Origin of the sequence: Streptomyces sp. NRRL S-350, assembly GCF_000719705.1 — a bacterium.
Lineage (GTDB): Bacteria > Actinomycetota > Actinomycetes > Streptomycetales > Streptomycetaceae > Kitasatospora.
Window position 1 is genome coordinate 1 of sequence record NZ_JOHO01000012.1, and the last position, 54687, is coordinate 54687.

General features: G+C 71.5%; 70 protein-coding genes (1 of these 70 only partly in view). 56 read left to right on the top strand and 14 right to left on the bottom strand.

The window, feature by feature from the left end; translation table 11 throughout:
- Window positions 1–482 precede the first annotated feature (482 nt).
- The 44 genes from IF30_RS0114080 to IF30_RS0114290 all read left to right on the top strand — a co-directional run bounded on the left by IF30_RS0114080 (window position 483) and on the right by IF30_RS0114290 (window position 29037).
- Window positions 483–752: a hypothetical protein gene (locus IF30_RS0114080; RefSeq protein WP_051710240.1), complete on the top strand. Its 270-nt coding sequence runs from the start codon at window positions 483–485 to the stop codon at window positions 750–752.
- An 80-nt stretch (window positions 753–832) separates the two neighbouring features.
- Entirely contained in the window at window positions 833–1207 is a 375-nt protein-coding gene (locus IF30_RS0114085; RefSeq protein ID WP_030237082.1) for a hypothetical protein, read from the top strand.
- A gap of 110 nt (window positions 1208–1317) precedes the next feature.
- Entirely contained in the window at window positions 1318–1710 is a 393-nt protein-coding gene (locus IF30_RS0114090; protein WP_030237084.1) for a DUF6409 family protein, read from the top strand.
- A gap of 27 nt (window positions 1711–1737) precedes the next feature.
- Window positions 1738–2076 (top strand): hypothetical protein, encoded by a 339-nt coding sequence (locus IF30_RS47740; RefSeq protein WP_158835000.1) that lies wholly within the window; start codon window positions 1738–1740, stop codon window positions 2074–2076.
- Between the two features lie 105 nt (window positions 2077–2181).
- Entirely contained in the window at window positions 2182–2598 is a 417-nt protein-coding gene (locus IF30_RS0114095; RefSeq protein ID WP_030237086.1) for a DUF6573 family protein, read from the top strand.
- 147 nt (window positions 2599–2745) lie between these two features.
- The gene (locus tag IF30_RS0114100; RefSeq protein ID WP_030237091.1) at window positions 2746–2952 is read left to right on the top strand and encodes a hypothetical protein; all 207 of its coding nucleotides are present in this window, start codon (window positions 2746–2748) and stop codon (window positions 2950–2952) included.
- Window positions 2953–3039: 87 nt separating this feature from the next.
- Window positions 3040–3357, top strand: a complete 318-nt coding sequence (locus IF30_RS0114105; RefSeq protein ID WP_030237094.1) for a hypothetical protein — start codon at window positions 3040–3042, stop codon at window positions 3355–3357.
- 139 nt (window positions 3358–3496) lie between these two features.
- Window positions 3497–3967, top strand: a complete 471-nt coding sequence (locus tag IF30_RS0114110; RefSeq protein WP_030237097.1) for a hypothetical protein — start codon at window positions 3497–3499, stop codon at window positions 3965–3967.
- Between the two features lie 96 nt (window positions 3968–4063).
- On the top strand, window positions 4064–4324 hold the full coding sequence (locus tag IF30_RS0114115; RefSeq protein WP_030237101.1) for a hypothetical protein: 261 nt from the start codon (window positions 4064–4066) through the stop codon (window positions 4322–4324).
- 252 nt (window positions 4325–4576) lie between these two features.
- Window positions 4577–4993, top strand: a complete 417-nt coding sequence (locus tag IF30_RS0114120; RefSeq protein WP_030237103.1) for a hypothetical protein — start codon at window positions 4577–4579, stop codon at window positions 4991–4993.
- 226 nt (window positions 4994–5219) lie between these two features.
- Complete coding sequence (locus IF30_RS0114125; protein WP_030237106.1) at window positions 5220–5744, top strand: hypothetical protein; 525 nt, start codon at window positions 5220–5222, stop codon at window positions 5742–5744.
- Window positions 5745–5841: 97 nt separating this feature from the next.
- A complete protein-coding gene (locus IF30_RS0114130; protein ID WP_030237109.1) occupies window positions 5842–7581 on the top strand; it encodes a ParB/RepB/Spo0J family partition protein in 1740 nt (579 codons plus the stop codon).
- Between the two features lie 67 nt (window positions 7582–7648).
- Window positions 7649–7879 (top strand): hypothetical protein, encoded by a 231-nt coding sequence (locus IF30_RS0114135; RefSeq protein WP_030237113.1) that lies wholly within the window; start codon window positions 7649–7651, stop codon window positions 7877–7879.
- Window positions 7880–8181: 302 nt separating this feature from the next.
- On the top strand, window positions 8182–8367 hold the full coding sequence (locus IF30_RS0114140) for a hypothetical protein (protein WP_030237115.1): 186 nt from the start codon (window positions 8182–8184) through the stop codon (window positions 8365–8367).
- A gap of 91 nt (window positions 8368–8458) precedes the next feature.
- Complete coding sequence (locus IF30_RS0114145) at window positions 8459–8686, top strand: hypothetical protein (RefSeq protein ID WP_030237117.1); 228 nt, start codon at window positions 8459–8461, stop codon at window positions 8684–8686.
- A 90-nt stretch (window positions 8687–8776) separates the two neighbouring features.
- Complete coding sequence (locus tag IF30_RS0114150; protein WP_030237119.1) at window positions 8777–9598, top strand: hypothetical protein; 822 nt, start codon at window positions 8777–8779, stop codon at window positions 9596–9598.
- Between the two features lie 76 nt (window positions 9599–9674).
- Window positions 9675–9899, top strand: coding sequence for a hypothetical protein (locus tag IF30_RS0114155; RefSeq protein ID WP_030237122.1), 225 nt, complete (start codon window positions 9675–9677; stop codon window positions 9897–9899).
- Window positions 9900–9979: 80 nt separating this feature from the next.
- A complete protein-coding gene (locus IF30_RS0114160; protein ID WP_030237126.1) occupies window positions 9980–10474 on the top strand; it encodes a hypothetical protein in 495 nt (164 codons plus the stop codon).
- A 124-nt stretch (window positions 10475–10598) separates the two neighbouring features.
- Complete coding sequence (locus tag IF30_RS0114165) at window positions 10599–11279, top strand: hypothetical protein (protein ID WP_030237128.1); 681 nt, start codon at window positions 10599–10601, stop codon at window positions 11277–11279.
- Window positions 11280–11376: 97 nt separating this feature from the next.
- Window positions 11377–11820: a hypothetical protein gene (locus IF30_RS0114170; protein WP_030237131.1), complete on the top strand. Its 444-nt coding sequence runs from the start codon at window positions 11377–11379 to the stop codon at window positions 11818–11820.
- Between the two features lie 193 nt (window positions 11821–12013).
- Window positions 12014–12166: a hypothetical protein gene (locus IF30_RS47745; protein WP_158835003.1), complete on the top strand. Its 153-nt coding sequence runs from the start codon at window positions 12014–12016 to the stop codon at window positions 12164–12166.
- A gap of 99 nt (window positions 12167–12265) precedes the next feature.
- Window positions 12266–12745 carry a hypothetical protein gene (locus IF30_RS0114180; RefSeq protein ID WP_030237134.1) on the top strand — a complete coding sequence of 160 codons (480 nt, stop codon included), beginning with the start codon at window positions 12266–12268 and terminating at the stop codon, window positions 12743–12745.
- 175 nt (window positions 12746–12920) lie between these two features.
- Window positions 12921–13232 (top strand): hypothetical protein, encoded by a 312-nt coding sequence (locus IF30_RS0114185; RefSeq protein ID WP_158835006.1) that lies wholly within the window; start codon window positions 12921–12923, stop codon window positions 13230–13232.
- Window positions 13229–14716 (top strand): hypothetical protein, encoded by a 1488-nt coding sequence (locus tag IF30_RS0114190; protein WP_030237139.1) that lies wholly within the window; start codon window positions 13229–13231, stop codon window positions 14714–14716. The genes IF30_RS0114185 and IF30_RS0114190 overlap by 4 nt, the downstream gene beginning before the upstream one ends.
- A gap of 73 nt (window positions 14717–14789) precedes the next feature.
- Complete coding sequence (locus tag IF30_RS0114195) at window positions 14790–14990, top strand: hypothetical protein (RefSeq protein ID WP_030237142.1); 201 nt, start codon at window positions 14790–14792, stop codon at window positions 14988–14990.
- Window positions 14991–15068: 78 nt separating this feature from the next.
- Complete coding sequence (locus IF30_RS0114200) at window positions 15069–15341, top strand: hypothetical protein (RefSeq protein ID WP_030237145.1); 273 nt, start codon at window positions 15069–15071, stop codon at window positions 15339–15341.
- Between the two features lie 83 nt (window positions 15342–15424).
- The gene (locus tag IF30_RS0114205; protein WP_051710243.1) at window positions 15425–16027 is read left to right on the top strand and encodes a hypothetical protein; all 603 of its coding nucleotides are present in this window, start codon (window positions 15425–15427) and stop codon (window positions 16025–16027) included.
- A gap of 88 nt (window positions 16028–16115) precedes the next feature.
- Window positions 16116–17051 carry a hypothetical protein gene (locus IF30_RS0114210; RefSeq protein WP_030237151.1) on the top strand — a complete coding sequence of 312 codons (936 nt, stop codon included), beginning with the start codon at window positions 16116–16118 and terminating at the stop codon, window positions 17049–17051.
- Between the two features lie 139 nt (window positions 17052–17190).
- Window positions 17191–18105, top strand: a complete 915-nt coding sequence (locus tag IF30_RS0114215) for a hypothetical protein (protein ID WP_030237155.1) — start codon at window positions 17191–17193, stop codon at window positions 18103–18105.
- Between the two features lie 203 nt (window positions 18106–18308).
- Window positions 18309–18572 carry a hypothetical protein gene (locus IF30_RS0114220; protein WP_030237157.1) on the top strand — a complete coding sequence of 88 codons (264 nt, stop codon included), beginning with the start codon at window positions 18309–18311 and terminating at the stop codon, window positions 18570–18572.
- A 172-nt stretch (window positions 18573–18744) separates the two neighbouring features.
- Window positions 18745–20172, top strand: coding sequence for a phosphoadenosine phosphosulfate reductase family protein (locus IF30_RS49285; RefSeq protein ID WP_078891380.1), 1428 nt, complete (start codon window positions 18745–18747; stop codon window positions 20170–20172).
- Between the two features lie 128 nt (window positions 20173–20300).
- The gene (locus IF30_RS0114230; protein WP_030237161.1) at window positions 20301–20717 is read left to right on the top strand and encodes a hypothetical protein; all 417 of its coding nucleotides are present in this window, start codon (window positions 20301–20303) and stop codon (window positions 20715–20717) included.
- Between the two features lie 159 nt (window positions 20718–20876).
- Window positions 20877–21560, top strand: coding sequence for a hypothetical protein (locus IF30_RS0114235; RefSeq protein WP_030237162.1), 684 nt, complete (start codon window positions 20877–20879; stop codon window positions 21558–21560).
- Window positions 21561–21653: 93 nt separating this feature from the next.
- On the top strand, window positions 21654–22715 hold the full coding sequence (locus IF30_RS0114240) for a hypothetical protein (RefSeq protein WP_030237163.1): 1062 nt from the start codon (window positions 21654–21656) through the stop codon (window positions 22713–22715).
- Window positions 22716–22955: 240 nt separating this feature from the next.
- Entirely contained in the window at window positions 22956–23252 is a 297-nt protein-coding gene (locus IF30_RS0114245; RefSeq protein ID WP_030237164.1) for a hypothetical protein, read from the top strand.
- On the top strand, window positions 23249–23710 hold the full coding sequence (locus tag IF30_RS0114250; RefSeq protein ID WP_030237167.1) for a hypothetical protein: 462 nt from the start codon (window positions 23249–23251) through the stop codon (window positions 23708–23710). The genes IF30_RS0114245 and IF30_RS0114250 overlap by 4 nt, the downstream gene beginning before the upstream one ends.
- Window positions 23711–23816: 106 nt before the next feature.
- The gene (locus IF30_RS0114255) at window positions 23817–24200 is read left to right on the top strand and encodes a hypothetical protein (RefSeq protein ID WP_051710247.1); all 384 of its coding nucleotides are present in this window, start codon (window positions 23817–23819) and stop codon (window positions 24198–24200) included.
- 110 nt (window positions 24201–24310) lie between these two features.
- Complete coding sequence (locus IF30_RS46655; protein ID WP_030237171.1) at window positions 24311–24841, top strand: hypothetical protein; 531 nt, start codon at window positions 24311–24313, stop codon at window positions 24839–24841.
- 50 nt (window positions 24842–24891) lie between these two features.
- Window positions 24892–25341, top strand: coding sequence for a hypothetical protein (locus tag IF30_RS0114265; protein ID WP_030237174.1), 450 nt, complete (start codon window positions 24892–24894; stop codon window positions 25339–25341).
- Between the two features lie 137 nt (window positions 25342–25478).
- On the top strand, window positions 25479–26915 hold the full coding sequence (locus IF30_RS0114270) for a DNA cytosine methyltransferase (protein WP_030237177.1): 1437 nt from the start codon (window positions 25479–25481) through the stop codon (window positions 26913–26915).
- 137 nt (window positions 26916–27052) lie between these two features.
- Entirely contained in the window at window positions 27053–27265 is a 213-nt protein-coding gene (locus IF30_RS0114275; RefSeq protein WP_030237179.1) for a hypothetical protein, read from the top strand.
- The gene (locus IF30_RS0114280; protein ID WP_030237182.1) at window positions 27262–27690 is read left to right on the top strand and encodes a hypothetical protein; all 429 of its coding nucleotides are present in this window, start codon (window positions 27262–27264) and stop codon (window positions 27688–27690) included. Before IF30_RS0114275 ends, IF30_RS0114280 begins: the two co-directional genes overlap by 4 nt.
- An 85-nt stretch (window positions 27691–27775) precedes the next feature.
- Window positions 27776–28594 (top strand): hypothetical protein, encoded by an 819-nt coding sequence (locus tag IF30_RS0114285; protein ID WP_030237185.1) that lies wholly within the window; start codon window positions 27776–27778, stop codon window positions 28592–28594.
- 236 nt (window positions 28595–28830) lie between these two features.
- Window positions 28831–29037, top strand: a complete 207-nt coding sequence (locus IF30_RS0114290; protein ID WP_030237188.1) for a hypothetical protein — start codon at window positions 28831–28833, stop codon at window positions 29035–29037.
- Between the two features lie 29 nt (window positions 29038–29066).
- On the opposite strand, the gene IF30_RS41440 is transcribed toward IF30_RS0114290, so the two are convergent.
- The 5 genes from IF30_RS41440 to IF30_RS0114315 all read right to left on the bottom strand — a co-directional run bounded on the left by IF30_RS41440 (window position 29067) and on the right by IF30_RS0114315 (window position 36481).
- Window positions 29067–30230 carry an ATP-binding protein gene (locus IF30_RS41440; RefSeq protein ID WP_030237190.1) on the bottom strand — a complete coding sequence of 388 codons (1164 nt, stop codon included), beginning with the start codon at window positions 30228–30230 and terminating at the stop codon, window positions 29067–29069.
- A 275-nt stretch (window positions 30231–30505) separates the two neighbouring features.
- Window positions 30506–30997 carry a hypothetical protein gene (locus IF30_RS41445; RefSeq protein ID WP_037899984.1) on the bottom strand — a complete coding sequence of 164 codons (492 nt, stop codon included), beginning with the start codon at window positions 30995–30997 and terminating at the stop codon, window positions 30506–30508.
- The gene (locus IF30_RS49290; RefSeq protein WP_030237196.1) at window positions 30994–33144 is read right to left on the bottom strand and encodes a hypothetical protein; all 2151 of its coding nucleotides are present in this window, start codon (window positions 33142–33144) and stop codon (window positions 30994–30996) included. The genes IF30_RS41445 and IF30_RS49290 overlap by 4 nt, the downstream gene beginning before the upstream one ends.
- Complete coding sequence (locus IF30_RS0114310) at window positions 33141–35036, bottom strand: hypothetical protein (protein ID WP_030237198.1); 1896 nt, start codon at window positions 35034–35036, stop codon at window positions 33141–33143. The genes IF30_RS49290 and IF30_RS0114310 overlap by 4 nt, the downstream gene beginning before the upstream one ends.
- Window positions 35037–35056: 20 nt before the next feature.
- Window positions 35057–36481 carry a hypothetical protein gene (locus IF30_RS0114315; RefSeq protein WP_051710250.1) on the bottom strand — a complete coding sequence of 475 codons (1425 nt, stop codon included), beginning with the start codon at window positions 36479–36481 and terminating at the stop codon, window positions 35057–35059.
- 436 nt (window positions 36482–36917) lie between these two features.
- On the opposite strand from IF30_RS0114315, the gene IF30_RS41455 reads away from it, so the two are divergent.
- The 5 genes from IF30_RS41455 (at window position 36918) to IF30_RS0114345 (ending at window position 40982) form a co-directional block, all read left to right on the top strand.
- On the top strand, window positions 36918–37898 hold the full coding sequence (locus IF30_RS41455; RefSeq protein ID WP_051710256.1) for a hypothetical protein: 981 nt from the start codon (window positions 36918–36920) through the stop codon (window positions 37896–37898).
- 313 nt (window positions 37899–38211) lie between these two features.
- Window positions 38212–39192, top strand: coding sequence for a hypothetical protein (locus IF30_RS43540; protein ID WP_051710259.1), 981 nt, complete (start codon window positions 38212–38214; stop codon window positions 39190–39192).
- Between the two features lie 200 nt (window positions 39193–39392).
- Entirely contained in the window at window positions 39393–40307 is a 915-nt protein-coding gene (locus tag IF30_RS0114335; RefSeq protein WP_051710264.1) for a replication-relaxation family protein, read from the top strand.
- Window positions 40308–40321: 14 nt separating this feature from the next.
- Window positions 40322–40561 carry a hypothetical protein gene (locus IF30_RS0114340; protein WP_030237214.1) on the top strand — a complete coding sequence of 80 codons (240 nt, stop codon included), beginning with the start codon at window positions 40322–40324 and terminating at the stop codon, window positions 40559–40561.
- Window positions 40542–40982: a hypothetical protein gene (locus IF30_RS0114345; protein ID WP_030237216.1), complete on the top strand. Its 441-nt coding sequence runs from the start codon at window positions 40542–40544 to the stop codon at window positions 40980–40982. The genes IF30_RS0114340 and IF30_RS0114345 overlap by 20 nt, the downstream gene beginning before the upstream one ends.
- 111 nt (window positions 40983–41093) lie before the next feature.
- Here IF30_RS0114345 and IF30_RS0114350 read toward each other — a convergent pair whose 3' ends face one another.
- Genes IF30_RS0114350 through IF30_RS47755 form a run of 4 tightly spaced genes read right to left on the bottom strand, consistent with a single transcriptional unit; the run spans window position 41094 to window position 43129 of the window.
- Entirely contained in the window at window positions 41094–41588 is a 495-nt protein-coding gene (locus IF30_RS0114350) for a hypothetical protein (protein ID WP_030237219.1), read from the bottom strand.
- Between the two features lie 55 nt (window positions 41589–41643).
- Window positions 41644–41937 carry a hypothetical protein gene (locus IF30_RS0114355; protein WP_030237223.1) on the bottom strand — a complete coding sequence of 98 codons (294 nt, stop codon included), beginning with the start codon at window positions 41935–41937 and terminating at the stop codon, window positions 41644–41646.
- Window positions 41937–42428 (bottom strand): ATP-binding protein, encoded by a 492-nt coding sequence (locus IF30_RS47750; RefSeq protein WP_051710267.1) that lies wholly within the window; start codon window positions 42426–42428, stop codon window positions 41937–41939. Before IF30_RS47750 ends, IF30_RS0114355 begins: the two co-directional genes overlap by 1 nt.
- Window positions 42425–43129, bottom strand: coding sequence for a hypothetical protein (locus tag IF30_RS47755; protein ID WP_030237229.1), 705 nt, complete (start codon window positions 43127–43129; stop codon window positions 42425–42427). The genes IF30_RS47750 and IF30_RS47755 overlap by 4 nt, the downstream gene beginning before the upstream one ends.
- Before the next feature lie 274 nt (window positions 43130–43403).
- Here IF30_RS47755 and IF30_RS0114370 point away from each other — a divergent pair, with 274 nt between their 5' ends.
- The 3 genes from IF30_RS0114370 (at window position 43404) to IF30_RS0114380 (ending at window position 46075) form a co-directional block, all read left to right on the top strand.
- Window positions 43404–44249 carry a helix-turn-helix domain-containing protein gene (locus IF30_RS0114370; RefSeq protein ID WP_030237232.1) on the top strand — a complete coding sequence of 282 codons (846 nt, stop codon included), beginning with the start codon at window positions 43404–43406 and terminating at the stop codon, window positions 44247–44249.
- Window positions 44250–44279: 30 nt separating this feature from the next.
- On the top strand, window positions 44280–44492 hold the full coding sequence (locus IF30_RS41465; protein ID WP_037899987.1) for a DUF397 domain-containing protein: 213 nt from the start codon (window positions 44280–44282) through the stop codon (window positions 44490–44492).
- Window positions 44493–44791: 299 nt separating this feature from the next.
- Window positions 44792–46075, top strand: a complete 1284-nt coding sequence (locus IF30_RS0114380) for an XRE family transcriptional regulator (RefSeq protein ID WP_158835009.1) — start codon at window positions 44792–44794, stop codon at window positions 46073–46075.
- 6 nt (window positions 46076–46081) lie between these two features.
- Here the strand turns inward: IF30_RS0114380 and IF30_RS0114385 are convergent, their stop codons facing one another.
- From IF30_RS0114385 to IF30_RS0114405, 5 genes are all read right to left on the bottom strand, one after another.
- Window positions 46082–46657 carry a hypothetical protein gene (locus IF30_RS0114385; protein ID WP_030237237.1) on the bottom strand — a complete coding sequence of 192 codons (576 nt, stop codon included), beginning with the start codon at window positions 46655–46657 and terminating at the stop codon, window positions 46082–46084.
- On the bottom strand, window positions 46654–47475 hold the full coding sequence (locus IF30_RS0114390) for an alpha/beta hydrolase (protein ID WP_030237239.1): 822 nt from the start codon (window positions 47473–47475) through the stop codon (window positions 46654–46656). Before IF30_RS0114390 ends, IF30_RS0114385 begins: the two co-directional genes overlap by 4 nt.
- A 137-nt stretch (window positions 47476–47612) precedes the next feature.
- Window positions 47613–49307 carry a hypothetical protein gene (locus tag IF30_RS0114395; RefSeq protein ID WP_030237241.1) on the bottom strand — a complete coding sequence of 565 codons (1695 nt, stop codon included), beginning with the start codon at window positions 49305–49307 and terminating at the stop codon, window positions 47613–47615.
- Complete coding sequence (locus IF30_RS0114400; RefSeq protein WP_030237244.1) at window positions 49304–49969, bottom strand: hypothetical protein; 666 nt, start codon at window positions 49967–49969, stop codon at window positions 49304–49306. Before IF30_RS0114400 ends, IF30_RS0114395 begins: the two co-directional genes overlap by 4 nt.
- Before the next feature lie 277 nt (window positions 49970–50246).
- The gene (locus IF30_RS0114405; protein WP_158835012.1) at window positions 50247–50699 is read right to left on the bottom strand and encodes a hypothetical protein; all 453 of its coding nucleotides are present in this window, start codon (window positions 50697–50699) and stop codon (window positions 50247–50249) included.
- A gap of 871 nt (window positions 50700–51570) precedes the next feature.
- On the opposite strand from IF30_RS0114405, the gene IF30_RS0114410 reads away from it, so the two are divergent.
- The 4 genes in view from IF30_RS0114410 to IF30_RS0114425 are tightly spaced (each overlapping or abutting the next) and all read left to right on the top strand, a layout consistent with a single transcriptional unit that may run on beyond the window.
- Window positions 51571–52644, top strand: a complete 1074-nt coding sequence (locus IF30_RS0114410; protein ID WP_030237249.1) for a conjugal transfer protein — start codon at window positions 51571–51573, stop codon at window positions 52642–52644.
- Window positions 52641–52973, top strand: coding sequence for a hypothetical protein (locus IF30_RS0114415; protein WP_030237252.1), 333 nt, complete (start codon window positions 52641–52643; stop codon window positions 52971–52973). Before IF30_RS0114410 ends, IF30_RS0114415 begins: the two co-directional genes overlap by 4 nt.
- On the top strand, window positions 52970–53557 hold the full coding sequence (locus tag IF30_RS41470; RefSeq protein WP_051710271.1) for a hypothetical protein: 588 nt from the start codon (window positions 52970–52972) through the stop codon (window positions 53555–53557). Before IF30_RS0114415 ends, IF30_RS41470 begins: the two co-directional genes overlap by 4 nt.
- On the top strand, window positions 53554–54687 hold the beginning of the coding sequence (locus IF30_RS0114425; protein ID WP_030237257.1) for an ATP-binding protein. It continues 1440 nt past the right edge of the window; the window shows 1134 of its 2574 coding nt (coding positions 1–1134); it begins with the start codon at window positions 53554–53556; its stop codon lies beyond the right edge, outside the window. Before IF30_RS41470 ends, IF30_RS0114425 begins: the two co-directional genes overlap by 4 nt.

A 54687-nucleotide genomic window follows, 5' to 3' on the forward strand; every position in this document is an offset into this window, starting at 1 on the left:
ACCGAAGTTCACCCACACACACCCAAACAACCACCACCGGCCACAGCCGCCGACAACCGACCACCCCCACCACCACCGCCACCCCACCCAGGGGGGCGCAACCAAAAACCAAACAGCACGCCGCAGGCGCAAACCCCAACCGACAACAGCCAACTACCAACTACCAAAAGCAAAAGGAAAGGGGTTGTCGGAATTTCCGACCCCGTGCACACAGCCTCTGAGCTGCGCAGTTACCCAGAGAGGGCGAATACCGATGTGCTCACTAAGCACCCGACAAGGCACCCCAAGAGGTTACCGACAAGGCACCCCACAAGACCGCTCACAAGACACGGGGCCGAGACGGCGCGAGGAGACACGCCCAGATCAGGAGCCGTGCCGCTTCCCATCCGTGGCTAGGACGTGATACTGTTGTCTTGTTGGAACGGGGCAGGCACTCCGGTCCGACACCCCTTCGAACCACTCCCGAAACAACGGAGACGCCGATGACCGCTCAAGTTCTTCCGCCGGAGCTGCTGATCGAGGCGATGCTGATCGAGGCCGAGTACCAGGGCGCGCGGGAAGCCCTTACCGGCCTGCTCAACCGTCGGAGGAGCGCGCTGTACAAGCTGTGGCGCACCTGCAAGAACCCGAGTCTCATTGCGGCAAATCTGCCTACGACGATCAAAAAGGAAACCGTCGAGGCCGCCGTCGTGAAGCTGGCCCCGCCGCAGGATTTCGAACTTCTGGAATTGTTCGAAATCTCCCACGTATAACCGAAACGCCGGGCGGTAAATGGCATTACCGCCCGGCAAGCCCCCTTCGAACCAAACCACAAAAAGCCAAGGAGACTGAAATGTCCGTTACCATTTCCAAGGGCAGCACCAAGAACCACCGGGGCGAGTTCGAGTTTATGTACGTGAGTGCCATTCGCGGCGTGGGTGAGAAGGTTGAGCGGGTCATCCCGGGCGCGTCGGAGTGGATGCTCTCCGTTGCCACTCAGGCCGACGGTTACGGGGAGGTCGTGGAGTTCTGGGAGGTTATCGGCCAGGAACTCCGGGACGACACGATCAAGCGCCGGGGGTCGCGTAAGGCCCGGCAGTTGGCTAAGGCCCGAGAGGCATTCTCCACCCTGGTTTCTGCGGTTGAGTCCGCCGCAGTCGGCGAGATGGAGAAGGCCGCCCGTTCGGTTCAGCGCGCATGGTCGCTCGGTTGGGCCGGGGTGAATTAAACCCCTCCCGCGTGATCTAGCGCCAATATAGTTTTCTGGTTGCCGGGGCGGGTGCTCCGCCCCGGCAACCTCTCCCACCAAGACCCCGGCCCGAGAGGACATCCCCCGCCATGACCGCCACCAGCACGCCGACCACCCCCGCCAGCGCCTACCAGGTCGGCGACATCGTGCGAGCCCCGCACTGGCAGCGCGGCCGGATCACCGGCCACCGGCGCGCAATCGTCATCGGGTCCCTGGCTGACAGCACCGGGCCGGAAGCCGGCCTCCGGGTGTGGTTCTACACGCTCGGTGCGCCGCAGCTGACCTCAGACGGCCCTAACACCCTGGCCGGGGTCTTCCCCCGCGAGGTCCGCAAGCTGGGCGACATCTACGGCATGTCCGAGCGCCAGATCAGCACGATCACCCGGGCAGCGCGGACGCACGACCACGCCCACCTACTCGCGGTGAGGGCCGAACAGTTCTGGCGCAAGCTCAAGAGCGCGCGAAAGTCCGAGCAGAATTGAAATTCGAGATCAGAAAGGTTGGCTAGAATGCTGGAAATTGCTTGCCAGGAATGCGCTTCGGTCGGTTCATATCGTGCGACTCCCGGAGTATTCTTCCGCTGCCTTGAGTGCCGCCGTGAGCTGACCACCGAGGATCTCGACCTAGACCCGGGGGAAATTTGGGTTGTCAGCGCAACCGGTATTCTCGGATTTGTTATCGACCCCGTCGAATCAATTCGAGAAATGTCTATTGCGACTGACGCATACTTGGGCGCAGAGTGCGACTCGTTGGACGAATTGGAGGCTTTGCGGAGCTTCCATGACGCCGCATTCAGGCTTCAGGGGGCACTGAAGGCAGGTGTCCCCTATCCGATCATGGAAACGTGACGCTGCGCCACGGTGCCCAGGGCATGATATTGTTCTCTTGTTGGCCGGGCAAGAGGTACAGCCCACCGACTCCCTTCGAACCAAATTCACGGAAGGTCACACCAAATGACGAGCCTGACGGAGTTGTACGGCGAGCCGATCCACCAGTTCACCCGGGCCGACGCCCTGGAGGCTGGCGACCTGATGGAGGCCCCCCGCGATCTCGCCCAGGAGGCTGGCTGGCGGTGGCCGGTGGCACTGACCCGCGCTGCGTGGGGCGACTGCGTCGCGTGGAGCAGCGAGGACGACGCGAGGCACCCCGGGCACGGGCAGTCGGAGACCGGGCGACTGTGGGACGTCCTCCGGATGGCGTTCTACGCGGTGCGCAGCGCCAACCCGGGCGTTCGGGCGGTCCCGTTCGAGGTTCTGCGGATTCCGGCGGAGGGCCCCAGCCGGGCGACCCGGGCGAGGCTGGCCGTTCACTGCGGCCCCGGGGACAGCGGGGAGACCGTGATCACGATCATGCAGCCGGACGAGAGTTGACCCCGAGGGCCCGCCCCGCAGGTGGCGGCGGGCCCGACCGGTCACTCCTGCTTCACTTCATGCCCTGGGCATGATATAGTTCTCTTGTTGGTCGGGGGCGGCACCCCCGGCCACCCCTTCCGAATCAGCGATCACCCGGAGGAACCGATGTCCCGGACCGACAACACCCGCCCCACGGCGCTGGCGCGCCAGGACCGCCCCTGGCTGCCGGTCGGCGCGCTGTCCGGCAGCCGCCGCAAGCCGGCCCAGCGGGCGGCCCACAAGCAGGACCGCCGCGCGCTGCGGCTGGCCCTGCGGCACGGCTGGGAGCCGCCGCTACCGCAGCGGCGGCGCGTGGACTGGGACGTCCACTAGCCGGGCTCCCCGGTCCCGCCGCCGGAGCGCGGCGGGACCGGGCTCCGGCCCCGCTTCACACCCTTCGAATCACGCCAAGGAGAACCGATGTCGAACACCCCCACCACCGACCAGGCCGCCGACCCGACCGCGCTGCTCCCCGACCTTCCCGACCCGAGCGGCGGGGACGGGTACGACTGGATGGAGCTGGTCGAGGAGGCCGCCGACGGCTGGCGGGTCGTATCCGGGCTGCGGGACGGTCGGCTGCTCGGCGAGTGGCCGTACATCATCGTGACCGTCTACCGCGACAAGGAGCAGGGTCTGTACGGGGTCGGCACCTACACCGAGGGCGACATCGAGGTGAAGGGCTTCACCGACCGCGCGGAGTACCTGGCCGCCCTCCTGTCGCACGTCGTCGACGACTGACGGCCGGGCGTGGCCACGATGTCGGGTGGCTGATTCCCGCTCGACATCGTGGGTGAAGTCTGATAGAGTTCTCTTGTTGGCAGGCGGTGGGGTGGCTCCCATCGCCAGGCCGGCGCCCCCTTCGAACCGAGGAGTCCGCATGAACCGCACCGCCATCCCCGCCCCCGACGCCCTGTTCGCCGTGAAGTGGAACGACGCCGAGGGGCGCAGCGCCCGGACCGTGAGCGTCGAAGGCCCCGAGTTCGTGAAGCACATGTTCGGGCTGGACGAGGTGCCGACCGGGCAGGCGCAGAACCGCTACCCCGCTCACCTCCTGGGCGGACGGCCGGTCATCACCGCGACCCCGATCACGCTGGAGTGGCGCGAGCTCACCCGGGAGGAGGCCGCCGAGGAGGCCGCCAAGATCACCGGCACGTGGTGGAGCACCATCCCGGGCAGCCACCCGCTGAACCAGGAGAGCTCCACCACCTACGAGATGGCCCAGACGGTGACCCTGCTCGCGGCCGAGGGAAGCCCCGTCGCCATCGGAGAGCACGTCATCGGCCTGATGTACATGGGCGAGCCCTGGCTGTTCATCGCGGAGAACACCCCGGAGACCTGGAACGGCTGACCCAGGACCCGGCCGCCGGGGCAGCGCCCAGCGCCGCCCCGGCCCCGCAGCAGCCGACCTCCGCTGCTCCCCGTCCACACCACCGCAGGAGGCACCGTGGCTGCCAAGATCAGGACCGAACACACCTGCGCCAACTGCGCGCAGCCGGTCACCTTCGACACCAAGCGCTACCCGTACTGGCAGCACGCGGCGCAGGCCGCCCCCACGGCGGACACGACGAGCCGGTGCGTGAGCGCGGACCCACAGCGGTTCTGCACACTGTGCGGGAGCCCGGCGACCAGCTGGCAGGACGCATGGGCGGACTACTCGGGGTGCCGTCCGTGCGGCAACTACGACCGCTACTCGCTGGGGGACTGAGTGCGGGTGGAATAGCCGGCCCCGCCAGCGACAGCCAGGCCGCCGACCCGACCGCGCGGAGTACCTGGCGGCGTGCCTGTCGCACGTCGTCGACGGCCGACAGGCACGGCATTCGGGAGGGGCGATTCCCGCTCGACATCGTGACTTGAGTCTGATAAAGTTCTCTTGTTGGCAGGTGGTGGGGAGACCCACCGCCGAGCCGGCGCCCCCTTCGAACCGAGCACTCCGCACAACCGCGAGAGAGGTACGTCCATGAAGACCACCACCGAGCTCCCCGCGTCCAGCGTCCCGGCCGCCTGCACCGATGGTCACCTCTTCAGCCCGACCGCCGATCTCGTCGCGGCCGGACTCGACTTCCGGCCGGGCGACCAGTTCCAGCCGATGGCACCGGCCCCACTCAGCGACCTGCGAGCGAAGGCCGAGTGGTGGCGCACCGTCGCCAACCTCAGCGCCCCCGACTTCCTCGGCCTGACACCCGGCAGCACGATCACGGTGCACCACGGCGGGGGAGTGAGCGCCGCTGAGGTGATCTCGACTTCCCGGGCCGGTGCCCGCGTACAGGTGGCACTGCCCGAGGACGTGGAGGGGCTCCACCTTGAGCTGACCGTGACCCGCCGGAGCCCGTCCGGCTCCTGGTACGGCCCGTACGGCCCCACCCCCCAAGCCTGAGCCCCCGCCCCCGCGCTGCGCCCGCCGCCGAGCGGGCGCAGCTGGCGCGCTGGTGACGCCGCACGAGGTGGCCGAGCTGCGCGCCGATCGACAGGCCGGATAACGGCCCGGGGCGAGGTAAGTCCACTTCCAATCATGGCTCAGCCATGATATAGTTCTCTTGTTGGGACGGGGCGGGCGCTCCGACCCGGCCCCCCTTCGGACCAGCCCCACAGGAAGGCACACGATGCGCACGATCGCCGTCCACCCGGAAGCCGCCGCCGCTCTCGCCCCGCTCGCGTTCGGGGAGTTCACCGCCACCGTCTGGGAGGACGGCGGGTACCTGGCCGGATGGCAGTACACCGTGCCCGGCTGCGCCTGCGTGGTGACCCTCTGGCCGGAGAACATGTTCAACGAGCCCGACGCCCCGGCGGAGTTCACCCCGGTCGGCCCGTGGTCGTACGTCGGCCGGTTCGACGTCGCCACCGCGGAGGGGTGTCGCAACCCGGGCGACTGGACCAACCCGGCCAACCGGGACGGCCACCCGACCCCGCACCACGCGCTGTCCGAGGGCCTGGACGAGCACCGCGCGGTGTGCGTCGAGTTCCGCCAGGCCATCACCCGGTGTCTTGAGTGCGGCGACGCCAAGCAGGAGCACGGCCGCCCGGACAGCTTCCTGGGCTGCGAGGACTTCCGCCCCGGCAAGGAGCCCGGCCGCCGCGACTGGGAGATCCGACGCGAGGCGCGCGGCCTCTGGACTCCCCGCGACTGAACCACCCCGCCGGGGCGGCGGCTGGCACCGCTGCCCCGGCCCGCAGCGCCACCGCTGCGCCCTTCGAATCAGCACCCCACCAAGGAAGGACCCCCCAATGACCCGGACCAAGGTCGCCGCCAAGCCCGCCGAGCCGACCCAGACCAGCGGTATCGAGTACTTCGAGTTCCTCTCGTCCCAACTGATCGTCGACCCGTTCAACCACCGCCAGGGCAAGGTGGCACCCCCCTCCCCGCGACTGAAGGCCAGCGTCGCCGAGGTCGGCGTCAAGGAAGCCGTCGGCGTCCGCAGGCAGGCCGACGGCACGTGGGGCGTCTTCAAGGGCCGCCGGCGACTGCTCGCCGCCCAGGAGGCCGCCGAGAAGGCCAAGGCCAAGGGCATCGACCCCAAGACCCTCCCGCCGGTCCCCGCGCTGGTCCACCACGACCTGACCGACGCGGACGACGAAACCCTGCTGCTCTCCCTGCTGGAGAACCAGTTCCGCGAGAACGCCACCAAGGCCGACGAGCTGCAGGTGGCCGAGCAGCTGGCCCTCATGGACGTGCCTGAGGCTCGCCGCCGCCGCCACGCCAAGGTCCTGGGCGTCTCGGCAGCCCAGCTCAAGGCCGCCAAGGGCGCGGCGCAGCTGAGCGAGTCCGACCGGGTCAACGCGCTGCACGCCGACTTCGACTGGGTCGAGATGGACCAGTGGCAGCAGGTCGGCGGCGGGTGGGCGGACTTCCAGAAGCTCAAGGACGCCAAGAAGCGGGATCTCGCGTCGGGCAAGGCCGGGAACGGCGAGTGGCGGCAGACGCTCCAGGCGATCAAGGACAGGCAGGCCGAGGAGGCGAAGCGGCAGGCCGTCACGGACGAGCTGAGCGCGGCCGGGGTGCGGGTGATCGACTTCCCGTGGCGGTGGTTGGGCCACACCGCCCAGCCGCTCGCCCACCTCCTCACCGCACTGGGCAAGCCGTTGACCACGGAAGTGCACTCCCAGGTGTGCCCGAGCCACGGCGCGACGGTCGACCCGGACACGCTGGAGGTGATCTACGTGTGCACCAACTGGCACGCCGAGGGTCACCTGCCCACCGAGGAGTACGCCAAGGAGCTGGAGGAGGCGGGAAAGACCCCGGTCGACCCCGAGGCCGAGAAGGCGAAGGCGAAGGCGAAGCGCGAGGGCACCGCCGCGTGGCGCTCGGCCCGGACCGTCCGGCAAGAGGTACTGCGGGCCGCGATCGCGGGCAAGAACCTGCCGGAAGCCGCCGACGCGCTGACCGAGCGAACCGTCATGGGCCACGCGAAGTGGTGGTTCAAGTCGGTGGCCTCCGGCCGGACCGAGGTGGCCGCCTTCCTGCTGGGCGTGCCGGACCCGAACGAGGGGCGCAGCCAGTGGGAGCGGGCGGAGGACCCGTTCGCGGAGCTGATCGCCACCGGTCCGAAGACGCGCCGCAGGCATCGCATGTTCGCCCGGGTGGTCGCCGCGATCGAGTACTACGTCATGGGCGACAAGGAGTGGCTGGAGCCGACCGAGGACATGGTCACCTACCTGCGCTTCCTGGAGGAGACGTTCGACTACCCCCTGGCCGAGTGCGAGCGCGACGCGATCGCCGCGTACGAAGCCAAGACGAAGCAGGACGACAAGGCCGACGGTGGCGAGTCGGCCGACACCGACGACCAGGGCGACGGCGACGGCGGATCGGCAGGGGAGAGCAGCCCCGCGCCGGAGGCGCAGCCCGAGGCCGCGCCCGAGCCGCAGGCGCAGCCCGCCCAGGAGGGCGCAGCGGGTGAGGAGACCGGGGCCCCGGACGGGCCCGAGACGGAGCAGCAGCCGACCGGGGGCGTCCAGGCCCAGGGCTGACAGCAAGGCCGGGGCGGGGGGCGCGGACGCGGCTCCCCGCCCCCGGCCCGACCGGAAAGGAGGGCACGTGGAGAAGGCCGAGGAGGTAGCCGGCGACCTGTTCGCCGCGCTGCTGAAGGAGACCGCCGAGTGGGCCGACAGCTCCGAGAAAAGATGGGCGGAAGGACTCTGGAAGATGCCGCCCGCCGAAGCGCTCACCGCCATGGAGGAGTCGGACTGTCTGCCCAGCCAGCTGGCCGGTCCCGCCGCCGCCGCGCTGCGCTTCCTGGTCCCACACGTCTACGACGTCCCGGGGTGACCGGTGCGGGCGGGCTGGGGAAGACGAACGGCGGTCCGCCCCGCCATAAGGCGGGACCCCCCGTCGAGCTGACGGCAGGCTGGCGCGGACCGCCATCGGCGGCAGGTTTCGACGCTGCCGCACCCTTCGAACCAGTTCTCACAAGGAGATCCGGTTGCGAGGCTTCAGGATAGCGCGGCGGGCAATCGGTCCATGACGGGTGGATCACGCTTGCATGCGTGAACAAGAGTTGATATAGTTCTCTTGTTGGCAGGGGCGGCACCCCGGCCCACCCCCTTCGAGTCAGCACCCAGGGAGATCCGATGAACGATCAGGCAGCAACGACCCCCGCCGAGCCCACCACCGAGGACGGCCGACCCGACTGGACGACCCTTCCCGCGCACGCCTTCACCGCTGCGCCCCGGGCCACGCAGGTCTCCCTGTTCGCCATCGGAGACGACCCGTTCGGCACCCCGTCGCTGCTCGACGACGCACAACCGCTGTTCTGACCGCCCGTCCAGGAACAGCCCCCTCCGAACCCGTCGCCAGCCTGCTCCGACCGCTCCGGCGGCCAGGCCAACCCACAAGGAGAGCAAGACCATGGCCCACCCGATCGACTTCGAGACGTCGCGCGACCAGGCGTCGCCTACCCAGCCCCTCGTCCACACCAGCACCACCGAGGACCTGACCATCACCACCACCGTCACCGCCGCCACCCTGGTAGTGGAACGGATGGCCGAAGGATGGGACGCCCCCGTCACCGAGACCCGCGCCTACCCCACCCCCGAGCGCGCCCTCTCCGCCGCCGAGGCGTGGCACCGGAACTGACCACCATTGCCCCGGGCCACCCGGCCCGGCGGCACCGCTGCGCCCCGGCCGCCCGCCGGGGCGCCGACCCCGAACCAGAGAAGGACCGCCATGGAGATTTCGCCGCGCTGGGAGGAGCTCAGCATCCAGTTCGCCGCGCTCGGCGAGCAGATCGCCACCAGCCTGAACACCCTCGAACCCGAGGAGCGGCGTGGTTGGACCCACCGTCGCGAAGACAATGCGTACGGCTCGGTTGGACTCGAGCACCCGGAAGGCTGGAAACTGCACATCTGGCGGGAGAAGGCGCACTGCACGGGCGCAGCCGGCCAGCGGCTGACGATCCAGGGCATCGTGCCGAGCGAGTACCGGGGACGGGCGAAGCACCGGATCACGGTCGCGGGTGACCGCGCACCCCGGGACATCGCTCGCGACATCGCGCGGCGCCTGCTCCCGGACTACCGGGACACGGCGGCCCAGGCGTTCGAGCACCGCGACCAGGAGCAGGCCGCCACCCGGGCCCGAGTGGCGGCATTCGCCCGGCTGCGCACTGTCCTGCCCGCGCTGAGCACCGGAGCGAGCAGTGTCGAGAGCGGGTACGGGCTGTTCTACCGGGGGTACGCCCGGGTGGCCGACGGTCGCGGGGGCACCCGGAGAAGCGAGCACGGCGCCCTCGCCTCCGGGACGGTGCGGCTGTCGTTCGACGGGTCGACCGGTTCCATCAAGGCGGACGAGGTGCCGCTGGAGTTGCTGGTGGAGTTCCTGACGCGGCTCAACGCCGACCGCCAGGCCCTGACCGGGACGGTCATGCCGCGCGAGCTGGACAGTGCTCTGCGTGAGCTGGGCTGGCAGCCGCGCGTCGTCCCGGGCGAGGTAGTCACCGGGGAGCCGTCGGGCAGCGGGGAGCAGCGGCGCGCCGGGGTTGAAGGGGACTGATCACGCTTGCCTTCGTGGTCTGAGCCTGATATAGTTCTCTTGTTGGCAACGGAGCACCTTCCACCGGAGGAACCAGATGGACGTCAAGCGCGGATACGCCTGGGGGATCGGCGGCGAGAAGTACCTGATCATCCCCGGCGAGGCGTGGGAGCGGCCCCCACTGGCCGGCGATCCGCAGGAGGCCGTCCGGCCGGACCACTCCCGCGTGGACACCCTCGCGCTGGTGGAGCGGTTCTGGCACGGGGGTGTGAGCGGCGACGGCTACGTGCACCGCATCGTCGAGGTCGTTCCGACCACCTGACCACCCGCGCCCCGCGGGGGGCGGCGGCAGGCACCGCCGCCCCCCGGTCCCTTCGAACCACACACCGACCTGGAGCCCCGATGCAGCTCGCTCTCCTTCTCACCAGCCCCGGACGTCCGACGGTCCGGATCGGCCCCTTCGACAACAAGGTCGCCGCCGATCAGTTCCGCTGCGGCCTGGGCGGCCAGCTCCACGCCACGCCCCACCCGGAGGGCCTAACCGTAGCCCTCGCCCCGTTCGACCCCCTTGAGCCGCACCTGGCCGCCTCCCTGCCCCAAGAGGCCCGGGAACTGGTGATGCTGCTGCTGGACCACCCCGTGGAGACCTTCCCCGAGCTCTACACCCGGCTGAGGGCCGAACACGGGCCCGACGACGCGGAAGACATCTGGGAAGAGGTGCAGGCGATGGCCGCCGACTTCTGCAAAGCCCGCCCCGACGGCGCTCCCGGCCTCTGGTGCGCGCTGCCCGTCGGTCACCCGTCGGTCGTGCACGTGGACCGCCACGGATACGGCTGGGGGAACGGCTCCGAGCACCCGCGCACGCCCGTGGTGCTCCTGGCCGACCGGCTCACCTGACAGACCGGTGCCCGCAACGGGCACGGCCCGCATCAACACCTGCCCGAACACCTGCCCGGGGCGGCGGCTGGCCCCGCCGCCCCGGCCCCCTTCGAACCGGATACCGAACCGAGGAGACACCACCGTGCGCACCCACCAGCCCACCGCCGCCGACCAGGCCCGCAAGATGGTCACCGCCGCCCTGCTGAAAGCCGGGCTGCGCCCGACCTCCCTCCACCCGGACGAGCCCTGGCGGGGCCGCACCACCGGGTTCCTGGTGCGCGGCAACGAGACGGCCGTGACGGTCAGCCGCCACCCCCTGCCGCTGGACCGCCAGGCCCGCGAGACCTACCACCGCGCGGTCTACGCCGGTTCGGTGGCAACCAACAGCGCATGGCGGTACGAGGACGGCCCCGAGGGCTCCCTGGTGGTGCGCCCCGGCGTCTGGGGGTGGGGCGGGCCGATGACCACGCTCGGCCCGCTGACCGCCCTGGCCGACGAGGAGCTGGAGACGGCGCTCACCGGCGAGGCGTTCGAGATCTGGGCGGACACCCCGACCGGGCGCACCGTCGTCCCGGTGGGCAACTCCCGCACGACGACCCTGGACATGCTCCGACGCGACCTGAAGAAGGGGCGCACGGTGGCCACCGACGCCCAGGGCGTGGTCACGGTCGATGCCCACAACTTCGGAGGCGACCCCTACCGCGTGTACGTCAACGCCGTCCCCGCCTCGTGGGTCGGCGGCCTGTGCGCGGAATGCGGCTGCACCCGGCGCGAGCACGGCGACCTCTACAAGCCGCTGTGCTGCGACGAGTTCCGGCGCTGACCCACCCACGGGCGGCGGGCCCCCGGCCCGCCGCCCCACCCCGCCGCCGAGGCCGCGGCAAGAACGAGCACCCACGACCAGAAAGGACCGGACAGCCGTGACCGAAGCGGACCTGACTGCCGAACAGAAGACCCTGGCGCAGCAGCGGGCCCGGCTCCCGCGCTCGCTGCGCCAGCTGCGCGGATTCGTGGACCGGTTGGCCGGCCTGCCGGAGCGCAGCGCGTACGACGCCTATCTGCTGGAGTGCCTGCGCGCGGTCCTGTTGGAGCAGGAGGTGGATTCCGCCGTGTCGGGGCGATCGGTCCACCCCGGGCTGCGCGTCGAGGGCAACGCCTGGCCGGAGGCGGACCCCGCGAGCCGGTTCAGCGTGGTGCTGACCGGGGGCCGGGGGCGCCTGCTGAAGCGAGGGTTCCCGACGGCGCACGCGGCCCGCTGCGCTGCGGTCCGGCTGGCCGACGCCGCCGACTGGCGTCTGCCGACGGCGGAGTTCGGGGCGCAGCACCACGCCGCCGTGCTGGCCGAGGGGGCCGGGCCGGAGTGACGGCCCGCCGTGCGACCAGGCCCCGGTCGCACGGCGTCCGTTGGGCCGGTCGGGTGAATGGCGGGAGAAGTGCGGAATTCCAGCCCAATCATGCTCTAACTCTGATATAGTTCTCTTGTTGGCAGGCGGTGGGGGTGGCACCCCACCGCCGAGCCGACGCCCCTTCGAACCACCAGCACCAGGAGGCACCGCCATGCAGCACCACGACGACAACGAGCGCGCCATCCCGACGATCCCCAGCCCCCGGCGCAGCGGCGAGAACTCCCGCTCCGGCGGCGCGGCGAAGGCGCCGGCCACGCCGGGGCGCATCCCGGGCCAGCGCGGCCGAGACAAGCGCGAGAGCTGACCGGCGAGCATCTCCGGGGCGGCGGCCGACACCGCCGCCCCGACCCCGCCCTTGCACCACCCCCACCCCACCGGCCCACCAGGGACAGGAACAGCAGCCATGCCTACGACCACCCCGCTCCCGAGCCAGCAGACGACCGAACTCCTGCGGATCGCGCTGGACGCCGCCCCGCTCATCGCTGCCGCCACGGCGCAGCTGCCGACCCGGCGCGGCACCATGGTCGCGTTCGCCTTCGACAATGACGGCGTAGAGGCCGTATTCGCCCAGGCGCTGACCAGCCCCGAGTGCATCTCAGCCCTGACGGTCATCGGGAGGGAGTTCGAGGAGGCAGGCTGGGGCTCCAGCTACAGCGGCCGGTCGGCGCACCTGATCCACCCGCTACACCTGACCAGGCACGTTGGGCCCGGTCAGGGTCCGTCCACCCTCACGGCCGCACTGGCCGCCAACGGGGGCGACCCGGTAGGCCGCGCGCTGGACGCGGCGGGCCACGACCGCCAGGCAGCCGCGTGGCGCACGGCCGTCCACCCCGGGGACCCGCGCACTCGGCCCGGGTCGGCTGAATCACGGTGGCCGTCGTGAATGTTCTCTGATATAGTTCTCTTGTTGCGCCGGTTGGTCGCTCACTCCGGCCACACCGCCACCTGACGGGCTTCCGCAACCCTCTCGGCGGCGCGGCCCGCGCCAGCGCCACCGCCCCGATCCCCACGACACCCCGCCGCACCGTCCCGTGCGGCCACCGAACCGGAGGTTCACCATGCCCATTCCCGCCATGTTCACCGATGCCACCACCGCGTGCGACAACTGTGGCCACCGCCGCTGGACGGTGCACCTCACCGTCACCACGCGCAGCCCGGCCGCCGGGACCGTCCTGGTCGCCGTGCCCGCACCGCCCTCCCTGGATGTCACCTGCGGCACCTGCGCCGGATGGCTCGACCCGGAGGACCCCGTCTACGCCGCCCTCTACGCGCTGCTGGTCGACCGCTTCGCCCCGCCGGAGCCCGTCCGGCTCGGACGTCTGCACCACCTGCGCAGCATGCTGCGCCGCCGCGTCGGGACCCGCGCGTGAGCGGCGACCACACCGGGCGCGGCCGTCGCGCCGGAGGGCAGGGGACGCCGCCCGCGACCCGGAGCAGCACGGCGGCGCACAGCGACTTCGCGGCCCTGCTGACCCGCTCCGGCATCCCCGCCCGCGCCGTCCACCTGGGCGACGACTGGTCCGTCGGCGTCGAGCTGAGCATCGACGGCCAGCCGCGCGACCTGTACTTGCGGCTGGACGCCCGCGGCGGCGCCCTATGGCAGATCGAGGGCCCGGACGGCTTGTGCGCCTGCGGGAGCTGGCCTCCCGTGCGCACCGGCCGGGCCACGGCTGCGCGGAGGAACCTGGCGCGGCTGCGCCGGGCGATCGAGCGACGCGACGCGGCCGTCAGCCACCCCGAACCCCTTTCCGGACCGGCCGCCACCGGCCGACCCGGCCACCACCAGCGAGAGGACCGAACCACCATGAACCGAGCCACCGCATCGGGCCCGGGCGCAGCGGCTCCCGAGGCGCACCCCGTGCTGCTGACCGCCCGGACCGTCCTGCACCGGGCTGGGCTGCGTTGCGAACTGGAGGTGGGACCGGTCGTCGCCCAGCTCGTGATCCCGGGCGCGCACGAGTCGCTGGTCCGGGTCGACGTCGTGACCGACCCGGAGGACGAGGGAAGGGAGTCCGGCGCATTGCGGGCCACGCTGATGAACGCGCTGGGGAAGCAGCGGGTGCTGTACGACTCCCGGACGACCCCCATGCCGGTCGGCTTCTGCCGGACGGACGGGCCGAGCAACATCTACCACCTGACCAAAGTGGTGTTGAACGAACTGGTCCGGGAGGCGCTGGAGGATGTCGCGGTGGCCGAAGGGGTCGAGGACTTCACCGTCACGGCGCACCCGCCCGCCAGGCACCGGCTGCACCACGACATCGCCCTGCCCGCCGACTGCGACCAGTTCGCGGTGCGCTCGGCGCTGGCCGCGCTGCGCTTGGCCGGCTGGCGCGTGCACCAGGTCGCGGCGGACGCCGACGGGCGGCCCGTGCTGCGCTTCGGTGACCCCGTCGGTCCGGGTGCGCCGTTCAGCAACCTGGGCAAGGTCGATCAGGCGCTGTGGGCGGCCGGGTTCGAGCGAGTGCGCTACGGCACCCAGGTCGACGGCTACGAGCTCGGCTACCACGGGGACCACGGCGTCTACGTCGGCACGCACGGGCCCGGCAAGGGAAACCCGGAAGGGGAGGAGCTGACCGAGGCGCTGACCGAGGCCCTGGTGAACACGGGCGACTGGCGGGTGGAGCGTGCGGAGTACGGGGCCCTGCTGGTGACGGCGGTCCCGACGGCGGAGGGGGAGGTCCGGACCTACGCGGTGCAGGTGAACCTGGACTTCCCCGCCCGGTCGCCGGAGGAGGCCGCCCGGCTGGCCGCCGAGCACCTGGCGGTGCACGGGGCGGGCGAGATGGAGGTGTTCGAGACGGACGCGGTGGACCGGAGGTGGTCCATCACGGTTGCAAATGTGGATCAAAGCTGATATAGTTGTCTTGTTGGTGAGGCCGGGAGGCCGATCCACTCCCTTCGAACCGCTCCGATTCCCAGGAGGAACCGTGGACAGCAAGACGACCCCCACCCCCGAGCTCCGGACCTACGGCGTGCAGTGGACCCGCGACTTCACCGCGACGTCGCCGGAGGACGCGGCGGAGCAGGCGGCGCGGTGGGTGGCGCAGGGCGGGCTCGGTGAGGTCGAGGTCACCGAGTCCGACGACGAGGGCAACCAGTGCTGGGTGCCGGTCCCGAACCTGGACTGACCCGCAGTCAGGACCCGGGGGCGCGGCCCGCAAGGCCGCGCCCCATCCCTTCGGACCACACCTCACCCAGGAGAGACCGTGCCCCACACCCAGACCCCGCCGACCGAGGACGAGCAGCTGGCCACGTACCCGGCCGCCATCCAGCAGGCCATCCGATCCGAGGCCCACGCCTGGTACTACGACCGGATCGAGCCCGCGATCCGGTCGTACGACTCGCACGTGGAGTGGGCCCGCAAGCTCACCCCGGAGCAGCGCAGCTACCACCGCTCGGGCGCCTGGTACGCCAACCAGCTGCTCAAGGCAACGGCGATCAGCGAGGTCCAGTCGGAGATGGGCGACCCGACCGACTGACCGCACCGGGCGGCCCGCACCGGCGGGCCGCCCGACCGGCCCCGACCAACCGGCACTGAACTACCTCGACCTAGGAGCTGTCCGTGAGCACCACCACGACCACCCTGGCCTACCGCATCGGCGACCCGGACGCCGAGTGCCGTTACCCCGTGATCATCGGCACCGAGAACCCCCTGGTGATCGGCTGGGCCTTCCGGTGGCACCGCAACTGGCTGGTCACCGCCGCCTGGACCGACGGCAGCGAGAGCGAACGCAACCTGCACCGCCCGGCCAAGGGCGACAAGGGCGTGGACATGGCCGCCGCCTTCCTCGCCGAGCAGTACGCCGCCGGAGCCATCACCGCGGTCCCCCTCGCCGAGGCCCTGGCCGAGATGCCCCTGCCCATCGGCCCCGTCCTCCTGCTGCACCCGCGCATGGCGGTCAAGGAGCGCAACGACCGCAACATCGCCAGCGCCCTGAAGGCGTTCGCCGGACTGGCCGAGCACCACTGGCGGGCCTACGGCGGCTTCCCCGGCTCGGACAACCCCTGGTTCGTCGGCTGCGAGCTGTGCGGCTGGACCGGGCCGAAGTACTGGAGCCACCTGCGCGGCCGGAACGGCAACCCGCCCAGCATCACCCGCCACCTGGGCAAGTGCGTCGACGAGGACAAGATCCGCGAGGCGATCCCGGCCTACCGGCAGCAGTAGACACCGTCCCCGAGGGCCGGGCCCGGAGGATTCTCCGGGCCCGGCCCTGGCAGCCCGCCCCAACCGCCCTTCCGCCCGGAGTGCCGCCATGCCGCAACCCCATGCTCTCTTCCCCGCCCTCGCCGACGCCTTGGCCCTCCACGTGGTCACCGGTGCCCGCCGCTCCCGGACCGAACTGCCGAACGGGTACGCGGTCGCCGCTGGCTTCGGCCCGCACGGCCCCGCCGACGACCTCCGGGTCGCCGTGTTCGCGCCCTCGCCGCAGGGCCCCACCCGGATCTGCAACGCGGTCTTCTCCCCCGGCACGGCGCTGCCCGCCGCGACGCGGCTCCTGGCCCGGGCCGTCCGCGAAGCGCCCGCCGTGCCCTGCGCCCCGACCGTCCGCCCCGCACGGGCGGACGTGGCTGCGCACCTGACGATCGGCGTGCCGGAGCAGCGCCCCGACGAGCCCGGCCTGTTCGTCGAGTACGGCCATGCGACCGCGTGGCTGTGCGACGGCCGGCTGGGCGTCACGCTGGGCAGCGCGGCGACGGGCGGCAGCCTCACCCTGTCGGGACCATGGGACGCCATGGCCGTCGCCGCGGTGGTCGACAGCGCGCTGCTGGAGCTCACCGACGCACAGGCGCTGGCGGCGGAGGTCTCCGCCCTGCTGCCGGCGCGCTGGAACCGGGTGCTGCACGACCAGTGGCATCCTGCGGCGGCCGTCGTACTGCCCCGCCACTCTCCCGGACCGGACGATCCGCTCGGGCGGGTGTTCTCCCGAGAGCTGATGGCCGTGGGCAGGGAACTCCTCGCCTCCTCGCCGGACCTGGAGGTGCAGCCCTTCTACTCGAACGAGGGTGCGGCGGTGGCGCTGCGCGTCGCGCGCCGTGAGGCCCGGGTGCCGGAGCTGGTGAAGTTCGCCCGGCTGATTCCACCGCGAGCGGGGGAGCCGCCTGTCAGCGTGCTCCACTCCGAGTACGTTCCCCCCGCCGTGCGGGCCGCCCGTCGAACAGTGCTCGCCGCAGGGACCGGACGGAAGTGACACGACCAGCACCAGTCCTCCGCTTCCGACGGCGAAAAGACGACCCGGACATGCCTGAGGCATGATATAGTTCTCTTATTGGTCCGGGGTGGCGGCACCTCCCCGGACCGGCCCCCTTCGAACCATGCGAGAGGCCACTATGACCAACGAACCGACTCCCGTCACCGCCAGGCCCGAGGCCGCCCGCGAACCGCGGACCGAGGCAACGGTGGCGCGGCACCTTCGCCAGTTCGACGAGGAGGAGCGCGTGCTCTTGCGAACCCTCGCCCGGCAGCGGGCGGCGGCGGAAGCGATCACCTTCGATCTCGCCCTACAGCGGGAGATCGTGGCCCTGCTGCTCGCCCCGCTCAGCGAGCCCCAGCGTGCCGCAGCGCGAGCCATCGGCAGGGCCCGGATGCAGCTGCCCGGCGTTGGCGGCCCCCGCTGGTTCTCGGAGGAGCTGCGCATCGGCGCCGTCGAGGTCACCGCCGGATTCCCCGTGGGGCCTGCATCCAACGCCGATACGAAGCCCACCACCTCCGGGCTCTACTCGGCGCTGATCGCCCGCAGCATCCCCGTGCAGATGATCCAGGAGCACCAAGGCCGCGAGGGCCGCCCGCCGATCCGGCGGATCGTCCTCTCCCCCCGAGCCTCCGAGGAGATGGCTCGCGGCATCCTGGCGATGCTGCGGACTGCGGGCTGGGATTGCCACCAGGAGGCCGAGCAGGCGCGCGGCGGACTCGCCCTTCGCCTGACCGGCCCCACAGGGCCCACCAACTCCCCCGACAGCCCCGGAGCGCGAGTGGACGCCCTGCTGTGGAGCGCCGGCTACGACCGGTACCGCCACGGCGTGCCGGTGTGGGGATACCGGTGGGACCACCTGTTCGCCGACCCCTCCGAGGGCAGCGCCTACGTCACGGTCCACGGGCCGGGCGACGGCTCGTTCGCCGACGCCCGACGCCGCTGGGAGCTGACAGACGCGATGATGCGGACCACGGAGGCCGCCGAGGGGTGGCGGACGCTGCGGCCGGAGTGCCTGGGCCACGCCTTTCACGCCCTGACACCGGAGTACTGACCAGGGCGCCCCTCCGGCCGAACCGCTGCGCCGCGCTTCGGCGCGGCCCATCCCTGCCGCCGCCCGGCGCGCGGCGCAGCGGTTCGGCCGGAGGGGCGAAGGGGGAAGGCACTGGACGAACGTGTTTAAACTCTGATATAGTTCTCTCGTTGGCAAGCAGGGGCGTCGCGCCCCTGCCCCCGTCGAACCGAAATGAGAACGCCATGGACAACACCGCGGAGCCTGACGCCGCCTTCGAGCCGGACGTCGATCTGGACGAACTCGGCACCACGGCACTGCACGCCGTCATGGTGGAGGCCGTGCAGGCCCTGCCCGAGGGCCACCCGGTCGCCAGGGTGTGGCAGCGCCTGGACGACATCCTCACGGCGGGCGGCATCGAGTGCCTTCCCGACCCCTGGGACAACCTCCCCTACTGCCAGCACGCCACCCAAGAGGAGGCCGATCGCTGCTGCCTGGCACTGGCCTGACCGGCGGCGGACTGCTGCGACGGGCCGTCGGCGCGCACCGGCACCGACGGCCCCGGACGGCAACTGCGGCGGCGGTCGCGCCTGGCAGCGCGGCCCCGCCGATCCCTTCGGACCATCCGGCGGCACCACGGCCTGTCGGGCCCGGTGCCGCCCGCACGGGAGGACCATCCACATGACGAACCAACTCGCCCTGTTCGAGGCGCCGGCGCCGGTTGCGGCCGGGCGCCCGTGCCTGGGCGCGGCGCTCCCGCAGGCCAAACGGGCGCCCCGAACCCGCCTGGCCCGGATCGGGGAGGACCTGGAACGGGCCGCCCGGTTGATCGCCGAACACGGACTCTCGCCGGACAGCTGCGCCGAGCCGCCGTCGGCGCTCACCGACACCGGCGCCCGCTCCCGACAGCCGGAGCACGGAGCCCTGCACCCGGTGGGGGCGATCTTCCTGGCCGCGCACGCCGCCGAGACGCCCCGCCGACCGGCGGAGGACCCCGTGCGGGCGGGCGCTGTGGCGGACCGGATCTGGGCGCGCTGCGACGAGGCGCTGCGCTACCTGGCCGACCGCTTGGACCCCGCATTCGGCCGCGGGGCGGTCGAGCGGATCGCCGGATGGGTGGCGCAGCCGGGGGTCGGGCTGCAGGAGGTGCTGGCGGAGCTGGCGCGGGGCGCCCGCAAGGCCCGGCCGCTGCCGAAGGTGCCCATCGGGTACGTCCAGTTCAACCCGAAGCGCCACGGGCCGGAGGGGTACGACTGGATCGTGGTCGCGTCGAGCGGGGGCAAGGACTCCCAGGCGATGCTGGACGAGGTGGTGCGCAGCACCGACGCGGCCGGGGTGCCGCGCGACCGGATCGTGGTGGTGCACAACGACCTGGACGTGACCGACTCCGGGGAGAGCATCGAGTGGCCGGGCACGATGGAGCTGGCCAGGGAGCAGGCCGAGCACTACGGTCTGCGGTTCGTGACGCTGCGCCGGCCGCAGGGCGGACTGTGGCGGCAGCTGCTCCAGCGGCGCATGTGGCCGTCGAGTTCGGCCAGGTGGTGCACGAGTGATCAGAAGTCGGCGCAGGCCTTGAAGCTGCTCACCGCGCTGGTGCAGGAGTCGCGGCGGGCGGGGGTGCGGGGCCGGCCGGTGCGCATCCTGTACTGCCTGGGGCTGCGGGCGCAGGAGTCGGCGGGCCGGGCCGGGAAGGCCCCGATCGCGGTCGACCGCTCCGCCTCCAATGGGCAACGGACGGTAGTTCGTTGGCATCCGATCCACGACTGGAGCGAGCGGCAGGTGTGGGAGCGGATCGCTGAGACCGGCATCCGGTACCACTGGGCCTACGACGCGGGCATGGAGCGGCTTTCCTGCTCGCTGTGCGTGCTGTCGAGCGGGAAGGACCTGGTGTGCGCGGCGCGGCTGCGCCGCCCGCTGGCGGTGGAGTACGTCGGGGCGGAGGCGGAGATCGGGCACCGGTTCCAGGACAAGCGGTCGATGGCCGAGGTCCTGGCGGAGGCCGACCGGCTGAACGCCGCCGAGGGTGAACTGCGCTGGGAGCGCGGGGACGCGCTGCGCCGCCATGTCGGAGAGGCGGCAGCCGCCGCGTACCTGGCCCTGGCCGCGTAAATCACCCCCGCCATGCGTGAAGCATGATATACTTCTCTTGTTGGGCAGGCGGCAGGGGGCGGCTCCCCCGCCGCCTGCCCAACGCCCCTTCGAGCCAGCAGCGGCCCCGGCCGCAGAACGGAGTCCCCGTGAACCAGCCCGTCCCCGCCGAAGCCACCGCAGCCCCCTCCCGCCCGACCGTCACCCCTCCGAGGATGATCAACGGCTGCGAGGTCATCGCCGTCGTCGCCGGAGCCAGCATCATCGAGCACCCGCAGGGGTTCATGGTCTACCGGGGCTTCCGGATCGGAACCCGCAGGACCATGGAGGGCGCCACCGCGCTGGCGGAGAAGAACGCCCCGGCCGCGCCGACGGAGGCCGAGACCCCGGCCTGGTGCCAGCAGCGTACGCACGCGCTGATCACCTACCACCCGCAGCTCGACATGTCGTACTGCCGCTGCGGCGAGCGCCAGGTGCCCGGCGAGCAGCCGATGGACTGGCAGGCGAAGCGGGAGATCTTCCACTCCTGCCCGCCGGAGGGGCCGTGCCGCTGCTACCTGGCGTGAGACCGGGACGGCCCCCGGCCGCACCCCGCCCCGGGGCGCGGCCGGGGGCCGGAATCACCGGCTCGGGCTTTCGTCGACGAAACCGATCGGGGGCGTCACCACGCCGCCCCCTCCCCTTCGAACCAGCCGGCGGCCGAGCGGCCCCGGAGAGGAGCACCCATGTCCGAATTCCCGCGCGCCCGGATCGCGGAACTCGTCGCCCTGCTGGGCGCACCGTGGCGATTGGACAACTGCCCGTACACCAGGGATGACGAATGGCAGTTCGTGACGGACGGCCGCGGACGGGGCTTCTGGCTGCGCATCGACCGCGGGCAGCTCGACCGGGGACCGGCGAAGCCGCACGGCTACCGGGTGACCGTCAGGGGCCGGTACCCGGAGATCCCGGGCCACTTCTTCACGGACAAGGGCCGTCCCGAGATCGGGTTCGACTTGTCGCGGCCACTGGCGACCCTGGCCAAGGACATGCGGCGGCGGTTCCTGCCGCAGTTCGAGGCGGCCTACTCCCGGGCCGTGGACGAGCTCCACGCCCGGACCTCCGCCGCCGAGAAGCGCGCGGCGGTGGCCAGGGCGCTGCTGGAGCGCTTCCCGCAACGGGGCTGGGAGGGGGAGGTGCGCCGCGGGGTGCACCGGGTGTGCGTTGACCTGGAGCCACACCCGGGGGCGAGCGCGGACATGGAGGTGAAGCAGGCCGGCGAGCTGGTGGACGTCCAGTTGTGCAACGTCGACCCGAGGGATCTCAATGTGCTGTGGGCGCTGTTCGAGCGGCGGCAGGCAGAGCGGATCGCCGCGACGTACGGCGCGCCCGCCTCCGTGGACCTGATCACGCTCGACATCATGCCTTGAGTCTGATATACTTCTCTTGTTGGACGGGGTGGCGGCGGCACCGCCACCCCGGCACCGCACCCCTTCGAACCAGTCCGATCCGAGGAGCTGACCATGCCGCGCAGCACCGCCCCCGCCACCGAGTCCGCGACCACCCCCGCCGATAAGGCCCCCGAACCGCCCCGGCCGACGTACGCGGTGCTGAACGCGGTGATCACCGACGACGAGGGCGGGGAGGAAGTGCTGCGCCTGGCGATGCCGTCCGAGCCGTTCGGCACCGCCGCCTGGCAGATGTGGGCCGTCGGTCTCTACCTCGCCCGCCTGCACCGCCACCAGGTGCAGCCCAGTGCGGCTACCCTGCGCGCCCACCTGACGTCCGGTGTGGTGCCCTTCCCCACGCCGACGATCAGGTTCCCGTACGGGCCGCTGCACGACTCCCGCCCGACGCTGATCCTCGACCTGGAGCTCGGCCCGCTGGACGCGAGCGGCTGGCCAAAGACCTCCCTGGTCGTGGTCGAGCAGGAGGTCAAGCCCCTCGGCTGGACCCGCGTCCGGCGCTTCCGCACCCTGCGGGCGACCGCGAAGGCCGTCTGGGAGGAGCTCGACGACGAGTGCTCGCGGCTGGCCGGGAAGAAGAAGGAGCAGCGGGAGCTGTTCGAGCTGGCGGACAAGCTCTGCCAGCAGGCCGACACGATCCAGCAGCGGGCACTGGAGAGCGCGTCCCCGCTGCTCGGTGGAGCCGTCCGAGAGGGCATGCACGCCGAAGGGGAGGAGCGGGAGCGGTTGCTGCTGGAGCTGGAGGAGTTCTGCGGGCAGGACGCCCCGCTGCCCGACGACGTGGCCTCGGCATCCCCGGTGCAGACCGTCACCGGGCACCTTGAGCGGCCCGCGCAGGCCCTGGCGGACGGCACCGCCCGGTTGTACGTCCGGCTGGCCGGAGCGTGCGCCACGGCGACCTGGCGCGCGGACCGGCCCTCCGTGGTGATCTGCACCGCCCAAGGCGCGGCGGCCCGGGGGGCGCTGGCACTGGAGCCCGGGACGGCCGTGGTCGTGGTCGGCCGGGCCGGCGCGGCCGTCTACCAGCACGAGGGGGACGTCCGGCGACGGGCCGACACCTTCGAGGTGCTCCACATCGGCGTCGACCTCGCGGCCGAGACCCCGGCCGTAGCGGCCTGACACTCGATCACCCTCCCGGCCCGGTGCGGCACCCGCCCGCACCACCACGCCATGGCGTGGCGCAGCAGGGTGGTCGAGAAGCTGAAGACTCCCAAGCAGCTCACCCTGGCCGCGTGAGGGCAAGGGGCGGAAAACGTCCCCAGTCATGTCGATGGCATGATATAGTTCTCTTGTTGGCCGGGGTGATGGCGCCACCCCGGCCGCCCCACCCCGCCGATCCAACCCACCCCGAAGGGCACCATGGAAGCGAAACCGATCACCTGCGACTCCTACGCCTACACCCGCCGACGGGGCGGCTGCGGCCTGCCCGCCGTCAGGCTGCTCACCGTCACGTACGAGAAGCGCCGCACCACCCGGTATCGCCTGTGCGACCGTCACGCCGACGGCCTGTACGAGGACCTGGCGGACCGCCTGTTCGCCTACCTGCGCCACACCGGCGTGACCGAGGCCAAAATCCCCCAGGAGGCCGAGCCGACCGCACCGCGAGCGGTCGATGCCGCCGACAACGCCCACCGACCCGAAACGGGAGCACCGTGAACACCACCGACGCCGTCGACCCCGACGGCCGCGACACCGACTACCTCGCCGCCTTCTGCTCCGGCGCCCTGATGGAGGCCGTGTGGTGGGAGGCGCGACCTACCCCCGGCGACCTGGACACCACCCGGGGTCGGGAGTGGGAGGACGTCGAAGTCCTCGACCTCACCCTGGAAAGCCTGCCCGCCGAGCAGGGCCGGCAGCTGCTCGCCGCCGCCATCCGATTCGTCGACGCCCACCCGGAACTCGCCGCCCTCGACCTCGACCCCGTGGACGTCGGCAGCGCATGGTGGATGGCCCACCGCGGACCCGATGGCATGCCCGGGCTCGACTTCCGAACCTTCAAGGCCGCCATCCCCCCGGAACTCCGGGACCGCATGAACGACCACGCCCGGCGAGACCCCTGCGAGTTCGGCCCCGTGGAACTGGACGAGGCCACCGGCAAGGTGCGCTTCGCCTGATCAACACGCTTGCGTGCATGGATGAGAACTGATATAGTTCTCTTATTGGGCGGATGGCTCCGCCCGAACCCTTCGAACCACTACGACCTCCACAGGAGTACTGACCATGTCCGAGCAGACCTTCGAGACCGCCCGCGCCTTCATCTCCACCGCCACCGCCGAGCAGGTGGAGCTCATCGCGGCGACGCTCCGCTCGCGGCGCCTCGCCCTGCGCCCCGCCCCCGCCAACGCGGTGGCCACCCGCACGTCGTCCATGGTGGAGATCGCCAGCCCCGGGGACCGGGTGAAGATCGACCGAATCCGGCCGCAGTACCTCAAGGGCCTGACCGGCACGGTGATCCACGTCCGCGTGAGCCGCGTGAACATCGAGCTCGACGCCGAGTCCACCCGGAAGCTGGCCGCCACGAAGCAGACGCGCTTCGAGGTCCCGGAGGGGGCGACCTCGTTCGTGATCGAGGGCGTCCACCCGAGCTCCTACGACATCCTCTGACGGCGCGTCGGGAGGCCCGGCCGGATCCCCCGACCGGGCCCCCAGCGGGGCGGCGGCCCACGCCGCCGCCCCGGCACCCCACCGGACCCACCGAGAGGAAGCGCTACGCCATGACCATCTCACCGCCGCCCGACCCGTACGACGAGCCGGTCCGCCACCTCAACGCCCGGCGTCGGCTGTACGAGCTGAACCCCGGCCCCGCCACGCGGGCCGACCTCGCCGACGCCCTGGCCTTCGACGCCGCGTACACGGTGCGCTCGGTCTGGAGCGACGCCCGCCAGGTCGACGTCGTCCTGCGCGACGGCGGCCGGTTCGGCCCGAGGCCCACCTTCGCCGAGCTTCGCTCCCCGGGCGCGGTGCTGGTCGCCCCGACCCAGCTCCGCTCCCTGTGGCCGGAGGACGGGAGGGCGCTCACGGACGCCCTGCAGTCGCTGTACGCCGCCGTCGAGCTGGTCGGCCGGGACGGAGGCGGCCCGGAGTCGTGGGCGGCCCGGTTCGCCGCCGCCAGCGCGGCGCAGGCCGCCGCCGGCAGGCCGTGGAGCATCGCCGCGTTGGCCGACCACCCGGGCCGGTACACCCTGACGCTCCCCCCGCCGCGGCGCCCCGCTGCGCCCGGCCAGGCATCCCGGGGCGCGTCGTAAACGCCCTCACCAGGGAGCTGCCCTGGCGCGGCGCCCGGGCGGTCATCTCGGTGCCGCCTGCCGCCGAGCAGCTGGACCGGATCACCGCTTGGTCGACGGTCCAGGTGGAGTACCGCATCCCGCTGGTGCTGGAGTTCTCGCACGAGCGGTCGCCGGCGGGGGGCGCCTGGTCGCTGGCGTGGGCCCGGAGCCGGGACGGGGCCCGGGCGGACAGCGCCTCGGCTCGCAAGGCACTCCAGGTGCTGCCGCCGCTGATCGCGGAGACGCTGGCCGACCCCGAGCTTGAGGACGACCTGACGCGGATGCAGGAGGAGTCGCTGCGCGTCCAGGCCGGCCACGCCTACGGGCGGGTGATGCGGGCCCGGCAGGAGAGCGCCGCAGCGGCCCGGAAGCTGCGCGAGGTGGACGCGGAGTTCCGCGCGTTCGGCCGGACGGAGCTGGAGGGCATCGAACTGCAGCGCTGGGCCGAGGCACGCCTGCGGGCGGCATGGGGCCGGTGACCTGCGGCCCCGGGACAGCAAACCCGCTTTCGTTCGGGCTTGAAATCTGATATAGTTCTCTTGTTGGCAGGCGGTGGGGGTGGCTCCCCGCCGCCGGGCCGACACCCCTTCGAACCTTCCGACAGGAGACACAGCCCATGACGCTCAAGGTGTTCGACGAGTTCGCCGGCGCTGGCGGTACGAGCCAAGGCGTGCACGCCGTCCCCGGGACGGAGCTGATCCTCGCGGCCAACCACAACCCGCAGGCCGTGGCCACGCACGCGGCGAACTTCCCGCACGTGGAGCACTTCGTCGAGGACATCGCCCGCACCGACATCACCAAGTTCCCCTCCGCCGACGTCTTCTGCTCCTCCCCCAGCTGCCCGCCATGGGCCGACGCCCGCGGCCAGCGCCGGGACTTCGACAAGTCGACCCAGGGCGTCCTGTTCGGCGAGAAGGAGCCGGACCCCATGATCAAGCGGGCCCGGGCGCTGATGGAGGAGGTCCCCCGGTACCTGCGGGCGATGAACCTGCGCGGCACCCCCGTTCTGATCGGCATGGTCGAGAACGTGATCGAGGTCCGCAAGTGGGCCGAATGGGACCGCTGGATCAGGGAGATCAAGGCGGAGGGCTACGAGGTGAAGGTGATCGCCTTCAACTCCTCGCACGCCCGGCCGGTGCGCTGCCTGCCCGCTCCGCAGTCCCGCGACCGGGCCTACGTCGCCTACTGGCACAAGAAGCTCGGCCGCCGGCCCGACTGGGACAAGTGGCTGCGCCCCCGCGCCTACTGCCGCGCCTGCGACAAGACGGTCGACGCCCTGCAGGTCTTCAAGAAGCCCGGCGACGACATGGGCAGCTACGGCCGCCACGGCCAGTACTACTACCGCTGCCCCAGCGCGGCCTGCCGTCACAGCATCGTCGAGCCGGAGGTCCTGGGCGCCGACAGCATCATCGACTGGAACACCCCCGGCACCCGGGTCGGCGACCGCACCGAGCCCCTGGCCGACGCGACCCTGGCTCGCATCCTGGCCGGACTTCGTAAGTACCGGCCCCAGCCGGTCGCCGAGGCCGAGGATGCCCTGCTCGCCGCTCCGACCGGCCCCGCGCAGCCGGAGCTCGGCTGGGAGCCGTTCATCGTGCCGCTGCGCGGCGGGGGCGACAAGGGACGCTTCCGGCCGGTGACGGTGCCGCTGACCACGGTGACCGCGAGCGGCAACCACCACGGCCTGGTCACCGCGCCGAACGAGCAGATCCAGCGGCTGCTGGTGCCGTACTACACCAACGGACGGGCCCGGCCCGTCACCGACCCGGTGGGCACCATCACCACCAAGGACCGGTGGTCGCTGATCACCCACCAGCTGCTGGACGGCCGCGAGATCGACCTCGACGACGTCCTGTTCAGGATGCTGACGCCCCGGGAGATCGGCCGGGCCATGGCCTTCGGCCACGACTACGTCGTGCTGGGCTCCGCCAAGGACCAGGTCCGCCAGTACGGCAACGCGGTCACCCCGCCCGTCGCCGAGCTCATCATCTCGGCCCTGGTCGAAGCCGTCACCGGCGAGCCGCTCCAGCGCGACCTCGCGCTCGCGGCCTGACCCGCACCGTCCCGGCCCCGGGGGTGGAGGGCCGCACCCGGCCCTCCACCCCCGATCCCCGCAGCACCGACCACTTACCCCTGCTGGGGCGGCCCGCAGCGCCGCCCCGTCCCCAGCCCGACAGAACGGAGCCCACCATGAGCCAGCACGTCCCCGGGACGGTCGAACCGACCGCCGCCATCGCCCTGCTCCACTCCCGCCTCTGCGGCATGCAGGCCGCAGAGGGATACCTCAACGGCGGCGACACCGCGAACATCGTCGACGAGTGGTTCACCGAGATCGGGATGCCCCTGCCCGACGTCGAGGAGCACCGCGGAGACGAGGACGACGACGAGCCGGAGGAGCGGTGACCCGGCGCCGAACCGCCACCCGGCGGAGGGTGAGGCCCGGCCCACCCCTGGCCACCGAGCGGGCGGTCGCCGCCGCCCTGGCCGCCAAGGGATGGCAGTCGGCACCGGCGCCTGAGAACTGCGGTCCGGACGACGAAGGGGACTTCGCACTGCGCGAAGAGCCCGCCACCGAGGAGCGCCCGTACGACAGCGTCGTGCTGTGGTGCCTCACCGACAACTTCGTCAGCACCCTGGCCGCGATGACCGGGGCGCTGGAGGGGTCCGGCTACACCGTCGAGGACGCCCCGGACGTCGACAGTGTCCGCGTCCGGACCGCCACCGCGGGCGAGACGAGCGAGCGCGAGGCGCTGGCCCGCGAGCGGCTCGCCCCCCTGGCCGCGCTGCTGCTCCCCGAGCCGCCCGCCGGCCCCGACACCCTGTTCTGAGCAACGCCGCACCCGCGCCGTGCCGACGGTTGGCCCCGTCGGCACGGCCCCCTTCGAACCAAGATCACACCAAGGAGAAATAGTCATGCGCCTGACAACTCGATTCCGCGCCGCCGAGGAGCTCGCCGCCGCCACCGCCGGTCACCTGCCCGCCCGGGCGGGCAGGGCCTGGCACCCGGCGCCGGGTACCGAGCTGGACGGCCTGGCCGCGGCCGGGCTGACCGACGGCACCCGCACCCTGCTGCTCACCACTGACTCCTGCGGCACGGTCAAGATGGCGGCCTGGCCCGCCGGCTGCGCCCCGCTGAAGGCCACCGCCGTCCCCGGCCGCCGCGTCCACCCGCGCCATCTCGCCGCCGCCGCGGCCCGCCACCACCTGCCCGCCGCCGATCGGGCGGCGGTCGCCGCCGGGCCGGGCACCGACGGCTTCACCCGCCGCAGCGAGCTCCGGTACGAGCTGTGCTCCAGCCCCCTCGCCCCCGAACGCCGCGCCGTCACCGACACCGAGGCCGACGGGTTCAAGGTCTGCTGGAACGTGGACGGCACCCGGATCACCGCGGCCCCCTCCGGCGACCACGCCGTCGTCATCCGGGCCGAGCGCCTCCGACTGCCCTACGCCGAGCGCCTGCTGCGCCTGGCCCTGGACGGCCGGTCCGCCGACGACCCCGCTACTGGGGTCTCCGGAGCCGCAGCCCGGCGCCTGGCCGCGGCGTGGCCGCTGCTCCCGACCAACACCCAGGCGGCGGGCACGACCCGGCTCACCTCCCGCACCGGCCTGCCCGACGCGCCGCACGTGGAGATCGCGCTCACCCCGGGCCTGGGCGGCGCCGACTGCGCACGGGTCGACCTGCGCCTGCGCGGCGGCACCGATTTCGCCCTGCTCGCGCTGGCCGCGCTGCGCTGAGCACCCAGGGCCGCGGCCGGCCGGCGCCGCCGCATCGCACCTGAAGCCATGGGGAATCCATGCAGGTCAGGCGGCAAATCCCATACCAAGCATGCACGTGAGCTGATATACTTCTCTCGTTGGTCAGGTTGGCGCCGGACCTCACCCTTCGAACCGACCGGGCACCTCGGCGGCAGCCGCCGCCCAGAGTCCCCTCACCATGCGGAGCGCCGATGCCCCCCATTCCTCTCACGGTGTTGCCCACCACTCAGCTCACGCTGTTCGCCCCCGAGAACACCTTCCCCGAACCCGCCCCCTGCGACCAGACCGTCCTGTGCTGGGGTCTCGGCGCGGACTCCACCGCGATCCTGGTCCGCATGCTGGAGGACCCGGTCGCCTTCGGGCTCCGCCCCGACCTCTCGGACCTGATCGTGATCAACGCCGTCACGGGAATGGTTCTCTAGCCGGTCTGCGCGTGTTGCTCTCTTGCTGGTCAGTACCGGTGGGCGCCGTGGACAATCCGGTCAATGACGGCCGCGGCCCGCTCCGGATGACCCTCCAGCCACCTGCCGAGGTGTTCCTGTACGGCCTGTTCTACGCAGGGGCGCACTGTGGCGTTCCCCAGCACGTCCCGGATGGCGCCGTGGAACTCGGGATCGTCCAGCTTCACTGACACAACGGCCGTCAGACCCACGCCGACCCGGTCAGCATCGAGATCGGGGTCCGTCACCGCCAGCAATTGGCGCTTCCGCGCGTACGTATTGACTGCCGCCGCCACCCCGTCGCGGAAGCCGCGCTCGTGCGTGCCGCCGCCGGTGGGCCGGCTGTTGGCAAAGCTCTGGACGCGCTCTTCGTCGGTGTCGCGCCACCTCAAGGCCACCTCTACTGTTCCCGCCATCTGCGGGTCCTCGTGCTCGAAGCTGATGATGCCCGGGTCGCCGGCTGTCGCCGCTTGGCCGTCGAGGAAGGCGACGAAGTCCCGGGCCCCGCTCGGGAACCGGAACCGCACCGACGGGGATTCGGGCGGGCGGCGCTGGTCGGTCAGCGAGATCTCCAAGTCCCGGTTCAGGAAGGCAAGTTCCCTGAAGCGCTCCGCCAGAGCGTCGAATGAGAACTCTGAAGCAGTGAAGATGTCGGCGTCGGGCCAGAAGGTGATGGTGGTCCCGCTTCCGGTCGTCGACCCCGCCTCGGTGAGCGGTGTGACCGCGACTCCGCGCGCATACTCCTGGACCCAGCGGGCTCCCTCGCGCTGCACGTCGGCTGTCAGACGGCTCGACAGGGCATTGACGACGAAAGGCCCAACACCGCAGAAGCCGAGCGTCACGTCGTGGCGCCCACCGGGCCCCGACCCGAACTGCATGCGCGTCAGCAGGGCTTCGAGGCCGGGACCGCCGACGCCCTCCGTCTGGTCGATTGGAACGCCTGGTCCGTCGTCGGCGACGCACACGCCGCCGTCGGGCATGAGAGTGACGTCGACGCAGCTGGCATGGCCGGCCAGGACCTCGTTCACTGCCCTGTCGGCGACCTCGAACACCAGGTGTCGAAGGCCGCGTTCACCGGTCGAGCCGATGTACATCCCGGGCCTCTTCCGAACGGCTTCCCGCCCCTCCAACACCTGGATGTGGCTGGCGTCGTACGCGTTGGTGCCCTCGCTCATGATGTCCCCTCCGAAGGTGTCCCGCAGAACTTCCTAGCCTAGGTGAATCCTGGGAAAACACCAGGTCAGGCCATGTTTGCCGAAGTCGTGGACGGCCGTTTGAGCGCCTGTCCGGAGCCGATCGACCCAGAGGGTCGGAACCGCCGCCGGATCGCGGCTGCGGGCCCAGCGATGCCGCGTGCGACACCGTTCTCGACGGCCCCGAGGTCCCGAAATTTAATTCATGCGTCGCATGCCTGCTTCGAACGGATGACGTGCGGAATCCGGTCCTGAGGTCACCTCCAACCGCGCGGAAGTGGGCGGTGTGGCCTGCCGATGGGGGCCACCCGCTGCTGTGGCGGTTTCAGGGCGGTGACGCCCAGCGCGGCGTCCCGGGCGGCCAGTGCCTCGTCGCGCTCAGCGATCGCCTCGGCTCGCTCCTGGGTCAACTGCTCGATCACGACCGCGTAGGTACCCAGAAGGTCCGCCAGCTGCCGCTTCTCCCTGCGGGCCATGGCCAGGTCTTCGCGGAGCTTGTCGATCTCGGCCTCGGCTTTTCTGACCGGCTCGCTCTTGTGCCGGGCGGCGTTGAACTCCGCCTGATACTTGGCCATGAGAGTGTTCGGGTACTTGTGCGTCAGCAGCCACCGCTTGATCTGGGTTTCCTCAGCCAGGTCGAGGATGGTGAGCTTGCCCGAGGAGTGCAGAGGAGTGCCGGCCAGCAGCCGATCGGCGGCCGCCCGCAGCTTGACGCACAACTCCTGCGGCGGTTCCTGCTCGGCCTTCACCGCGCGTCCCCTCCGATGCGTCCACGCTCGTGGTCCTCGATGAGCTGGTCCAGCTGGGCCAGGCGCCTGCGCTCACGCTCCCAGCGAATCGGCGGGCTCGCCTCGTCAGCGACAACAGCCCTCAACTCAGCTGCCTCGGCCCGCAGTTCGTCGATATTGTCCTCGGTGCGGCAGATGTTGACACAGGCCGGATGGCAGCCCTCGGTGTCCGGAGTGACCCGTGCGTCGTCGAGGGAGGGATTCAGCTCGCAGCGTGCCGTCGGTGCGGTGAACACACAGGTCATTCCCCTGCCGGAGTAGATCTGCAGCGAGGCGTTCGCCATGACGTGTCGCGCCTCTGCACCGGTTCTCAGGACCCGCCCGGCGAACTTCCTCGTCCCTCCGCTCACCCGCGATCGGTAGGTGTCGGCGGCGGGGCCGCTGACGTGCTCGCCGGCCTTCATACGCCGGTCTGCGTCCTGCAGGTCCTCCAGGCGGGACAGCCACCGCTCGAACGCCAGATCGTCAGGGAAACCCGAGGCGTACGTGCCGGCATAGCCCTGAGTGATCTGGACCCGCAGATGCCCGTACTGGACCGCCGCGGCGACCATGCCGCGTGGGCGGCGGCAGATGAACCAGGCCAGCGTGCGCCGCAGGCGTGAGCTTGTCAGCCGCCGGGGATCGACGGGGACCACATCGCTGCGGCCGTGCCGGTCGCAGAAGCTGTTCACCCAGGTCACGAACAGGTTCAGGTCGTCGTTGATCGAGGCCAGCGTGCGGGCCTCGCCTCCCTCATGCTCGGCGCGTTCGTCCGCCACCAGCCAGACAGGGAACAGGACGTCGGCGTCGTGGAGGCGCTCTTGGACGCCGATCGCCGTGGCGACGAGGGCGGGGGCGATCCACGGCTCGTCGCGGAACTGCCCCTCGGGGATCTTCTCTCCGTTCTCATCGCGGGCGTTCTTCCACTTCCGGCCGTGGACCTCCCACAGCTTCGTCACCCGGTCCCGACGCAAGCAGCCTCGCCGCAGGTTGAGCGCCTCCCCGGGGCGGCAGCCGGTCAGATAGGCCACCAGAAGGAAGCATGCGGTCGACAGTGTCCGCACCAGCTGCTTGACGTCGTCGTAGGCGATGCTCTTCGTCCAGGGTTCGCCGTCCAGCAGGCCCCGGGGCCGGAGAGCAAGGAACGTGCCGTGGGCGACGGGGATACCGGAGGTGAGGAACATGTCCCGGTATGCCTGGTTCTTCTGCATAGTGGTGAGCCCGAGATCGAGAAGCTTGGCGAGGAAGGGCCAGTCCGGCTCCCAGATGCCGTCCTCCCTCTGCCGGCCAGGCAGGTCACGGCCACTCGCTCGGAAGGACTCGATCAGGGCGCCGACCTCCGGGGCCGCCCCGGCCTGGCCCGGAATCCGGACCCGGCGGTGGGCACCGGGACTGTGGCGGCCGGGCTTGAAGCCGAACAGCGGCCGGAACTCGTCCAGCGCCGCAATGATGTCCTCGGCGAAGTCCTCAACGAACCTCGCCGCCCACAGCACCGCCATCGTCATCGTGGGCTCCTGAATGCGGGGAGTGCCGTTCTCCCGGTCCCGCCGGGACTTGCCCAGCAGGACCCTGGACTCCTTCCCTCCCCAGGGCGGCATCTCAGGCAGCCGGCCCTCGGGAGGCAGCAGCTCGCGGAAAGCCCACAGTCTCCGGACGGCCTGCAGCAGATCGCTGCGGTAGCCGTGGGTGAGCTCCGCGTCCCGCACCGCGTCGAGGTAGTCCTCCAGGTCCTCCGGTGTCACGTCCGCGATCGAGGTGAACCCGTGTACATCCATCCAGTCCAACAACCCGCGAAGGTTGCGGAGTTGAGAGACCATCGTGAATACGGCGAGCTTGCCGTTGATGTTCGCCCTGCGGAGGATCGTCAGCCCCTCCTCGCAGTTCAGCTCCATCCAGATGTAGATCTTGGCGATGTCGCGGAACCGCTTGGGCACCAGTGCGAAGTTGATGCTGACCGAGGCCATGTGATCCTCAAGGATGGCCGGCCGCAGGTTCCAGCGCATGTCGCCCACCACCGACAGCGTCGAGCGGTCTGTGCCGGGCCGCAGCTGCCGGTTGTGCAGCACCACCATGCCCGGGCCGGGCAGGAAGACCTCTTTCGGCGCGCGGGCGGCTTCGTCTTGGCTCATCGTTCGTCCAGCTCCCCGTCCAGCAGTCGCCGCACCAGGTCACGCTCCTCCTGGCCCGCCGCCGCGCGGGCCCGGTCCTCGGCTCTCTTGCCCGCCGACCGGATCAGATCGTCCAGTTCCTCGAAGGGCAGGGCGAATCGCTCAGCCCAGCGAAGGGCTGTCATGTGCGTGCGACGCTCGTCGATCATGTCCCGGGCCACCACCTGAACCGGCAGGTGGTGGGGCATCGCGCGGGCGCACGGGCATTCCAAGCACTTGAGGAATGACGCCCGGCAGGGCTCGCCGGGCGTGCTGTGTGGGCTGTTGCTGTTGTCCGCGCAGGCGGCCAGCACCGTGTCGGCGTCCCGGGCGACCAGCAGCCGCATCGTCTCCGTCGTCACCCCGAACCGTCTGGCGACCGTCTCAGGGTCGCGCAGGGCCCCGGCGACGTCCGCCGTACTCAGTCGTGGGATGCGGCCCGCGGTGCGGGCTTTGGCGACCTCTTTCTCCAGCACGTCGGCGACCACCTTCTGGTACTCGCGCAGGCTCGACTTGTCCCGTCGCAGGTAGATGTTCGCCAGGGTCTCCCGGGTCTGGGCCACCGGCTTCTGCTCGCGTGCCCCGTGTGTGACCCGCATCCGCCCGGCACCCACGATCAGCCGCTGCGGGTTGCCCTCTTCGTCGGGCTCATCGGCGACCAGGTTCAGGCGAGCGCCCCACTCACCCCCCGCCGCCTGCGACAGTTGGTCTCGAAAGCCCCTCCCGCACACATTGCGGCGCTTGATCACTTCGATGCTCTTGGACTGGCGCCCTGCCCCGGCCTTGGGAACCCAGTAGACCAGGAGCCGGTTGCTGCCCTTGATCCTTCGCGACGAGGCGGTCAGCTCCAGCGCGAGCATGTAGAGGCCGAACGGTGTGTGCAGCTCGTCTCGGGCTGACAGCTCACCCTCCTCCGCCGGTGCCGGCGCCCACGGCGGCAGGTCGCTCAGCGCGGCCGTCATGTAGCGCCGCTTGCCCCGCCGGGGCTTGCTCAGGTCGACCTGGACCGTGGCCAGCGGCCCGGCCCCGCCGTCAGTTCGGTGGAACGCTGCCGGCGCCTTGATGATCGTCGAGCCGTTCTCCCCGGTCAGCCGCACCAGCAGAAGCACCAGCGCGCACGTCTCGTCCCTGGTCAGGTGCAGCCGGGCGGTCAACTCTGCCACGGTGCCGTGCGGGACCACCCACTGTGCCAGGCCGTTGCCCCGCTTGTTGCGCGGCAGCTCCCCAGTCTCCTCGACCATGTCGAGGACCGAGCCGTACTCGTAGAGCACAGGTTCCTCCTCGCGCGAGATACGGCCCTCGCGCCACCGTCCCAGGACCTCGCGGGACTCGCGGATGCGCTTCGCGGCCGCCCGCACCACCTTCCGCGCGTTGTCCAGGATCGCCTTCTCCTCCACCGGGCTGTAGCTGCCCCGCGAGCCGATCCGGTCCCGTCGTGCCGGCACCCACTCCGCGCACTTCGCGGCGAACTGCGGCGTCAGCCCCTCCACGTTCATCAGGAGAGCCCTCAGCGCCCCCACCGCCATACCGGCAGTCGGCGCATCCCCCCTGCCCAGGAGGAACGACGTCAGGTGCCTGGGCGCCAGGTCCTGCGGGGCCTGCGGATGCTTCTCGTCGAGGAGCAGGACGTCGACGAAGTAGCCCAGCAAGCGAAAGGTGTTGCTGGCGACAGCGGACGCCTTCACCTTCCCAGCAGGTCCCACGTGCGCGTCGAAGGCGAGGGCGAACGCCTCCTGCAGCGGACGGGCCACCGGAAGCGTCGCGAAGTCGAAGTCGGCCACCTCATCGGGGTCCTGCTCCGAGAAGAACCGCACCCGGCACTGACCGTCCTCAAGGAACAGCCGCTGCGGCGGGACGTAGCCCGCCTCCGGCATAGCCGCCGAACGCCCCGGGCTCACCGAGTCGCCACCGGATCGCCCAGCACCCGCCGGTCGGCGCTGTAGACCGCCGCCATCAGGTCCGCGATGCCGCTGCTGTCGGCATGCATCAACAGCAACTCCAGCTCCAATGCCTCGAACGGCTCCAGGTAGATCTCCTTGGTGGTGCGCTGGTCCGCATGCCCGAGCAAAAGCCGCACCAGGTCCCAGGTGCTGCCGAACTCGTAACGCAGATCCCGCAGTTCCTCCCCGTCCAGGTGCGCGAACTTCCTGTCGAACAACAGCCGGCCCACCGAGAACCAGCGCAGCGCGAAGCTGTGGCGGAGCATATGGGCCGCGCCCGCGAACCCCTCCAGCCCCAGGCCGTCGCGCAGCCGCTGATTGGCCTGGGTGAAGACGTGCTGCCATCCGTGCGGGTCCCGGGGCATCCCGTCCTCGTTCAGCCACAGCGCCACCGGCTCCAACCCCTGAGACGTCTCGCGTAGCAGAAGTCGGCGGGCCTCCGGCGTAAGCGAGTCCAGCGGCACCTCCTCGACCCGGCCGTCCTGTCCGACCAGTCGCACCCGCCGACCTGACAGCGTTCGCGTCAGCAACCGGGTTCCCGCCATGCGCTCGTAGCGTCCGGCGGCCTGTGCCCGACGCACCGCGGTGGCCCGCTCGCCCTCGCAGTAGTTCAGCACTGGCACCAGGCCCTTGCGCGACATCCAGTACTTGCGCGCCACGCTGCCCTTGGCGGTCTGCTCGGCGAGGTGGCAGGTGTAGAAGCCGCGGCTAGGGTCGTCCGGCGGGAGCTCGACCAGCAGCAGCGAGCCGCCTTCCTCCAGCCGCAGCCCCGAGTTGTAGAGGCAGTCCGCGAAGGCGGCGTTCCGCTGCCCGTTGCGGCCCCGCCAGCTCGGGTCCTCGTCGCCCTCCAGCGTCAGTCCGAGCAGGCCGCAGTCCCGATACCGCTCGTAGCCGGCCGGGTCGAACCACTTCACGTCCCGGTCCCGCGTCGCCTTCGGGTCGGTCACCGGCTTCTCCGACCGCGTGCCGTCGCGCCGCTTGCCCCGCCCCGGACGGGTCCGGATCGGGTTGGGGATCTGGAACTCGTCCGCCGCCCACAGGTAGAACAGCCGGATGTTGGTGAGGTTGTCGCTGTAGGTGCCCGACTCCACCAGGCGTGGGTTGCGCCCGTCCAGCATCCGCCAGGTCTTGAAGGCTTCCACTGCCGTCGGCTCGACGTCGTCCCATGGCCGCCCGTACGCCCACAGGAAGTTCAGCCACACCGCAAGGCTGTACGCGTACTTCCGCCAGGTCTTTCGCCCCAGGTCGCGGATGTCGTCGCTGTCGAACCAGCTGTCCACTCGAAGATCCGGGGCGCCCAGAGGATCGAGCAGGAAGGGCTGGCCGGCCCTCCGCGGCCGGGCCTCGGCCCGCAGCAGGACGTCCTGGTACTGCAACACGACTGGATCGACGCACTCCGGGGGAAGGCCCTCCCGTTTGCCGTGAAAGTACACCTTCCATCTCACGACATGGATCTTGCATTGCTCCAGGTCACGCCGGGCCTCAACAACCACGCGTTCACCCGAACCGGTGACGCTTCTCGTACACGTCACTAGCAACACGGATCTGCAACAACACGGATCTCGCTAGAGAAGCAACGAGTGGCCCGACAGCATCGAGCTGGCCGAGCGGCACATCCTCCCGCTGCTGCGCGCCAAGCGCGTCCGGCTGGTCCAGATCGCCCGCGGCGGCCACTCGATCGCCAAGGACGGCATCGAGATCCTGACCGACACCCGCACCCCGACCACGATCCGCACCAGCGGGGAGTGGAGCCTGCTGCTCGACCTGCAGCTGTCCGGCACCATCCCGATGTACGGAGGCGCCAGGCTGTGCTCCGTGCACAGCAAGGGCGAGCCACTGGACCTGTGGTTCGAGCTGTACCTCACCGGCAGCTACCGCCACATCATCGGCTTCGAGGCCGGCGAGACCGGCCGGGCCCGCGTCGACACCTCCTACGGCAAGACCGGCCGCAACCCCTGGTACCCGTTGATCAACTGGGGATGGGATCGGCCAAAACTGCTCGCCTACCTGCAGCAACGGTTCGGCGTGGTATGGCCCAAGAGCTACTGCTGGGCCTGCCCATACCCGACTTCCAGCGGATCGCTGCCCGACCACATGGCCCGGGCCGAGCGCTTCCCCGAGCAGATCGTGGAGGCCGCACTGCTGGAGTACACCGCCCAGGCCCTGAACCCGCTGTTCACGCTCTACGCCAACTCCTCGCTGCGCCACCAGCTCCACCTGGCCGGCAACACCCGGGCGCTCGACCTCCTGGCCGCCCGCCTGGACTCCGAGCCGTGGAGCGTCTACGAGGTGCGGCGCGTACTCACCCCGGGCCGCTCCGCCTGGTGCCGGAGCTGGCACGGGCCGCGCTGCGCGGCCTGCCTCGCCTACGAGCAGCAGCACGGCGAGCCGCGCCCGCGGTGCAAGGCGTGCCGAGGCCTGCCCAAGCAGTCCTGCACCCGGCGGGTGCCCGACTGCTACGACGACAAGAAGAAGGGAACGGTGTGGCGCTCGGTCCGCCGACTCGGGGGGCTCCCCCGGCACGTGGCGAAAGCCTCGCTCGACCGTTTCGCCGCCGCTCCCGGACGGGAGCTGGAGCACACCGCGAGCGTCGTCGACGGCTACGCCTTCGGCTTCGACCGGGTGGTCACGCTCCAGCGGGGTGAGCGCTTCCCCGCGGTCGAGCGGCAGTTCGTCGCCGCTCCGGCCAGCGTGCCCACCAAGGCGCGCGATGGCTTCGAGACGGCTTGGCGGTCGGCGCGGGCCGCCGCGCTGTCGGCGCCGGCGCCGGGGGCGGCGCTGCTGCCGGTCGCCTGAACCGGCATCGGGCCGGACGGCTGGAGCAGCCGTCCGGCCCGATGCTGTTCGCCAACTCTCGCTCAGGTCGCCATTCACCGCGACACTTTCAAGGGCAGCATCGGGAAGAGCAGGACAGGCTGCGCGGCCTGCGGTTTCCGCTGGTCACCAGCCTGCGCGAGGCAGGCAGGGCGTGCCGGTTCGCACCTGGGAGCGGCTGGCGGAGCAGAGGCGGACTGCACAACCGGTACCGATCATGGTTTTAGTGCGATACGGTTGTCTTGTTGCCAGCCGGTCGGGCCGGCCCCACCCGCTACTCCTTAAGGACTCCGCCATGATCCCCGCCAACCGCACCACCGCCGACACGGCCCGGGCCGCCTCCCTGCTCGGCGTCAGCACGGGCACCTTCACCAACACCCGCCGCTGGGAGAAGATCCGCGCCCAGCCGATCAGCCGGCCTGGCGCCAAGACCCGCTTCTGGGACGAGGAGCAGCTGCTCGCCGCGGTCGAGGAGCGGGAGATCCCGCTGATCACGCCGGCGAACCCCGACGAGGTGTACAACCTGGCGGTCGAGGGCGAGTCGGTGTTGGAGCTGCTGCGCGACTTCCTCACCGGCTACTTCACCGGTGCGGGCAGCTCGGCCCCGGTGGCCGACGGCGCCCGGATCGCGCCGGCCGCGGACTCGGGCTTCGACCGGGTCGAGGTGTTCAGCGTGTTCGCCGCCGAGGAGGTGCCCGAGGCCGCAGAGGATGCGGTCGTCGACGTGAACGTGAAGCTGGTGGCGTACAACGAGAAGGGCGCCTGGCCGGTGAACGCCCAGCTGCGCCTGGAGTTCACCGGCGGCCGTTGGGTTGTCGCCGCCCTGGAGCGCGAGGACGAGGACGACCTGTTCGACCTTGAGGAGGCCTACCTCCTGGTGCCGGAGGATCGCCGGCCCACCATCTCGACCTGGCGGACCTATGCCACCTCCACCAACCGGAAGAGCGCGAAGCTCACCTCCATCCCGGAGGCCGACACGGTGGTCCACGGCGTGAAGCACTGGAAGCGCTCGACCATCAGGAACTGGGACCAGAACGAGCGGTTCCTGCAGGGCGAGGCGAAGGCCGGCGGCCGACCGGTTGGTGTCGTGGAGTCCACGCCCCGCCCCCGGACCGCGCCCCGGCACGTGCTGGCGGCCGAGCGTCGGGCCAAGGTGCAGCAGATGTTGGACGAGGACCCGACGGTGTCGCCCGCGGCGATCGGCGAGGCGCTCGGAGTCAGTGCCGAGCGGGGCCGCCAGCTGCTCAACGAGGTCAAGGCCGGCTCGGGCAAGTGATTCCTTGATGCACCGTCAAGGCCGGGCATCAAGGAATCCGCCGCTGCCAACGAGCCGTCAAGGTACCGCTATCCATACCTTGACGTGCGGTGTTATCGAATCGTGCTCTGGGCCCGTACCCCTATCAAGGGGTGCGTCAAGGAGTCCGGGGTTGTCTGTGCCGACCGCACACGCGCCTGAGATTCGAGAAGGGGCCCGGCGTGATCGCCACCACCGAGAGCCACAACGGACACAGCTTCGACCGGCAGGCACTGGCCCTGCTCTTCCAGCACCGCCTGGTCACATCGGAGCAGCTGCGGGAGCTGCTCGGCCCGTTCAAGAACCCGAACTGGGCCAACAAGCGCCTGGCCGGCCTGCACAGCAAGGGCCTGACCGACTACGTCACCCGGCCGGTCTTCGGGGGCGGCCGACCGCGGACCTGGTTCCTGACCGATGCCGGCCGGGAGGTCGCGGGCGAGTTCAAAGAGCTGAGGAGCATGAGCAGTCCGCCGCCGAAGCTCGACGCGGATCGGGCGCTGCTCAACGCCGACCACACGATGGACGTCGTCAGGACGCACGTGGAGTTCGTCCGGGACGCCCGGCGCCGCGGCGACGAGTACGGACCGCGCGACTGGGTGCCGGAGGTCTACCACCGGCTCTCCGAGGCACGGCGGGACGCCCTGATGCCGGATGCCGTGATGCGCTACACCGCCACCACGGACGAGGGCCGGGTGCACCTGCGCGCGTTCGTCGAGCTGGACCGGTGCACGGAGGTCAGCGAGCAGCTGACCTCGAAGCTCACGGCCTACGCCCGCTTCTATGAGCTCACCCCGATCCCGCTGCGTCTGCGCGGCACCACCGAGGCCCAAGGCGCGCCGCCGGCTTGGCAGGACTCCTACCCTCTCTTCCCGCGGCTGCTGTTCGTCCTGACCAACGGCTCGGAGACCACGATGCGCAACCGGATCGAGGACCTGCAGCTGGCCGCCGGGGACAACGCCCGGGTGGTCAACCTGCTGCGCAACGTCCCGGCCGGGGCGGCGACGCTCCGGGACATCGAGGAGCACGGTCCGTCCGCGCCCATCTGGAGCCCGCTGGCCGACGCCGAGCGCCCTCGGTGCGGCTGGGCCGACCTGTAAGCGGAGGGGCCCCCATGTCACGGTTCACCAGCATCGGCCACGCCACCGCGACGTTGTCCGACGGCGGCACCCGGCACTACCTCGTCCATGGGGAGTGCAACGACGTCGTCTATGTGACCCCGGGCGAGGCCGACAGCGTGCAGCTGTTCGGTTCCCCGTGGCCGGTTCGCCGGTCCGAGTTCACCACCATCACCGTACGTCCGGGCGAAGCCGGACCGATTACAGGAGACCACGATGTTCGCACTGCAGATTGACCCGGCCGGTCCGGTCGTCGAGATCGAACTGCCCGACGATCCGGCGTTGCTCCGGCAGGACCTGGCGACCCGCCTCGGCGGGAGCCCGGACCGGGGTGTCTACCACCCGCGGGCGCTGATGTGGCTGGGCGGCAATGCGACCAACGAGGGCCTGCCGCCGAACGTGGTGGCCACCGCGCTGGCCAGCACCTGGCGCGGGATGGACATCGGGGCCAGCTACTTCCTCCATGGCCGGGTCATCGTCACCGGCGCCGTGGACGGTGATGCCGACCGGCTGGAGGAGGATCTGGCCGGGCAGGCTCGCGAGGTGGGCCGGGTGGTCGCCGACCTCGCGCGAGTCTGGGCGACCACGCCCCCGGTGTCCAACGAGGCGGCCTGGGCGGAGATCATCCGTGCCGTCCTGGCTCACCAGCCGTTGTGACCGCGGTCCAGGCCCGAACCGGCACCTGGTAGAAACGGAACGGCAGAGGCCTGGGTGGGCTCCCCAATTGGGGAGTCCACCCAGGCCTCTGCGCATGTTGAGCTGGTGGTCTCAGCGGGGCGGCCCGGCCGGACCGCTGGTCAAAGAGTCGAGGTGGCACGGTTCTTCGCGGGCGAAAAGAGCCGCGTGCAGCCACTGGGTCGAGGTGAGCGTGCCGTTCACCTTCGGCCAGTGAGCCCAGTGGACGGGTGGGCTGCCCGCCTCGCAGGTGCGTTCGGGGTCGGGGACGTCGAGGGGGTGCCCGTCCCGCAGCAGGTCGACCAGTGGGTGGCGGGCCGCCCAGTCAGCTTCCTGGTCGGGCGGTATGAGCCAGACGGTCCCGTCGGCGCGGGTGTCGTGGAGTACCGGCCCGATCCGGTGGGCGCTCGGTCCGTCGAGCGCGGACTCGAGCAGGGGGAGCCCGATCCCGGAGGGCAGGGAGATCGCGTTCCAGCGGATCCCGGTGGGCATCGCAACCAGGCGGTCCGGTTCGGCCAGCCACCGCACGACGGTGCGGTCGCGCCGCTGCGCGCCCAGGACGCCGGCCAGCCAGAGGACAGGGGGCATTGCGGCGGCCTGGGCGCGGTCGGGGTGTCGCCGCGGGCGGGGAAGGTCCACCGGGCTACCGCCGGACGGGGGTGGCGAGCACGGTGTACTTCTCGACCGTCTCGAAGGACTGCACCGGGATGACGACGGTGGTCCCCTGCGCGTTCAGGTGCAGTATCCGTCCTCCGCCCGAACGCCAGAGCATGTTGGTGACCTCGCACGGCCAACCGTCGACCCTGATCCAGCAGCCGATGGAGACTTCCTGCTGGCCGACGGGACGGGGGGTGAGCAGCGTCCGGCCGTCGGAGAGGCGGAAGCCACTGGGCAGCTTCTCGGCGACGGTGGCCATGGTGGGGCTGGGCGGGGCCATCACGATTCCGTTCGGTTCGGTTCGGCGGGAACGACGGGGAGCGGGCACTGTGCCCAGACGGCCTTGCCGACGGGCAGGGGGTGCCAGCCCCAGCGGTCGAGGGTGATGTCGCGGACGAGGCCCAGGCCGAGTCCGCCTTCCTCCTGGCCGGGCTCGGTGGTGTCGAGCATCGGTCCGTCCGGGCTGGGGTCGGTGACGACGATCAGGACGTCGTCACCGTCCAGCATCAGCAGCAGGCCCATGTCCACCGGCTGGCCTGGGGGTGTGGCGTGCTTGAGGACGTTGGTGACCATCTCGGTGACCACCACGGCGACGTCGGCGAGGGCGCGCGGGTCAGCCAGCCGCCCCTGGGAGGCCCGGGCCTTGGTGCAGTACTCGGTGGTGCGCTTGCGCAGCTGGGGGACGTGCTCGGGGGACAGCTTCTCCACCCGGTGCTTCCAGGGGGCGGGGGCGCAGTCGGTCTGTTCCTTGAGCGGGGCCGGCGACGTCACGGCGCCTCCTTGTGGTGCGGCCACCCGGCGAAGGCGGCGAAGTGGTCGGCCGTGGCGGGCGGCCGGGGGGATCGCGGCGGATGGGGGGCCGGTTCCGCGGGTGCATCCGCGAACAGGGCGCGGAAGGAGTGGTGGAGGGCGGTGGCCAGGGTTCCGGCGTAGGTGAGGTCGCCGCTGCCGTCGGGCGCGTGGACCCAGCGGGACTTGCGGGCGTCGCTGCCGGGGGCGGGGCACGGCAGGACCGTGTCGTTGTCGGAGGTCAGGTGCACGGTCAGCGTCGTGCCCCAGGGCCACGGTCCGTGGGGGGTGTCGCAGACGCCGGAGAGAAGGTCGTCCGTCCAGCTGGCCGTCAGGCGCGGCACCCAGAAGCAGATGCTGGTCTCGGTGAGCAAGGTGGGGCCGGGCGCGGCGTTGATGGCGGCGAGCGACTGGAGGGCTCCGTCGCCGAGGCGGATGTCGGTGCTGATGATGTGCCAGGGGCTGCCCGGTGCGATGCGCAGGGGCGCGAGGCGGTGCGGGATGCGCCAGGCCGCCAGGCAGGCGGCCGGGTCGGCGCTGGTGCGGGCCAGCCAGTCCCGTCCCTTGGCCTCTGCGGCGGGGGCGGTGGTCAGTATCGGGAGGGGGTCGGCTTCGTGGCGGGAGCGGTCGGCCGGTGCACGCGGGGCGGTGGGCGGTTCCATGAGAGCGGTGATGTGGTTCATCGGGGCTCCAGCCACGTCTTGGGGGCTGCCGGGGGGCAGGTCGGCGCAGACAGACATCGCCTAAAGCGATCATCTGGTCACCTTGAGCTAGCACACTCCACTGTGCTCGCTAATTAGCGAGTCGTCAATATCGCGATTCGCTAATTAGCGCCCTATGGTTGGCTCACAGGCCGCCCACCGGCAGAATGTGACGCACCGTCACCCTGAACGTCGTCACCGCCGGTTGACACGTCACACTGAGCGGGCACCGCGACCAGGAGGAGCAGCAGAGACCGTGGCCACCACCAGCAGCGAGCAGGACTACCGGCGGATGCGTGTCGGCGGGATCCTCCGCCGTCTTCGCGAGCAGTGCGGCATGACCCTGGAGGTCGCCTCTGCGGCGGCCGGTATCAAGATCGACCGCCTCAGCCGCCTGGAACGGGGAGCGGTGAGGATCGACGTGCCTGTGGTACGGGCACTGCTCGACGTCTACGGCGTTGACGACCGCAAGGTCCGCGCGGCGCTGGAAGAGACCGTCCGGAGCCTGACCGCGCCGACCTGGTGGCAGTCCTACGCCCGGTCGCTGCACATCGCTCTGAAGAACCTGTTGGGGCTGGAGGAGACCGCCGGCTCCGTCTGGACGTGGCAGCCGCTGCTGATCCCCGGCCGTCTCCAGGCCGAGGAGTACTCGCGGGCCCTTCTTCATGCCGGGGTCGGCATCGTCCACGACGGCATCGAGCAGGCCGAGACGCTGGTGCAGGTCCGCCAGGAGCGCCAGCGCCGGGTCACCACCCCGCTGACCGCGGTCATCGGGGAGGCCGCGCTGCGCACTCCGGTCGGCGGCGCCGAGGTGATGCGCACACAGATCCGACACCTGCTCGCCCAGGACCCCGACCTTGTCACGCTGCTCGTCCTGCCGTCGGAGCGCGGTGCGCACGTCGGCCTCGACAGCGCCTTCTCCGTGCTCGACTTCCCAGACGGGGCGCGGGTGGCCACCATCGAGACCCTCGCCACGACCCTCTACCTGGACGACGAGGCGTCCTTGGACACCTACGCCAAGGCGATGGCCCAGATCACCGACCTCGCGCTCGACCCGAGCGCGACGCGGAAGTTCCTCGAACAGCTCGTACGCGCTGCCTGAACCGCCCAGCTCCACTTCGAAAGGACCGCCATGTCCAGCACCACCCCTCGTCAGGTTCCGAAGGAGTGGACCAAGAGTTCCTACAGCGGTCAGACGGGAGACTGCGTCCGCTGGCGCCGGTCGCGCATCAAGCCGGGCCACGTCGAGGTCGGTGACTCGAAGGACCCCGACGGGCCGACGCTCCACCTGTCCTTGGATCAGTGGCGGGCGCTCGCGGACTTCGCCAAGGCGCTCGAGGTGTAACCGCAGCAGCAAGGAACGGACAGCAGGGCGGGGCCGGGTCGATCCGACCCGGCCCCGCCTTCCGTTTCCCGCGACGCGCCTTTGGCCCGGCGGCGTTCGGGGGCCGACGGCGGCACCTGCCGAAGGCGCCCCGCGGCCGGCCGTGGGCGTGAGCATCCGTCATCTCCTCGCTGCGCATGTACCCGCCCAGACAACAGTCCCCGGAAGGGCGAGTCGAGGTCAGATCACCGGACACATCGGGACCGGCGGCGGAATACTGGTGCGCTGTCGAAGCGACACCAGGCGGGCGGGGAGGTTCGGTGACCGGGGACCCGGTAGAGGTGGGCAACCCCGCGTTCGTCACGGCCAGGATCGCGCTGGGGCTCAAGACCCAGCAGGACTTCGTCGACGCCTTCGAGGACCACGCCCAGGAGATCGGCGTCCGGGTCGGGATCTCGATCCGGCAGGTGCGGCGGTGGGAGTCCCCGACGCCGGGCTGTCCGAACCGGGACGCCCGCAAGGTCTTGGTGTCGATGTTCAGTTGCCCAGAGGAGCGGCGCTCGGCTCAGCGCATCCTGGAGGACCTCGGCTTCGTCCCGCTCTGCCGCCCGCCGGGACGCCGACCCGGCATGCCCAGGAGCACGACGCCACCTCTCTACTGCCCGCCCGAGGTTGGCCTGGCCCTGCCGGACAGGCCGGACCGTCTGCTGCCGCACCTTCGAGCCGCGCTGGACGACGCGGGCCGCACCGACAGCGTCCTCGGCCCCCGCGCGGCCCTCCCCCAGGCCCTGGCCATCGTCAGCTCGGTCGAGCGGGCCGCCCGCGAGGCCTCCGGGAGCGCCCGCCGGGATCTCCTAGTGCTCGGTGCCCGGGCGGCCGAGTTCACTGCCTGGCTTCACCGCGACTCCGAAGCCGGCCCGGCGCCCACCGCGTTCTGGCACGACCGGGCGATCGAGCTGGCCACCATGGCCGGAGAAGGGCAGCTCCACGGCTACGTCCTGCTGCGCAAGGCCCAAGCCGCCGACGGCGACCCTGCCCGGATGCGGGATCTCGCCCGCGCCGCCCACGCCGGGCCGTGGTCGCTGCCGCCGCGGCCCCGGGCGGAGGCCCTCCAGCACGAAGCCCGCGCGCTGGCCCTCACCGGAGTTCGGGGAAAGGCGATCGACCGGCTCCTCGAAGAGGCCCGAGAAGCCGTCGAAGCAGCACCCCCGCCCACCGGCCCGGCGACCTGCACGGGGCCTCTGGGGGAGGGCTACACCCTGGAGCGGCTGATGGTCCAGAGTGCGCTCTGCTACCGGGAGGCCGGGCGACCGGCCCGCTCCGTCGACCTGTTCGGCCGCTACCTGGCGACCGGCCGGTTCGCCCCCCGGGACCGCGCCTTCTTCACTGCCGCCATGTCCGGTGCCCTGGTGGCCACCGGCGAGCCGGACCGAGCCGCCGACGTTGCACTGGCCGCGCTGGAAATCGCTGCCGGTGCGGGCTTCGGCCAGGCCCTCGCCGAACTGCACCGCACCAAGGCGGCCCTGCTCCCGCACTCCCGGCGCCCGGCCGTACGCCAGCTGCTCAGCGCTCTGCGTGAAGTCCGGCCCGCGGCTCGCAGGTAGCTGTCCTCAGCCCGCCCGCGGTGGCACGACCAGGGGGGCTTCGGTGATCCGCAGTCCCCGGGTGTCGATGACGTACTCGTCCTCGTTGCAGCTGGTGCTGTGCGACAGCAGGGCTTCGGGCGGCGCGACGACGCGGTAGAGCCTGCCCGGCGGGCGGCCGGAGACTGCGCCGTCCGCGTAGCGCTGGGCGACCGCCCGGGTGGCGGTCCACGACCAGTCCCTGCGCCGCTCGGGCACGCTGCCGCGCCACAGTTCCACCGGCCCGGGCGGTAGCGGAGCCGGTACACCGTCGCGCGTGTACCCGGCAGCCCGGAACATCTGCCGCCAGCTCTCCCGGGGGAGGCTCCGGTCGGGGAACTCTGCCGCGCTCCAGGCGTGGCCGACGTACCGGGCGAGGACCGCGGCGGTGACGGCCCGTCCGAACCAGGCGTCATGGAGCAGGGCGGGGACATGGAGGCGTCCGGCCCAGCCGACCAAGCGCTGCAGGTGCTCAGCGGTCAGGGTGCGCCCGGCCCGGACGGCGGCAGTGACTTCGGCGAAGGCCTCCGCCTCCAGGTCCAGTAGGCCGGGTCGGCCGGTCACCGCGCGGCAAGGAACGCGGTGACCTTCTCGATCACCTCTGTCTGCCACGCCTGCGTCTGCGGGTCGAGGTACTGCGGGTCGTCGTGGACCGCGAATCCGTGCTGCGCGCCGTCCAGCTCGATCAGCTCGGCACCTCCGCCGAACGCGGAGAGGTAGTGGCGGGAGGACTCCACCGGCACGAACGTGTCCTTGGTGCCGTGCACCAGCAGCGTGGTGGAGAGGATGCGCGGAAGGATCGCCGCCGGGTCGAGGTAGTGCACCTCGTTGAGGAGGGCCCGGCCGAGCCCGAAGGGGCTGCGCTCGGTGAAGCCCCGGTCCTCGAGTTCCCGGGCGGAGGCTTCGTCCAGGTAGTCGGCGTCGTCGATGTACGGCCGGCTGGTGATGTAGCGCTGCCGGTAGTCCAGCCTCGGGTTGAGCAGGACCAGCTTGTCCACCGCCGCGGGGTAGTTGGCGGCGACCAGTGCGGCGGCCCCGCCGGAGAAGGACGCGGCGATGACGTGGACCGGCCTCTCCACCGGTGACCCGGTTTCGGCGCGCAGATGGTCGGCGGCGGCGCGGATGTCGTTGGCAACGCCCGCCATGGTGATGTCCTGCTCGCGGCCGTCGCTGCTGCCGTGGGCCCGCAGGTCGAAGCGCAGGTTGTCGACCCAGGAGGCGGCCAGGGCACCGGCGAGTCGGGTGAAGAAGCCGCCTTCCTCGCGGGTGACGCCCGCCCCGTGGACCAGGACCGCCAGCGCCTGGGGGCGTTCGGCGGTGGCGACGGTGCCGCTCAGCCGCGTGCCATCGAAGGACCGGAACTCCGTATCGCGATCAGCCATGCACCGATGGTAGCCATCGCCGGGCATGCGGATGCCCGCCCCGGAGAGATGCGATCTCTCCGGGGCGGGCTGCGGGGGTGGCAGGCGATGGGTAGCGGCGTTCGCGGCCCGCGATCCGCGGCCGACCCTGTTCGGGCTCACCTGGCGAGGGCCTGGCGGAGGCTCTCCAGGCAGTCCGGGCACATCGCCGGTTCCGGCGCGGTGCCGGTTCCCGGCCTGCCGCACGGTCCGCCGCCCAGGCCGTCCGGGCCGGGTGCCTGGCAGCGCCAGGTCGTCGGGGCGGGCTGCGGCGTGGTGCGGCGCTGGCGAGCGGGCCGGACGACCTGGTCGAGGGCGATGGTCTCCTGCTCCAGGTACTCCTGGGCGCGGCGGGCCTGGCGCTCGGCCGCTCGCAGGCCGCAGGCGCGGCACTCCTCGCCAGAGCCGAGGATCAGCCCGCGTTCGCAGTCCGGCCGCTCGCACTCTCGGCTGGAGAGGATCGTGGCGAGGTATCCGACCGGCCCTCGAATCTCCCCGGTCTTGATCCGCTCGGGAACCCGGGCCCGCCACCAGCCGGCGTTGATCCGGGCAAGGGCGTGTTCGGGCGTGCGGCCCGCGGAGAGCAGGTCGCGGACGGCCCGGCGCAGCGGCGGGACCTTGATGGCGGGGTGCTTGCTGACGCCGAGGGCGTCGACCATCGCGAAGACTTCCTCTTCCCGGGGGACGGGCTTGGAGGCGGTGGTACGGATTGTCTTGGTGTGGGGCTTCGTGGTCTTGGTCGCGGCTGTGCCGCTGCTCGGGTTCGGCTTGGGGCGCGAGCGTGCGCTGCGGGCCGCGCGCGGCAAACCACCTGTAGTTGCCCTACGGGCGTCCGGAAGGGGCTCGCTGCGACTGTTCTCACTACTGCTCTTAATGATGTCCGTGTGGTGTCCCCACCCATGTCCGCCTGGTGACGCCACCCCTGTCCGCGTGGTGTCCCCACCCATGTCCGCCTGGTGACGCCACCCCCCGGTGAAGGCGGCGATCTCGCGGTCGTCGCGGGCAGCGGCCCGGGCCCGCCAGAGCCGGGCGTCGAGGAGGAAGTAGGAGGAGGCGACGCGACCGCCGCCGTCCTGGGCGGGGAGGAAGTTGTCCTGCATGAGGAGGAGTCCGTCGGCCCGCATCTGGGCCAGGACGTCGGTGACGGCGGTACGGCCGAGTCCGGTGCAGGCCATCAGCTCCTTCACCGTGGGCGGCCGGTCGGTGATCGCCCGGTTGTGGATGTTCACGAAGGTGGCGATCGCGGCGTAGACGGACTTGTAGTTCGGCGAGCGCTCGCCGGTGCGGGCGATGCGGGCGTCGAGGCGGACGTAGTCGATGCCCGGTGCGCGCTGGACTCGGGGTACCGGCCGGCCGTCGGGGCCGAGAACGGGAGTGGGTGTCGGAGCGGCGGCCCGCTGCAGGAGTTGCTGGGCCCAGCGCTCGCGGTCGAGGAGCTGGTACAGGTTCGCGTCGGCCACTGCCTCGTTGCCGGGAGCGGTCTGTGGGTGGACTGCCAGGATCTGGCGGTCCACCAGGTCGGCGGTGGCTCGGTCGAGGGTCTTGACCGAGCGGCCCATGCAGGCGGCGACGGTCTTGCGGTACGGGAGGAGGGCGTAGCGGGCTTCCGCGGACCACGTCGCCACGGCCTCGGTGGTGAGGGTGATGCGCTCTTCGATCCCGGCGAAGGAGGACAGTGCCATGTACGCCGCCTTGGTGGTGGGTGCGCAGTCGCCGTCCCGGGCGAGACGGGCGTCGAACTCGACGTAGTCGAGGCCCTCGCAGACGAGGCAGCCGTCGGGTCCGGTGGAGAGTCCGGTGAAGAAGGTGGTCACCGGGTCACCGCCTGCTGGCCGCGGGCGGAGGCGTAGACGCTGTCACGGTCGGGGTCCCAGGCGCCCCGGTGGGCTTGAGGGAAGAGGAAGTAGCCGTACGGGTCTTCGATCGGCTGGGCGTCGTCGGCCGGCTGCCTGGCCTGGATGTCGGTGAGGGCGGCGTGGACAGTGCGGGCGACGAGCAGCCACGCCTCCTGGGTGAACGGGTGGGCGGGGCCGAACTCGAGGGTGGCATCGTCGGCGAGGAAGCCCGCCCAGGTTCGGGCGATCGCGGTGCGGCCTTCGGCGAGGGCGACGCTGACGGCCGCGTAGTCCTGCCGGTACCAGCGCGGTGGCACGGGCGGCTCGGAGGGCTTCGGCGGGAGCGGCGCCGGGGCGGCAGGTCGTGGGGCCGGCATGGCGAGGCGGAGCGGGCCGGTGGCCGAGGCCCGGCGACGGTGCAGTGCGCGGATCGCCCGGGTGGCGAGAAGCAGCGGCCAGAAGACAGTCAGCGCCACCGCGGCGGCGACGGCCGCCAGGATGGCCGCGGGTGTCGTAGGGCGCCGGTCGCCGCCGATTCCGGTGAGCGCGATGTAGAAGGCGCCGGCCGGGAGGTAGGTGGTTGCAGCGACTGCGGCCAGGCAGCCGGGGTCGCCAGGCAGCAGGGTCGGCAGCAGGTCCATCGGGGGCTCCTCGGGCTGTGGTGGATCAGTGCCCGAGGTAACCCCGCACTTCTGGACGGACCTCTTGATGATCAAGGTGCGGCAGATAACGACTGCGCAACGCCGCCGGTTGAGGGGCTGAGCGCTCCTGGATGACGTGTACCTGATGACGTTTGACAGGCGGCCTGGGCGGTTGCCCACCGGCCTCGATAGCTGCTCGTTTCCCGCCTTGAGCCTGACCCGTGTGCTCGCTCGTACGGGATCGTTGGTCTCGGCCGCCGCGTTGACCCGCGCCGCGCTACAGGCTCATCGGATCCACACCGGCGAGCTGGAGGTTGAGCCAACCGGTGATCAGGGCGAGGACCGCGGCGTGCCGGGGGACGTCGTACTGCCGCAACAAGATCCAGGCGGCGGTGCCCTCGCCGGACAGGTGGAGCCGCAGGACACGCTGGGCCAGGACGGCGAGGGCGTCGTCCTGCTGGTCGCCCACCGCGACGACCTCGCCGCTGGGCAGGGCGTTGTGCAGCAGCGCCTTGGAGGCGACCTCGATGGCGCCGCGCAGGGGCTCGCCGTCGCGTTCCTGACGGACCAGGGCGAGGACGTGCTCCGTCGTGTTGCTGCTGTCAGCGTCCGGTCCGGTGGCGGTCATCGCGGCCACGTGGGGGACGGCTCGGCGCTGGCGGGGAAGGACGGCTGCGTCGGCGAGTCGGGCTTGGAGGGCGGTCGCCTGCGAGGGAGTGAGAGTGGGCACGAGCCGGACCGTAGCGGGTTCGTGCGCCGGTGGTGCAGCGATCTGAGGACCGGTCAAGATCGCCTGTCAAAGGTCACCTGACGCGCGGCGGCGGGGCCGGACCGGTCCGCCGGAGTGGCTTCCGCAAAGCGGCAGGCGCGCTTGCGTATGCGGGTGAGAGGACCTTTGCGGGGAGACCGGTCCTTTGCGGGTGCGGGTGACCAACCCCTTTGCGGGGGCGGGCACCGTCCCGCACCCGCACCGCAAGGAGAGGGAGCCGTGCGGTGCGGAGGGTGCGCCACGCGGTGGATGCGTACTGCGGGCGCCGCCGCGCCGACCGCCGCGCACCGCACCCGCGCCGTGGTGCGGACTGCCTTGCGGACCGCGTTCGGAACGGCAGCCGGCGCGGCGGAGCTGCAATGGCGCGCACTGATGGCCGGTACCCGGCGGCGGGCTCCCGGCTCGCCCCTGCCCGCGCTGCGCAGCGGCTCCGCGGTGCCCGACCGGAGCGGTTCGGCCGCGCCGGGTGCCGGGGACGGCATCAAGGAATCGGTGCGGCCCCGGGGCGGGGTGTCAAGGAATCCGGACCCGCAGGGGTGCCCCATCAAGGTGCCGGCCCGGGTGCTGGGGAGGCCATCAAGGAGTCCCCGTCCCTGCGGTTGCGGGGCGGGCGGCTCACCTTGATGCCGCCCGCCGCCGGGGTCCGCGGTTCCTTGATGGCCCATCAAGGAACCGCCGCGGTTCCTTGATGGGCCACCAAATCCGCAGGTCATAGCTTTGATCGGGCCCGTTGCGCAGTCGTTACCGGGCGGGCTTCGATCATCAAGGGGTCCGTCAAGGAGTGCGGGGTTTCCTCCGTCGACAGCAATCGCTGACGACCTAGGAGTCCTGAGTGAACCGCCTTTCTGCCCGGCGCAACCGCGCGCCGGACACCCCCTCGCCGATCGCCTCCGGCACCGATCTGCACCGCTCCCGCGCCCGGACCGTCCTCTTGTACGGCGGTATCTGGGCCGCGCTCGCTGCCGGACCTCTGGCCCTCGCCCTCGCGATCGCCCTCCCGCAGACGGCCCGGAGTACCCCCGAGGGGCAGGCCGCCGCCCCGATCGTGATCGCTCCGCCGGTCGGCTACGCCGAGAACTTCGTCGACCTGTGGCTGCGCTCCACCGATGCGGACACCGACGCTGCGGCGCTGCGCGCGATGGCCCCCGGGGTCGACCTGCCGAAGTCGTCCTCCGCCTTGCGGACCTCCGTCGTCAAGACGGTCGCGGTGCGCAGCACCCCGATGGGCGGGCGGACGTGGCAGGTGACGGTTGCGGCCACGGTGGTCGTGCCGCCTGCTTCCCCGCAAGGCGCAAGGTCCCCGCAAGGCTCTACGCAAAGCTCCACGCAAGCGCCCGCAGCGGGAGCCGACGTCCCGCAAGGCGGTGTGCGGGTGGTGCGGTACTTCGCGGTCCAGGTGTCGATGGTCCGCTCGGACGCCTCCGGCGGTGCGCCGGACTCGCTGGTGGTGACTGGAGCTCCAGCTCAGGTGGCGGCGCCTGGCTCGCTGACCGAGACGGACCCGGCAACGCGGACGTACGGCTCGCAGGTCATGGACGGGCCGCTGCGGGAGACGGTGACCGGCTACCTGACGGCCTACCTGAGCGGGGTGGGGGACAGCTCCCGTTACCTCGCGCCGACGGCGAAGATCCCGACCCCGGGCGCGGCCTACTCGAAGGTCTCGCTGAAGACGCTGACGGCTTCCAACGCGGTGCCGTCCGCGCCGGCGGACGGGACGGTGCTGGAGGTTCTGGCCGATGTCGTCGCGTCGGACAGCGCCGGTGAGTGGCCGCTGTCCTACCCCTTGCGGCTGACCGCCCGGGCCGGGCGGTGGGAGATCGCCGCGCTCGCCCCCGCCGGCACCGCCGCTTCTTCCTCCGGCGCCGCGGCGCCGACCTCCACCACCACGAACGGGGCGTCCCGATGAACACCACCACCCTCGCCGGGCCGATCCAGAACTTCGGCAACAGCTGGGCGAACACGCTGCTCGACTGGACGGCAGCCGGCCTGATGATCGCCCTGACCGGCATCGTGATCATCTACGCGATCCGGAAGATGAGCGTCAAGGCGGCGATCGGCGGGGCCATCGGCCTGGTCATTTGCTGGTCGCTGTTCACCGGCCGGTACACGATCTCGGACATCTTCCAGACCGAGTACAGCGAGAACAAGGCGCCGAGCGTGCCGAAGGTCCAGGGCGCGGGCCAGCTGCCGCGTGAGCTCCCGGTCGCCTTCACCGGCCAGCTGGGCCAGTCGTGAGCAGCGCCGCGCGTCCCAGGATCGGCCGCTCCTACACCAAGGCCCGCAGGCATCCGTGGGTTCTGGGCAAGATCGGCGACTGGCGCATCCCGATGGGGCCCTACACGCCACCTCAGTTGGTGGTGGCCGCCGTCGGCGCCTTCCTGCTGATCCGCACCGTCACCTGGTGGGCGCCGGTCCTCGGCCCCCTGCCGGTGGTGGTGTGGGCGGTGGCGATCTGGGCCGCGCGGCACTCGCGCATCGCCGGGCGAAGCCCGTTCCTCGTGGCGGCGGACGCCGCCTCCCTGCTCATCACTCCTCGCGGCGGCCGGATCGCCGGTCGCGCGGTACGGCCGATGCGGCCGGTGGTGATGACCGGCTGCTTCACCGTCGAGGAAGCCCCGGGCGACGAGCCGGCCGTGGAAGTCCCCGCCGTCCGCGAGGACCTGCGGCCCGAGCCGGAGTTCCGCTCGCTGAGCATCTTCGAACCCCGCACCCGGGATCCGCTCCCCGCCGGCCCGGCTCCGGGGCCAGCCCTCACCCCCCTGCAGCAGATGCTCGCCGCGGCCTCCGCCGCCCACTCCCAGAAAGGGGAGCCGTCGTGAAGGCGTCGATCCGTCACATCTCCGGGAACCTCCTGTTCTCCACCACCGGCACCGTCTGGGCCTTTTGGCGGGTCACCCCGATCGGCTCCCGCTACGCCAGCGACCTCGAGCGCCAGGACGTCCTGCGCCGCGTCACCTCCCTGGTCCGCTCCCTGTCCGGCACCGCCCGCCTGTACAGCCTGTGCGCCCGGGTCGAGGCGAGCGAGGTCGCCGCCCGGATCGCCGAAGGCGTCGACCTGGACGCTAACCCCGGCGCGCTGGAGAGCGCCCGCGCCGCCGAGTACCTGCTGTCCGACCGCGAGATGCACCGTCGGACGGTCTGGCTGGCGGTGCCGCTGCAGGCACCCGGCCGGGCGGCGCAGCTCGCCCAGGCCCGCGGGTCGGCGTGGGCGATGTTCGGCGAGCAGGCCGGTCTGCCCCCGGCCCCGGTGCCGGTCGCCGATGTGCAGCTATATAGGGGACTGGCCCGGCAGACCGAGACCGGGTTCGGCGGCGGCCTGCAGATGCGTCCCGCCCGGCCGTCGGAGATCGTGTGGATCCACCAGCATGCGGTCCACCGCGGCATGCAGGAACCGCTGCTCACCGAGGCCGAGACCAGCACGCGCTACGGCGGGCGGATCGTCGGTGCCCATCTGCGCAGCCCGGGCTACGCGAGCCTGGGCCAGGTGCGGCTGCTGGAGGGCGGCCAGGACGCCGCCGCCCGGCGGCAGCGCGAGGAGGGTGGGCTGCGCGGCTGGCTCGGCTCCCGGATCGACGGCAGCGCCTTGTCGAAGCTGTGGCTGCAGGTCGAGACGGAGGAGCAGACCGGCTACCAGGCGCACCTGGCGCTGGAGGAGATCCCGGAGGCGGTCTACGAGGGCTCGGCCGACCTGCTGGCGCGGCTGGACGTACTGCCGTGGCCGGTCGACGCGGTGGTGGACCTGACCCTGGTGGAAGGGCAGCGGGCGAAGCGGGCCATCGCCAAGAAGAAGGCCGAACTCAGCGATCAGGCCGACCAGTGGGCGGCGCACCCGACCGGCACGCCGGACTCGCTGCACGGCGCGGCCGAGGTGCTCGGCGAGCAGGAGGCCCGGCTGGGGCGCACCAGCGTGGAGCTGGAGGTGCAGTCCCGCACCGCGTTCACCGTGTGG

Bases quoted from the DNA above. Each gene is read 5' to 3' on its own strand.
- IF30_RS0114080 (WP_051710240.1), top strand. From the start codon at position 483: ATGACCGCTCAAGTTCTTCCGCCGGAGCTGCTGATCGAGGCGATGCTG.
- IF30_RS0114085 (WP_030237082.1), top strand. From the start codon at position 833: ATGTCCGTTACCATTTCCAAGGGCAGCACCAAGAACCACCGGGGCGAG.
- IF30_RS0114090 (WP_030237084.1), top strand. From the start codon at position 1,318: ATGACCGCCACCAGCACGCCGACCACCCCCGCCAGCGCCTACCAGGTC.
- IF30_RS47740 (WP_158835000.1), top strand. From the start codon at position 1,738: ATGCTGGAAATTGCTTGCCAGGAATGCGCTTCGGTCGGTTCATATCGT.
- IF30_RS0114095 (WP_030237086.1), top strand. From the start codon at position 2,182: ATGACGAGCCTGACGGAGTTGTACGGCGAGCCGATCCACCAGTTCACC.
- IF30_RS0114100 (WP_030237091.1), top strand. From the start codon at position 2,746: ATGTCCCGGACCGACAACACCCGCCCCACGGCGCTGGCGCGCCAGGAC.
- IF30_RS0114105 (WP_030237094.1), top strand. From the start codon at position 3,040: ATGTCGAACACCCCCACCACCGACCAGGCCGCCGACCCGACCGCGCTG.
- IF30_RS0114110 (WP_030237097.1), top strand. From the start codon at position 3,497: ATGAACCGCACCGCCATCCCCGCCCCCGACGCCCTGTTCGCCGTGAAG.
- IF30_RS0114120 (WP_030237103.1), top strand. From the start codon at position 4,577: ATGAAGACCACCACCGAGCTCCCCGCGTCCAGCGTCCCGGCCGCCTGC.
- IF30_RS0114125 (WP_030237106.1), top strand. From the start codon at position 5,220: ATGCGCACGATCGCCGTCCACCCGGAAGCCGCCGCCGCTCTCGCCCCG.
- IF30_RS0114130 (WP_030237109.1), top strand. From the start codon at position 5,842: ATGACCCGGACCAAGGTCGCCGCCAAGCCCGCCGAGCCGACCCAGACC.
- IF30_RS0114140 (WP_030237115.1), top strand. From the start codon at position 8,182: ATGAACGATCAGGCAGCAACGACCCCCGCCGAGCCCACCACCGAGGAC.
- IF30_RS0114145 (WP_030237117.1), top strand. From the start codon at position 8,459: ATGGCCCACCCGATCGACTTCGAGACGTCGCGCGACCAGGCGTCGCCT.
- IF30_RS0114150 (WP_030237119.1), top strand. From the start codon at position 8,777: ATGGAGATTTCGCCGCGCTGGGAGGAGCTCAGCATCCAGTTCGCCGCG.
- IF30_RS0114155 (WP_030237122.1), top strand. From the start codon at position 9,675: ATGGACGTCAAGCGCGGATACGCCTGGGGGATCGGCGGCGAGAAGTAC.
- IF30_RS0114160 (WP_030237126.1), top strand. From the start codon at position 9,980: ATGCAGCTCGCTCTCCTTCTCACCAGCCCCGGACGTCCGACGGTCCGG.
- IF30_RS47745 (WP_158835003.1), top strand. From the start codon at position 12,014: ATGCAGCACCACGACGACAACGAGCGCGCCATCCCGACGATCCCCAGC.
- IF30_RS0114180 (WP_030237134.1), top strand. From the start codon at position 12,266: ATGCCTACGACCACCCCGCTCCCGAGCCAGCAGACGACCGAACTCCTG.
- IF30_RS0114185 (WP_158835006.1), top strand. From the start codon at position 12,921: ATGCCCATTCCCGCCATGTTCACCGATGCCACCACCGCGTGCGACAAC.
- IF30_RS0114210 (WP_030237151.1), top strand. From the start codon at position 16,116: ATGCCGCAACCCCATGCTCTCTTCCCCGCCCTCGCCGACGCCTTGGCC.
- IF30_RS0114215 (WP_030237155.1), top strand. From the start codon at position 17,191: ATGACCAACGAACCGACTCCCGTCACCGCCAGGCCCGAGGCCGCCCGC.
- IF30_RS0114220 (WP_030237157.1), top strand. From the start codon at position 18,309: ATGGACAACACCGCGGAGCCTGACGCCGCCTTCGAGCCGGACGTCGAT.
- IF30_RS49285 (WP_078891380.1), top strand. From the start codon at position 18,745: ATGACGAACCAACTCGCCCTGTTCGAGGCGCCGGCGCCGGTTGCGGCC.
- IF30_RS0114235 (WP_030237162.1), top strand. From the start codon at position 20,877: ATGTCCGAATTCCCGCGCGCCCGGATCGCGGAACTCGTCGCCCTGCTG.
- IF30_RS0114240 (WP_030237163.1), top strand. From the start codon at position 21,654: ATGCCGCGCAGCACCGCCCCCGCCACCGAGTCCGCGACCACCCCCGCC.
- IF30_RS0114245 (WP_030237164.1), top strand. From the start codon at position 22,956: ATGGAAGCGAAACCGATCACCTGCGACTCCTACGCCTACACCCGCCGA.
- IF30_RS0114255 (WP_051710247.1), top strand. From the start codon at position 23,817: ATGTCCGAGCAGACCTTCGAGACCGCCCGCGCCTTCATCTCCACCGCC.
- IF30_RS46655 (WP_030237171.1), top strand. From the start codon at position 24,311: ATGACCATCTCACCGCCGCCCGACCCGTACGACGAGCCGGTCCGCCAC.
- IF30_RS0114270 (WP_030237177.1), top strand. From the start codon at position 25,479: ATGACGCTCAAGGTGTTCGACGAGTTCGCCGGCGCTGGCGGTACGAGC.
- IF30_RS0114275 (WP_030237179.1), top strand. From the start codon at position 27,053: ATGAGCCAGCACGTCCCCGGGACGGTCGAACCGACCGCCGCCATCGCC.
- IF30_RS0114285 (WP_030237185.1), top strand. From the start codon at position 27,776: ATGCGCCTGACAACTCGATTCCGCGCCGCCGAGGAGCTCGCCGCCGCC.
- IF30_RS41440 (WP_030237190.1), bottom strand. From the start codon at position 30,230: ATGAGCGAGGGCACCAACGCGTACGACGCCAGCCACATCCAGGTGTTG.
- IF30_RS49290 (WP_030237196.1), bottom strand. From the start codon at position 33,144: ATGAGCCAAGACGAAGCCGCCCGCGCGCCGAAAGAGGTCTTCCTGCCC.
- IF30_RS0114310 (WP_030237198.1), bottom strand. From the start codon at position 35,036: ATGCCGGAGGCGGGCTACGTCCCGCCGCAGCGGCTGTTCCTTGAGGAC.
- IF30_RS43540 (WP_051710259.1), top strand. From the start codon at position 38,212: ATGATCCCCGCCAACCGCACCACCGCCGACACGGCCCGGGCCGCCTCC.
- IF30_RS0114340 (WP_030237214.1), top strand. From the start codon at position 40,322: ATGTCACGGTTCACCAGCATCGGCCACGCCACCGCGACGTTGTCCGAC.
- IF30_RS0114345 (WP_030237216.1), top strand. From the start codon at position 40,542: ATGTTCGCACTGCAGATTGACCCGGCCGGTCCGGTCGTCGAGATCGAA.
- IF30_RS0114350 (WP_030237219.1), bottom strand. From the start codon at position 41,588: ATGCCCCCTGTCCTCTGGCTGGCCGGCGTCCTGGGCGCGCAGCGGCGC.
- IF30_RS0114355 (WP_030237223.1), bottom strand. From the start codon at position 41,937: ATGGCCCCGCCCAGCCCCACCATGGCCACCGTCGCCGAGAAGCTGCCC.
- IF30_RS47755 (WP_030237229.1), bottom strand. From the start codon at position 43,129: ATGAACCACATCACCGCTCTCATGGAACCGCCCACCGCCCCGCGTGCA.
- IF30_RS41465 (WP_037899987.1), top strand. From the start codon at position 44,280: ATGTCCAGCACCACCCCTCGTCAGGTTCCGAAGGAGTGGACCAAGAGT.
- IF30_RS0114390 (WP_030237239.1), bottom strand. From the start codon at position 47,475: ATGGCTGATCGCGATACGGAGTTCCGGTCCTTCGATGGCACGCGGCTG.
- IF30_RS0114400 (WP_030237244.1), bottom strand. From the start codon at position 49,969: ATGGACCTGCTGCCGACCCTGCTGCCTGGCGACCCCGGCTGCCTGGCC.
- IF30_RS0114415 (WP_030237252.1), top strand. From the start codon at position 52,641: ATGAACACCACCACCCTCGCCGGGCCGATCCAGAACTTCGGCAACAGC.